The sequence below is a fragment of the Niabella terrae genome (assembly GCF_054783135.1).
In genome coordinates, this window is sequence record NZ_BAAGRD010000001.1 from 1 (window position 1) to 57,671 (window position 57,671).

The window sequence follows — 57,671 nt, forward strand, 5'->3', positions numbered from 1 at the left end:
CCGCTTTTGCGGCAGGCGTCAATATGCGCACCCATAGCCGCTGCTTTGAGGTTGTTTTTACTTTTCATCGGGCAAAAGTCAAACCCTGTATCCTAAATTCCTATATGCCCTTGGCCAACTGGATACGCTTTGAGTATAGGTGTCTTTTCCTTTCTGTTTGTTGAACTGTTACAGTTTGTCAAAAGTAATGCAGCAAAAATTGTAAATTAAATTTTGAAAGTACTTTGAAAAATGTTCGTTGCTTATTCGGTCGGTTGTCGTGGCAGATAAATGTGAGGTAATGAAAAACCTGTCAAAATCCAACCTGAAATAGCAAATATTGAGTTTGGAATTTGTTTTGATGTCGGCCGTCCGTCAAGGTCGTAAGTTACAGTTTCACTAAATGTTGGAAGAAAAGACAAGAAAAGAAAAATTAATCCAAAAACTGTTCCAATGATTGCAATGTAAAAGTTAGTTATCCACCAATGATTTGCTTTGTTGTTCAGTCGAATTGGAAGTCCTACGTTTAAGCAATCAAAAATTGTCAATCCCGAGAGTATAATTGCAATTATTGGTTGAACAGTTACAAATCCGAAAAGTCCGTCAAAACCAAAGTCACTGTCAAGAAGTGCAAAAACCATATAAATGCAGAAAGGCCCAATGAATGTCAAAGCCATTTGAAGTCCTAAAGTCAATATGGCAATTGTCTTGTTCACGATATCATCTTAAAGTGGCATAACGCCCGCGCATTGCTGATGTGACGGCATTCCGTGATTCGGCAAGCTGGAATGTCAGCCGAAAAGTAGCACAAAAGTTGATAATTTAAAAATAAGCAAAAATATGCTAGGATTTATTCTATCGCCCGAAGCGCAGTTAAGCTGTGTTAATGTCGACCAAGATGCGATGTTGGCTGCAGTCCGTTAACCAGCGATCATTTTACATTTTGCGATTGAAAAACCGTTCTGCATTTTGATAATACAACTTCTTTCTTTGTTCTATTGACAAAAAATCAACAGCTTCAACAGTCATAACAACTTTTTCAATATTTCCATTGTCCGTTCCAAACATCAGACGATCTTCAAGCCCTGCATCTATAAATGCTTTCATAATCATGGAAAACTTACTCGGATGAACAATGTCGGGATTGGAGATAACTGATATATCCGCGTATACCAGTTTATTTTCTTGCATGATCTCAATTGTCTCCTTATAATACTGATCACCGCAGTGCATGATCCATACTTTTAGATTTGGGAATTGGGATAGCATTGTTTTCAATAACAAAGGGCTGCCCATCTCCATTTTGAAGTTTGGGCAGCCGTGGTTTGGGCCGGCTCCTCCCGTATGAACACCTACTGGTAAATTATATTTTTGAGCTAAACCATAATAATGAAACAACAGAGAATCAGAAGGCGAAATGCCATAATACTGGTTCAAAATCTCACCTAGATAGTCAATCTTACCTTCTTTAATTTGTTGTTCCACCCAATTTATAGATGGCCAGTCTTCACCCATGCTGTAGCAGGGCTGGAAACTATATGGAACTTTGCCATTTGGGCAGGGAAACATCAGGCCATATAAGCAATCGACGTATGGAATTTTTCTATAGCTATTTTGTAAGTCCCATGAAGTGTTTATTGCAGCTTTGTAAACACCAGCCTTTTGAAGTGTGAGCATTTGTGACGGGGGGTCTTTACTTCCATGTAAGTGGACGTCAAATATCTTTTGTGGTGTCTCTTGTCGATTTAGACAAGTCAGTCCGAAAAAGGAAGTTAAAATGATTAATAGTGTCTTCATTCGTATATTTTAAGAAACTACCATTATAAACGACTCATAGGATTGCAGCCAACAACCCGGATGTTTGCGAAGTGGTTTGTAAATGTAGCGAAGCGGAATTTGATAAGCCACGGGAGCAACACCTGTATTCGCCATTTGACAAACACCAAGTTGTACGAAGTTTGCCACAAGATAGTGAAATATACTATTAAAGTAAGCATTCGGCCAACCGCAATATAGGCCAATTCGATTTTTCGGAGTTTATGTTGTAGCTGGTTGACACTTGTCGGGGAGCAATGTTCTTAGTTGGCTGTTTTTTATCGTAGGCATTCTCTCGATAATGTCCCTTAAATATTTCCAGGGATTTAACACTAAAAGGCAGGTGGAGCAGGTCTGAAAAAGTGCTGGTATGTACCGGACAACACTCATTTCCGGACACTATTTGGGATGAAAATCCCACCAGTTGGTAAAGGGTATTGTCCAAATTGTCTCCTGTGAACGCACGGGAGTTGCAACGAATGAAAGAGGTGTTACAGATGAAAGCCTATAGCCCGAATACCATCAAAACCTATATAGTCGAATTCGCACAGCTACTGTATGATTTGAAAGATGTGCACGTTGATTCGTTGGGCTATGACCGTCTTCTTGCTTACCTCCTTTACTGCTTCAATACATTGAAGATTTCGGAGAACCAGCTGCACAGCAGGCTAAATGTCATCAAATTCTATTTTGAACAGGTACTCCATAAACCGGATTTCTTTGCCGAAATCCAACGGCCGAAGAAGCCGTCCACTTTACCAAAGGTGTTGAGCCAAAAAGAAATAAAACGGATATTCGACACGGTACGAAACCAGAAGCATTTACTGATGTTGCAACTGTGCTACCGTATGGGTCTGCGAGTAAGTGAGGTTGTCAATCTGAAAGTGAGTCACATCGACAGTGAACGGATACTGGTACTCATCGAAGCAGGCATGGAAAAGAAAGGCCGGTATATACCGCTACCATCCACGGCGTTGGGTGTGCTGCAAGCGTACTATAAATCTTATCGTTCTATAGTTTACATTTTTGAAGGTAAGTACGGAGGACAATATTCCGTACGCAGTGTTCAAACTGTGCTCAAGAATGCGATGAAGGCCGCTAAGGTAAACAAGCCGATAGGAATACATGGCTTGCGGCATAGTTACGCCACGCATTTTTTGGAATGCGGCACGGATATGTCATTCATACAGCACCTACTTGGTCACAATGACATCAAGACTACGATGCTTTTTGCAAAAGTCAACAACGCGCTACTGAATGCAATCAAAAGTCCATTGGACAGGATTATGTGACTACAGATTTGAGGATTATCACAATGGGACTAAATGACTTCAAAAGCAGAAACCACTTCGATTTCTTCCCGCATCCATTCCAGCCCATCCCCTGACACGGACGCCCAACCTTATTTTAGAGACTGTAAAATATTCTATTCCCCTGGAGGATATGACAGCAGACCGGCACCAACAACAGATAAGGATTCTTCAGGGCGCGCCGGAAGGCAGCAGATTCAGTGCCTGGAGTATGACTGGTTTTTCGCTTGTAAATTCTGCTAACGCGGAATCAGACTCCCGGGCAGAATAAATGAAAGAAACCAATTGCGATCGGTCTGCGGGTGTTCACCGGCAAGCCGCCAGCCGCCCCTGACACCAAAACTGACAGGGTGTTGGTTCCACCATTGGGTATCAAAATACAGTTCTGCACCGGCAGATTGCAGCCGGGCCTGTCGCATCGGAAGCTGGTTGTCCAGCCTGGTAAAATCATAAAACAGATTACCGCGAAGTCGCTTCAGATAGAAAATATCACCGAATCCCCAGTCAGGATACCATATGGGAAAATGATAATTTGCCGATAAAGTCCAGGCGCGGCCGGCATTGAAACCTTCAAATCCTCTTGCTGTGGGCAGCCGGTTGCTGAAAATACTCGCTGAACTACCTGAAAACTGTCCCGAAGCATCCAGGACCAGCACCTGGGCTGGTACGAACCCCGGCAGGTAGGTTCGGACTTTTGCCAGCAGCTGGTAACTATCGTACCGGTTTACGGCGTCCAGGTACTGCAGGTCGAGACTATAGCCCAGACGGGGATAAATATCCTGGAGCGCCTGCTGAATATGTTGTCCCCATTTCATCTGGTATTGCATATACCCGAAACCGGGCCGGATGGCAGAAGCCGGGCCATCGGTCGTATTGTAATCGCGGCGATAATGCGCGGCGGTAAACAAGCTTAAGGATTTATAACTGCGACCGCTGACCCAGTTCAGTGGCAGGGTCAGTCCCAGGTAATTGTCCCACTGGTTCCAGGTCTGGCGTTGATTCTGGATCCAGGCATTCCGGTCCAGTGTATATTCGGAACCTACAGAAATATAGGGAAACAGCCCCCCATAGATCAGGCTCCCGCCCCAGCTACTGGAACGCTCATTCTGATTATAGGTATAGTACAGTTCGGTATTGACCGTATTGAGTACATTATTTCCATAGACCGAGAAACTGAACTCCGGTTGGTTGTAATTGGGACGCCAGCTGTGGAAATTAAAGGGATGGGTGAGCGCCGGATAGTTTTCGACATCAAATTGGCGCGGGGCCGGAACCGGCAGTTGCTGCTCCCGGGCCGCCGCAGTGATAATGCCTGCTGTGGCATGCAGAAAATCCTGATCGGACAGTTCCTCCCAGCGGGCTATGCCCGCATCCATTTGCCGCAGCCGGTAGCCGCCGGCGGTAAATTCGCTCCAGTTGAGTTTTCCAAATCCCTGGTTCACCTGATACTGTAACCGGTCATCCGTCCGCAGTACCGAAAGGCGACCAGTGGCAAAATGATAGCGAACTATCCGGTCCCTGCGTCCCAGAGAAGCAGTAAAAAGAATCGCATCGCCCAGCACATCAATCTGGCCAATATTGGTAAACGCAGGCGGGGTCAGTCGGTGCAGCTTACGGGTGTTCAGGTCAATCCTGGCCAGACAATTACGGCCATCCATAAAGCGTAAAACGGTAATAACGGTCTGATTATCCGTTATTTTGGGATTAACAAAATAACTGACACTATCCGTTTTAATTTCCTGCTGCAGCCGGCCCGCTGCATCCAGCACGACCAGTGATGCCTGCCCGTTTACCGCATATTTCGATGCAACGATTTTTGTCCCGTCCGGTGAAATATCCGGACTAAAATACCGGGTCTTCCGGGTGAGCCGGCGCTGTCTGCCGCTACGGGTGTCCAGTATTTTCAAGACACTATAACCCTGCCAGCGCCAACGCGGATGGGTTTCAAAAGCCGCATATACGATCCTGCCATTGCGGTAACTGTATTGCTCATTAATACTGATATCGCGGACCCGGAGCAATTGCTCCCGGCTCCCCTTTAGCAGATAAAATCCAGGGCGACTCCCATAGGAGGATTTTAGATACAGCCGGTCTACGGGACTTACCTGAAAGGGATACTGATAATCCGTAACCAGGCTGCGATCCCTTTCCCGGGGATCAACACTGCCCATAGCAGTCGTCGTCGGTTGAAATTTATCGCGATAAAAATCAAAGGCCTCTGTCACAAAGTCCCGGTACCGCCGGCCACTGTATTTTTTAACCGCCTTTTGAAAAGGATACCAGAATCCTTTGTAGGCGCTGGCATCAGCAGTTACACGGCGCCAGAAATCCATGCCGTATTTTTCATTACCATAATTGACCAGCAAATAGCCCAGCTCATAGTGTCCGGGAATATAATCCCGGTAAGAACCATTGCGGAGTTTCGCCCAGGAATAATTTCTTCCAGCCCGCCAAAGCGTTGGAAAGGCGTTGAAAAAAAGCGGGTTATGGCCCCGTCCCTGCCCGGATAGCATCGTCTCCTGAAAAACGGCATCGCCTTCGAAAAACCAATTGGGAATAGCAGCGTTGGCAGCCAGGGAATAGCCGTCTTGCCCGAACAGGTAACCTGCCGCCCTGCTCAGGCCCCGGTTGAAATTATTGAACTGCTGTGCATGGCGGTACTCGTGTAGGGCCAGCTGCCGCGGCCAGGGCAGGGTGCCCAGGGAAAAATTGTCCGCCGGGGGGGTCAGGTAAAATTCACTGCGATAGGGCCCCAATCCCACATAACCATTTGATACCACGGGACGTCCATGTAATACAATATTTATTTTTTGGAGTGCATCGCCCAGTGGTTGCTGATTGCTGTCGGCCATTCCATGCAGTTCGGTGGCGACCGACTGTGCCAGACTGTCCAGCCCTTCAGGAAAAATTATACGTGCCGTATCTGTATCTATCTGCTGCCAGCGGGTACCGGGCGGAGATCCGCCAAAGCGCTGTGCAGCAGCCTGGAAGGTCAAGCATAATAAGCATATACCCGTAAGCAAGTTTTTCATAAAAAAGGATCGACTGCAATATCTTTCACTATCAACATTGTCAGGATTCACTGCAAATTCTCAATAAAAATATTAAAATTGATCAGAATGATGCTGCAAATTTGCCCGGGGCTCACTAATAAAGTACTTTTACAAATAACTTAACCCGGGATCTTACCTGAAGAAATTCAAAAAAATATTACTCATATCCCTGGCATCTTTGCTGGGATTACTGGTAGTAGTTTGGTTATTAATACAAACGCCGCCGGTACAGAACTGGCTGGTATCAAAAGTTACTGCAAAGCTTTCCCGGGAACTGAAAACAAAAATTAATATCGGCCATGTGGAGTTTTCCCTTTTCAATAAGATGCACCTGCAGGATGTACTGCTGGAAGATCAGAAAAAGGACACCATCCTGAGTGCCGGAGCCGTTACGGTTAATATTACTGACTGGTTTTTTATAAAGGACAATATCGTACTGAAATACCTTGGTTTAAGAGATACCTATATCCACCTGAAAAGAACCGATTCGGTCTGGAATCACCAGTTCCTGCTGGATTATTTCCGTACCCCGGCCAGCACATCCCCCAAGAAGCAAAAATCGATCAGCCTGGCGGTCCGTGAAATCGATCTTAAGAATATCCTTTTCAAAAAAGAAGATCAATGGCTGGGTCAGGACATGACAGCCTCTCTGGCTTCCCTGAGCACGGATCCCAAAAATGTCGATTTCCCCAAAAAAATAATAGAAATCAATGCTTTACAGGTTAATAAGCCCTATCTGGCCATCCGGAACTATGCCGGCAGACGACCGCCCCGCATAAAAGCACCCGAACCGGAACCAGTGCAACCCGCAACAGACAGCCTGGAACCCCAGTGGAATCCGGGCAACTGGAATATCCGGATCGCCAGCATTCGCATCCGCGATGGTTTGTTTAAATCCGATAATGAGCAGCGAACGCCCTCTGATCCAGGTGTCTTTGATGGTGCGCATATGCAATGGAGTAAAGTAAATGGCGACCTCTCGGACCTGAGCTGGCAGGTAGATACCATCCGGGCCAAACTGGTGCTCGAAACGGTGGAGAAAAGCGGCTTTGAAGTCAAAAAACTGGCGGCGCAGGCTAAAGTCACCCCTTACGAGATGACCTTCAATCAATTGGATATCCGCACCAATGACAGCCATCTGAAGAATCATTTCAGCATGAAATTTTCCGATTTTTCAGACATGAATGATTTTGAGGAAAAAGTGGTCATGGAAGGGCATTTTCAGGAGTCTGAAATCAACAGCGATGACATCGCATTTTTTGCCCCTGCCCTGAAAAGCTGGAAAAAAAGGATCCTACTGACCGGCCGGATCACCGGGCCTGTGGCAGCACTGGAGGGGCAGCAACTGGAAATCAAAGCAGGGAGCAATACCTATTTCAAAGGCAATGCGTCACTGACGGGGCTCCCGAAAATCAATTCTACCTTTATTTATATAAAAGCCAACGCGTTCAGAACCATTTATACGGATGCGGTAGCTTTTGTGCCGGCCATAAAAAACATCCGGAACCCGGACCTGAGTCGACTGCAATTCCTGGAATTCGAAGGGAATTATACCGGATTCATTCGGGATTTTGTCACTTTTGGCACCCTGCGAACCAATCTGGGTACGGTAAAAGCCGATGTGAACATGAAATTACACGACAGTCGCAACCCGGTTTATTCCGGTAATATCTCTTCTGAAAATTTCAACCTGGGACCGTTTATCAGAGATACCAATATTGGATTTGTAAGCTTTCGAGCCAACCTCAAAGGCGCCGGCTTCGATCCGCAGGGTGGAAATGTTGCCCTGGACGCGCGTATCAACTACCTCGACTTTAAAAATTACCGCTACCGGCAGATTGTCGCGGACGGCGAACTCAATAAAAGCATATTCGACGGCACTATCATCGTCAATGACCCCAATGCCCGGTTCAACCTGAACGGACTGGTGAACTTCAGTGGCAGTGTGCCTGAGTTTAATTTTCTGGCGAATATCGACACCCTGAACCTGAAAACCCTGCACCTGCTGAAAGATGATATTTCCCTGAAAGGAAAAATAAATGCCCAGTTCACCGGTAACAGCATCGATGATTTTCTGGGTACCGCCCAGGTCTCGGATGCCGCAATGACCAGAGGTGGCTTCCCGCTTTCATTTTCCCATCTGGAACTTTCTTCCGCCATCGTTGACGGCCAGAAACACCTGCGGCTTAGTTCCAATGAATTCAACGCCAGCCTCACCGGTACTTTTAATATACGGGACCTACCCAATTCTGTAACCGGCTTCCTGAGCCGCTACTACCCTTCCTATATCAGCCGGCCGGATACAGTTGCTTCCAATCAGGTATTTTCCTTTAATATCAAAACCAACAATTTCGATGATCTCGCTTCTGTGATTGACAGCAGTCTTTACGGATTCAGCAATAGTACGATCGAAGGGCGGATCAATACTACGACCAACAGCCTGATATTGGATGTGGACGTTCCTTACTTCAGGTACCGAAACCTTTCCTTTTCCAATGTTGCGCTGGATGCTACCGGTGGCTACGACAGTCTGACCCTGTATGGCAGCACTTCCAATATCGGTATTGGCGACAGCCTGCAGGTGCAACTCGCAACCTTTAATATTACCGCGCATAATGACCTTTCTACCGTCAATATTTATACCGGTGGCAATAAAACGGTGGATCAGGCAAGGATCAATGCCATGGTACGGACCTACCGGGATGGCGTGGGCATCGAATTCGGGCCGTCGAATTTTGTCTTGAACGGCAAATCATGGACGGTACAGGAAAAAGGCCAGCTCGAATTCCGCAAAAGTTCTCCTGCACATGGTCAACTATTGCTGCGGGAAAACCAACAGGAAATCCGGATTGAGACCCTGCCTTCGGATATCGGCAGCTGGAACGACCTGGGCATCACCCTGCACCATATTAACCTGGCGGATTTTGCGCCTTATTTTCTGCCCCAAAACCGGTTGGAAGGTCTGATCGATGCAGATGTACTGATCGAAAATCCGGGGCCGGAGATGAAAATCAATTCGCGGAATTTCACCGGCCATGCCATTCGTTTTGACAATGATTCCCTCGGTGATATCAGTGCCGAAATAGTATTCGATATGCCCACCCGTGAGCTATTGGTGAATGGCAGAACCCTGGGCACTGCTGACAAAAGTCTGGCCTACGATATCCATCTCTACCTGAAAGATGCCGAAAGCCAGGAGCAGAACATTATTTCGCTGACGCCTACCAATTTTGACCTCAAATATGTCAATCGTTTTCTGGAATTTCTGTTTTCGGATATGACGGGCGAAGTCACCGGTCAATTTGACATCAAGGGACCCCTGAATGCCGTCCGTGTAGTAGGCCGGGGCCGGCTGCACAATGCCGGGCTCCGGGTCAATTTTACCCAGTGCTATTACCGGATCCTGGACCGGGAAATCAGCCTCGACGAAAACCAGATCAACCTGAACGGCATTGTGCTGGAAGACACGGTTACCGGCAACCCGATCTACCTGAACGGTAATATTTCGCACAGCAGTTTTCAGAATATGTTCTTTGATGTGGTCGTTTCCACCCGGAAGCCCGGAACCCGCGACCGGAATAACAACCGGCCGGTGCAGGTACTCAAAACCAGTTACGCCAATAATAAGACTTTTTACGGTGATGTAAAAGCCACCGGTTCTTTTGTATTGATTGGTCCTCAGGACAATACCTATATGAAAATTGATGCCATTGCCTCTGACGAGGAAGAAAGCGAATTTACCATTGCTTCTTCTGAAAGCCGGGCCGGAAAAATGCCTGACTGGCTCGTCGAACGTACCTATGGTGAAGAGATGCAGGACAGCAGTTACCGCCCTGCCGCCAGCTCGAATCTTACTTATGAACTGGATATAACCGCCAATCCCAAAGTATTGATGCGCTTTGTGATGGATGACCTGACGGGCGATCAGATCGTAGGGCGGGGTTCAGGCTCCCTGAATATCAAGTCCGGAACCAGTGAACCCCTGGCCATCCGGGGCCGGCTGGATATCGATGAAGGGACCTATAATTTCACTTTCCAGTCCTTCTTTAAAAAGCCTTTTGAAATCATCCGGGGTACCGAAAACTATATTTCCTGGACCGGTGATCCTTTAAATGCCCATATCAATATACAGGCACAGTACAAGGCCGAAAGGGTAAGTTTTGCACCCTTATCGGGCCTGAGTATTGACCCTGGCTATGCCAATATCAGAGAAAATGTATTTGTCTATGCGACGCTAACCGGACAATTGTTCAAACCGGATTTCAAGTTTGAGCTGCAGCTGGATCCCACCAGCCGTTTCAACAATGATTTCAATGTGACCAATCAGTTACAGCAGATAGAAAGAAGCCAGTCTGAGATCACCCGTCAGGTGACCTATCTGATTGTATTCAACAGTTTTGCGCCGCCCCAGACCGGGGTCTCCAATATCGGTATCGGCGCTGCCGTTAATGAGCTGACTTATAATACCATCTCCAGTCTTTCCGGCCTGTTCTTTAATGAGATCAACAAAAAACTGAATAATGCCCTGAACAGTCTGCTGGGCACCGAAGTCAGTGTGGTCTTTAGTGGTTCGGTTTACAACCGGAGTGTACTGGGAACCCAGAGCAGTAATTTTAATATCAACCAGGCCAATGTCAGTGGCGCAGTCCTGGTCCCCCTATTTGATGAACGGTTCGTTATTTCTCTGGGAAGTTCCCTGGAAGTACCGATACAGTCCAGTTTTCAGCGAACGGTACAATTCCTGCCCGATGTGACCGCAGAATGGTTGCTGAACCCCGCAGGCACCATCCGGCTGAACCTGTTTTACCGTGAAAACCTGGATTTTCTTACCACCGCCAGTTCAGGTGCGGCCAAGCTCAAAAGAACCGGTGCGGGGATTTCTTTCCGTCGGGAATTTAATACCTTAAGAGAACTTTTTGTCAATCCCCGGAAAAGGCTGGAACGCCGCCTCCAGACCGATAGTCTGCAGGTTCCGGTTCCGGATTCTATCCGACTCCAGATGCCGGATTCCAGCCGAAGGGTGGAACCGGTGACCACAGAGAAAAGCAAGGACTCAATGAAACCAACCCTTTCCCCCGATATCGAGTAAACCACTACCCGTTACCGAACTTATCAGCCAGGCATTGGTGCCACAACCAACTTACTGGAGCGCGAGGCTGGCGACGACGGGAAAATGATCAGATGGGGCTTTTCCGTAATAGGTATCGGTCAGAATACCCCATTTAAGGGCCTTAAATCCTTTATTTACAAAGATATGATCAATAACATGACTGCTGACCCGATTGAGTCGGAATCCACTAAAGGAACCATTCAGTTCATAAGGTGTTTTGACATCCAGATAGCTGTCCCGTAGCAGCTCACTTTCATTCAACTGGCGATACCATTGGGATTGACGGTCACCGTTAAAATCGCCAGTCAGCACCACCGGCATTTTTTTGGCAATCGTCCGGATCTTTTGCAGCATCAGTTTCGCACTCTCGATACGGGCTATTTTCCCCTGGTGATCAAAATGCACATTGAAAAAATAAAACTGCTTTTTGGAAGCCTTATCCTCCAGGCGGACCCAGGAACAGATCCGGTTACAGCAGGTCGCATCCCAGCCCAAACCAGGTTTATCAGGCGTCTCGGAAAGCCAGAAATCGCCGGCTTCTACCAGCCTGAATTTATCTTTTTTATAGAATATTGCGGAATGTTCACCCTTGTCACTGCCATCATCACGACCTTTCCCATAGCGACTGTATTGGGGCAGGGCAGTAATCAGGTCATCCAGTTGCTCCGGCAGGCCTTCCTGGGTTCCAAAAGCATCAAAATCATGGAAGTCGATCAGACTGGCGACAGCAGCACGGCGGTCCTGCCAGAGATTGCCTGAATCCGAGGGACTGGCAAAGCGGAGGTTATAACTGGCAATTTGGTAGCGCTGGGCATTTAATAGGCAGCTAGCCGCGAAAAAAATCAGGAAAAATAATTGTAATCTTTTAAATATCAAGGGGCAAGACATGGCTAAGAATTTTGAGCAACAAAATACTGTTTTTGTGCCAAATCCCCAAGCACCCCATCTTAGGTCAAAAATAAAAAACCCCTCCCAAATGGGAGAGGTTTGTATTTGTTATAGCAAAAAGTTGATTAGTTTTTGCGAAGTTGCGGATGAGGAGGTGCAATGGTGTTCGGACCATCTTCACCAGGAGCAGCTGCACGAATGTCAACTGTATCGCAATCTCCACCTTCCTGACCAGAGCTGAAGATAAATCTGTCGCTGCTAACACCTTCGTTTTCAACTAAGTGAGTGATCACTTTGTTCACGTGATCCCAGCTTAACTGCTGTTGGCGTTTGGTAGCTGCACAATAACCTACTACAACTACTTTACAGTTTGGATTTGCTTTCAGTTTAGCAGCTACAGTAGCCAGGGCACCTGCTGCATCATCAGAAAGATTGTTGGAATTAGAAGCAAAGTGTACGCTAGGTAAAGCACCTAACAGTGTAGCACATTCGCTGGCTGCAGGAGCGCAACCTTCCGGACAAGGACATTTACCTACACCATCAGCATCAACCGGCTGGCAATAAGTAGGAGTAACCAGTTCTTTATCTTTACAATCAGGTACACCGTCACCATCAGTATCGCGGCTAACACCATGAGTATCAACAGGACAACCGGCAGGAGTTTGTTCCTGATCGAATTGATCAGTTACACCGTCACCATCAGCATCCGGAAGAACGATTTCAGGTACTCTGCGCAGTTCGCCGTAAGCATAGTTCAGTGGATTCAGCCAGTACAGGGGTTCCACTCTTTTTGCTTTGCTTCCCAGGTTGAAGTTCAGACCCAGTGTAGCGTAGTTGTACCAGTCTTTACTTTCGTTGGCATGGTAAGGAGGAATAATAGCATCAACATTATCAGTACCTACCCAGATAGCGCGATCTTCCAGTGCCAGGTTCACCCTGTCACTCAGTCTGAAAGCGATACCTACACCTGCAGTGAAAGAAGGTTTGATATATCCGTCAAATAATTTAGTATATTTTTCGGAAGTGGTGTTGTATTCCCAGGGATAATCGTTATCAATTTGATCACGAACATCTTTTAAGATGTCTTTTTTGTTATCGATATTACCAGGATTACCGGGAGCGCTGATCGAAGGATTAGCGAAAGTTCTCCAGGTATTCAGACCAGCACCGGCCAGTGCATAGATGGTCGCACCAGTTTGTGCTTTATAGAAACGGATGTTTCCGATATTAGCCAGTAACTGTAAAGACAGGTCCTGTGATTTTGTCTTATGGTTGTAATAGATCTCCTGACCAGGATTGCCATAGATGGCTCCGTCAGCAGACTGCCATTGTTCACCTTTGGCAACACCATATAAATATTCTAATCTCAGAGACAATACATGACCTAAAGACTTGCGCAGGTGAGCACCAAAGCCAAAGGAACCCAGGAAGTTAGGGGTCATATCACCGATAACGCTGAAAGAACCACCTTTGATACCCAGTTCCCACATATCTCTGGGTTTTCCGGGATAGTCATAGTTTCCTACCAGAAACTCATTGTTCTGAGCGGCTTGCTTGCTGTTGTAGTAGTTATTGTCTGTAACGGAATAAGTGCCATATATCGGGTGTGGAGCCGTATATGGGTGCTCCGAACTCACCTGGGCGAATCCGGTAGACGCAACCAGGCAACTAATGCCTGCAAGTAATGTGTACTTTTTGCTTGTCATAACTAAGGATTAAGATTTAAACGATTTTTACTTTAAGTTTAGCAAAAATAGAGCCATTTGCCAAATAAACAAATTTTTAACCAAAAAAATAATTAAGATTTCTGGCGGGCTTACCCGGATAATTCGTGCGGTTTTCGGGTAGATTCACGCCATAATTCCTTATTTTGCCCTTATTTTAAGGATGCGTCTACCTAATTCCCTGATAAAAACGGAACTGGACAATTTTGAAAGCCATTTTAAAGAGGCCGTCAAAAGCCAAACACCCCTGCTGAACAGTATTCTGCGCTATATTGTTAAAAGAAAGGGTAAACAATTACGGCCGATGTTTGTATTTCTGGCGGCCCGGCTGTTTGGCGAAGTCACTGAAGTGACCTACCGGGCGGCTTCTCTGGTAGAAATCCTGCATACGGCTACCCTGGTACACGACGATGTGGTGGATGATTCCCTGGAACGGCGCGGCTTTTTTTCGGTCTATGCCCTCTGGAAAAACAAAGCCTCGGTACTGGTAGGCGACTACCTGCTGGCCAAAGGCCTGATCCTTTCCCTGGAGCATAATGATTACCGGGTCCTGCATATTCTGACCGATGCCGTAAGGAAAATGAGTGAGGGGGAGCTCCTGCAAATGGAAAAAGCCCGCAGCCTGAACCTGGAAGAATCCGTCTATTATGAAATAATCCGTAGCAAAACGGCCTCCCTGCTGGCTTCCGCCTGCAGCGCGGGTGCCTGGTCGGCCAGTGGCCGCGAGGAAGATGCAGAAAAAATGCGGCTTTTCGGTGAAAAGACCGGCATCGCCTTTCAAATCAAAGACGATTTGTTTGATTATGCCAGTGAGGATGTCGGTAAACCTACGGGCAATGATATCAAAGAGAAAAAAATGACCCTGCCCCTGATCTATACCCTCAATCACACGGATAAAACCACCCGCCGGCGTATTATTAATATTGTAAAGAATAATAATAATGACCGCCAGAAGGTCAACTGGGTACTGCAGGTGGTCAAAGACAGCGGCGGCATTGCCTATGCCACCCGGAAAATGTACGATTACAAGAAGGAGGCATTGGATATACTGATGCAATGCCCTGATAATGAATACCGTAAAGGAATGCTCGACCTGGTGGATTACGTAACAGAGAGAAAATATTAACCCGCGCTTCTTTAAACACCCTACTATTGACGAAGAACTGGAAAGAGATCAGCCCCCCGCAGGAATGGGTAACGGATTTGCAGGAAAGCCTGAAAATCAACCGTCAGCTTTGCCAGGTCCTGGTCAATCGCGGGATTCGCAACTATGCGCAGGCTAGGGATTATTTCCGGCCCCGGCTGCAGGAATTGCATGATCCCTGGCTGATGAAGGATATGGAAAAGGCAGTGGGACGCATACAGGAGGCATTAAGAAGCGGTGAAAAAATACTGATTTACGGAGATTATGATGTGGACGGCACCACCGCTGTGGCCTGTATGTATCAGTTTATCCGGAGCCTGCATCCGGATACTGGTTTCTATATCCCCCACCGCTACAGGGAGGGCTATGGCATCAGTAAGGCGGGTATCGACTATGCCGCTGAAAATGGATACCAGTTAATCATTGCACTGGATTGCGGCATCAAGGCCTTGGAACTGATTGCCTACAGCAATCGGCTGGGCATTGATGTGATCGTTTGCGACCACCACCTCCCGGAGGCGACCCTGCCGCCGGCTATTGCCATTCTCAACCCCAAACAGACCGACTGCCCCTACCCTTATAAGGAATTATGTGGCTGCGGGGTGGGTTTTAAACTGATTTCCGCCCTCTGCGAGCGCATGGGCCTGGCCGCAGATACCGCCTACCAGTTTTTGGACCTGGTTGCAACAGCCATTGCAGCCGATATCGTCCCGATGACCGGTGAGAACCGGATCCTGGCCTATTATGGGCTGGAGCGGGCCAATACCGCACCCAATCCGGGCATCAGTGCGCTAATGACCCTGAGTGAGGCACCCCGTCCGATGCGGATCAGTAACCTGTTGTTCCTGATCGCTCCCCGGGTGAATGCCGCCGGCCGGATGGATGAAGCGGGCAAAGCAGTACAATTATTTATAGCCAAAGATTATGAAGCGGCCCTGCCCTTTGCCCGGCAGCTGCACAGCGATAATAGTGACCGTAAACAGGCGGACAGTGGTATCACTGCCGAGGCACTGGAACTGATTGCCGCCCAACCGGACTGGCAGGAATATAAATCTACCGTAGTCTACCAGCCTCATTGGCATAAGGGCGTAGTGGGTATCGTAGCTTCCCGCTTAATTGAAAAATATTACCGGCCCACTGTTGTGCTGACCCGCAGCGGTGAAGTCGTCACCGGCAGCGCCCGAAGTGTACCCGGCTTTAATTTATACGAAGCCATACATGAATGCCGGGACCTGTTGCTGGGATACGGTGGTCATTTTGCTGCGGCCGGACTGTCGATGGAAGCCGATCAGGTAGCCGCATTCCGTTCAAAATTTGAAAGCGTGGTTGCCGCCCGCATTCAACCAGAGCAACTCATCCCCGAAATCAGTATCGATACCGAAATCACCCTTGCGGAAATCAGCCCTGCTTTCTATAATATTATCCGGCAGATGGAACCCTTTGGACCTGAAAATGACGCACCTGTATTTATCGCAAGAGGACTTACCGATACGGGTTTCAGCAAAATGCTCAGGGAGGTCCATCTGCGGCTGGTGCTCGCCCAGGGCGCAACCACGATGACCGCCATCGGTTTCAATATGGCCGATAAATGGGAACTGGTCAAAGACCGGAAACCCTTTGATATGGTATTCTGTATTGATGAAAGCAGATGGAACGGTCAGGTGTCCCTGCAGTTGAGGATCATAGATATCCGGGTAGCCGCGGAACATCAGTAAAAGCTCCAGTCACCTGCTTCAGCTACTCGATCCGGGTCAGCTTGATTTTAGTAACCGGCGCTACGATCAGGGGAAATTTTTCCACGGCTACATTGGCCGCATCCAGACCGAAATTACGTTCTTCGGAAAGACTCAGGTGCTTGATAATAAAATGCAGTTTTAAAATCAGTTTTTCCATAAAAGGCAGCTCGTTGTCAGCGCTCAGGTATTTTTCCATCACCATGAACTGAAAATCCCCCACCGTATTGCTGCTGGCCAGACTCTCGTAGCGGCTCATGATATTGACCTCCTTATTGGCAACCAGCTCCTCTACCACTTTCTTGAACAACAGATTGATCCGGGGCTGAATCCGGAAGCCCAGCTTAAAATCAATCCGGATGATATCATTGGGTATAATATGCTCCACTTTATATTCCGAAGTATAGGGATTATCCATGGTATCCACATGGACAAACCAATAGATATCTGCCCGTTTGGGTTTACGGTTCAGGATCGAATACAGGATCTTATGTTCGATTTCCTTGGGGTTATCGGCGCTGGTCAGATAAATCAGGTGCGTGGCGTACTTGGCGACCGATTTATCATTACTCAGGTCCTGGATCTTGGGGACATAATTCTCCATACGCACGAATTCCACATACCTGTTTTTGATCTTTCGGGCCCGAAACCATACATACATGATCAGAAACATCATACCGCCGATCAGCATGGTAATATAACCACCGTGCGGAAATTTATCCAGCAGGGCGATAAAGTAGCCGGCTTCCACGACACCGTAAAACAACAGAAAGGTATAAATCCAGAAAGGTTTGACCCTTTTAAGCACCATATAGTTGGCGAAAAGTATCGTGGTCATCAGCATGGTCACAATAATGGCAAGGCCATAGGCGGCTTCCATACGGTTGGACCGCTGAAAATAAAGTACCACGAATACACAACCCGAAAACATAATCATATTGACGGCCGGTATAAACAGCTGTCCTTTGGCTTCCGATGGATAACGGATCCGCAGCCGGGGCCAGAGATTCAGGCGCATGGCTTCACCGATCAGGGTATAGGCGCCGGAGACCATGGCCTGGCTGGCAATAATAGCCGCCATGGTAGCAATGATAACGCCGGGAACGATAAACCATTCCGGCATCAGGTTGAAAAAGGCATTGATGCCGATAGAACTTTTTATATCTTCAGTAATGGTGAGCTTATAGTAATGGGACAGCAGGAAAGCGCCCTGTCCAAAATAGTTTAACAACAGACAGATCTTTACATAGATCCAGGATATCCGGATATTGCTCAGACCGCAGTGCCCCAGATCACTGTAGAGCGCCTCTGCTCCTGTCGTACAAAGAAAGACGGCACCCAGCAGCCAGAAGCCCTGAGGATATTCAATTAAAAAACGGATGGCATAATGCGGGCTCAGGGCGCGGAAAATAGAAACATCATCGCCAATATGCAGGGCACCAAATACTGCCAGCATGGTAAACCATAAAAACATCACGGGTCCGAATATCTTACCGATTGAAGCGGTTCCGAACTGCTGCAGGAAAAAGAATAGCGCCAGGATACTCAATACGATCCAGACGATGGTTGAAGTGGGAATATGTTTGAGTGCGGGTAGAATCTGCAGACCTTCTACTGCAGAGGTAATCGTCATAGGAGGGGTAATAATGCCGTCCGCGATCAGGGCGGCACCGCCAATCATGGCGGGAATGACCAGCCACCTTCGCCGTCGCCGGACCAGTGCATATAATGAAAACGTGCCTCCCTCACCCTTATTATCCGCCCTTAAAATCAGGATCACATATTTCAATGTCGTTTGCAGGGTAAGGGTCCATATGATACAGGACAAAGTACCTATGATCAGCGATTCGGTAATCTGCCTGTCACCAATGATTGCATTGAATACATATAATGGAGAAGTACCGATATCTCCATAAATAATACCCAGGGCTATGAGCAAACCTGCGGCAGTAGCCTTGTTACTGTGAAGTTTCACCGATGAGGTTACAATTTAAGACCACAAAGTTTAGGTAAAAGCGCTAAAAGAAAAAAACTTTTATCCCCGATTACTATCCTGTTCAGCGCCGCAGGCCCTCCGCAGCACCGCCGCTTGCAACTGGCAACCTTTCGTTAATTTTTTTCGTCTTGATGGTTGATCTTCAAGGTATTTGTAAATTTACAGACCAATAGGCCAAATGAAAGTGTCTGGTTCCGGTTTATGGCATGTTCAGCAGGGCAATTACCTTTTAAGAGAAAAGTTGCCACAAAAACTACGGTTTCCTATCCGGAAGTTATCGCGCCGAAGCTGCACCCGCCTTTCGGCTAACGTCTATTATAATATAATCGGAAATCATGAAAAAGAAATTATGCTTCCTGCCACTGCTCGTTCTGATCGTTCTTTCGGGAATTCAGGCGCAGCAAATCACTTATGCACCGGTCCAAAAAAGTGATCCGGAACGAATGAATTTTGAAATTATTGGCCGGCAGGCAAATAATTATCTGATTTATAAGGAAGTAAAAGGGCGTCACCGGATCACGGTCTATGATGAAAATATGAATCAGCTGGATGAAGTACCTATTTCGATCCTCCCGGACCGCGAAAGAATCCTTGACCTGTCCTTTTTCACCGCACCCCACGACACTTATTTACTCTATCAGTACCAGCAGGGCGATATCGTCTATCTGAAAGCAGCTAAGGTTGAAGCGAATGGCAACATTCTGGAAGAACCCCAATTGCTGGACACTACGATGATCGCGTATAAATCGGAAGGCAAAATTTACAACCTGATTAATTCCGCCGACAACGAACAGCTGATGATTTACAAGGTGAACCGAAAGGACCGTCAGCTATACCGAATTACGACCAAATTATTCAACGCCCAGTTAGCGGAGCAGGCGGAAAGCCGGTTCAGCGTTCCGATGGAAAATAAAGGGGACTATCTGACGGGCTATACCCTGACCAATGACGGCAGGATGGCTTTTGTCAAATACAATCGGCAATCCAATGGTAATATTGGTCAGGCCAGGCTGATCACCAAGGCGGCGGATGCGGAAAGTTATGGGGAGCAGTCCCTGAACCTGGCCGATCTGTACCTGGATGACATCAAGGTGATGAGTGATGAGAAAAACCAGCGACTGCTGCTGGTCTCATTGTTCAGCAATACCAAAAGAGGCGCTATCTCCGGTCTCTACGTTTATGGCTTTGACCGCAACGGCGGCACTATGGCTTTTGAAAAAACCACATTGTTTAGTGATGAGTTGAAAAAACGTGCCCGCGAGCGGGGCAGCATCAAAAATGCATTTGATGATTTCTTCATCAATAATATCATTGTCAATACCGACGGCAGCTTTACGGTAGCAGCAGAAGCCCTGTTTAACTCGGGTGGTTGGGACCGCTGGGGCTATTGGGGTTCCGGTTTCGGTCTCGGATGGGGTTATTGGGGTGGTTTCGGCCCCGGATGGGGCTGGGGTTGGGGCCGGTACGGCGGCGGATGGCCCTATTCTTATTACTCCCCCTTCTTTTACCGCAGTTACTGGTGGGGTGGCTGGGGTCCCGGTGGATGGGGCGGCAATTACCGGCAATTCAATGCCGGCAATATCGCCCTGATCAGTTTTGATAACAAAGGCGAAAAAACCTGGGACAAGATAATTCAGAAATCCCAGGAACAAAGCAATACAGACGGCCGCCTTTCCTATCAGCTCATGTTCACCGGAGACCAGCTGCAACTGCTGATGAATAATGCCGGTAAAATCGCAGATCTGGAAAGGATATTGGTAGATGAAAATGGCAATGTCGATAAAGCGGCGCCCATTCAGGCCAGGGAAAAAAGATTGAATTTTATGCCCCGCTATGGTCGCCAGGTAGGTGAAAACGTGATGCTGCTTCCTTATACCTATAAAAATTATATTTCTTTCGCGAAGCTCACTTTATAATCGGGTCGCTGTTTGGGAGCAAGCAACAATGCGAACCCATCGGCAGTAATATATCCTAAAGCTACTGCCCACCGGTCCAGTCGTCGCTGCCAGCGGCATGCATGTTGGGTACCGTTTCATTTTTCAACCAGCAGCCTGTCACAAACCTGGGCACTTAACTGGGTGGCCGGATGCTGGGTATAGCTGACCACCATGGACCCGTCGAATGCTTCGATAGATTTAATTTTCAACCGTTCTCCGAGTTGAAGTTCATGTTGATTCAGATAGATCAGAAAATCCTGGGAGGTATGAACAACAGCAGCCAGCCGGACCCGGTCACCGGGTTTACAGTCACTCAGACGGAGATAGGACTTTCGGAGGATTCTTCCTTTTTTATCCGGAATGGGTGATCCATGAGGATCGATACCAGGATGGCCCAGCAAGGCGTCCATTCTTTCAAAAAAAGCTGGCGACTGGATATGTTCTATCTGTTCTGCAATTTCATGAACCTGTTCCCAGCCAAATCCCATTTTTTCCACCAGAAACATTTCTGTGAGCCGGTGCTTGCGGATAATCAATGCAGCCTGGCGTTTACCTTCAACCGTCAGCCGGACCGGCTTATAAGATTCATACATCACCAATCCCTGAGCCGCCAGTTTCTTCATCATACTGGTAACGGTCGGCATTTTAATGGCCAGCCTTTTCGATAATTCATTTACGGTAACACGGCCATTTTCCTCAACCAGCGCGTAAAGTGCTTTCAAATAATTTTCTTCTGTATAGGATGCCATAACTACAAATGTAACAAGAATCCCAGCCAGACAAAGAAAATTGTTCGACAAGTTTTTTTATATTATTAGATATGTCTAACTTTATTATTTTATTAATAAAATATCATGTTGTTCAAGCCCTGCCTACTACGCCTGTTCCTGACCCTGATCTTCTTCTGGCAAATGCCGGTAAGTCATGCCCAGCCGGCTACCATTTATGGAACCGTCCGGGATGAAACCGGTCGTCCGTTAGCAGGTGTCAGCCTCCAACTGGAGCGGCAGGGTCCGGCTACCACCTCAGACAGCCTGGGTGTTTACCATATAGTGGTTGCCGGTCTGGGGGCACAACTGCTGCAAGTCACTGCATTGGGTCGTGAAAGTCTTTACAAGCCCCTTCACCTGCATGCGGGAGACAGTCTTCAGTTGGACCTGGTCCTACGGCCTTTCGAACAGCAACTGGAAACCGTAGTGGTCTCCGGCACTTTAAAAGAAGTTTCCCGGCGTTCCAGCCCGGTTCCGGTGGAAGTGTATACAGCCGCCTACTTTAAAGCCAACCCGGCAGCAACGGTGTTTGAAGCACTCCAACAGGTCAATGGCATCAGGCCGCAACTCAACTGCAATATTTGCAATGCCGGTGATATACATATCAACGGTATGGAGGGGGCTTATACGATGGTGTTGATTGACGGGATGCCGCTGGTTAGCGGATTGTCGACGGTATATGGTCTGAGCGGCATACCGCAATCGCTGATCGAGCGTATCGAAATTATTAAGGGGCCGGCATCCACCCTCTACGGCACGGAAGCGGTTGGCGGACTGATTAATATCATCACCAAAAAACCGGAGCCGGGTCAGACCATTTCCGGTGAAGGCTTTATCACCGGAACCGGTGCATTCAATCAGGATCTTGCGATTGGCGTCCGGGCCGGCAAAAAGGCGGACGGTCTACTGGGCGTCAATTATTTCAATTATCAGCAACCCATTGACAGGAACGGCGACCATTTTACAGACATAACACTGCAACACCGGATTTCAGTTTTTAATAAATGGCGGTTCCTTCGTAAGGACAATCGCCGCTTTGGTATGGCCGCTAGGTATGTATATGAAGACCGATGGGGCGGCGAAATGAACTGGAAAAAGACCAACCGGGCCGGAAGGGATATCTACGGGGAAAGTATTTATACCAACCGGCTAGAGTTATTTGGGAACTATACCCTTCCCTTTAAGGAACCCGTTCAGTTGCAGTTCAGTGGCGCTGACCATCGGCAGAATGCTGCTTACGGTGATCAATTATTTCTGGCGCGGCAAAGCGTCATCTTCGGCCAGCTCCATTGGTCGCGCAGCCTGCAACGCCACGAACTCCTTACCGGAATCAGCTACCGCTATACTTATTATGATGACAATACACCTGCTACCCGAGACGCCTTAGACAGCAGCCGGAACCTTCCGGATCGAACGGGGCTGCCCGGCATTTTTTTACAGGATGAATTTTCGTGGAATGAGAATAACACCCTTTTAATGGGAATACGGCTGGATTACCAACGCCGGCACGGCAGCATCCTTTCGCCCAGGCTCAATTACCGATGGAAGCACCCCGGTCGTCCCCTTACCCTTCGTTTCAGCCTGGGTAATGGCTACCGGGTCGCCCAGGTATTCACAGAAGATCATGCCGCACTGACCGGTGCGCGCACCCTGGTGTTTAAATCGGCACTGCAACCGGAAACCTCCTGGAACGCCAGTATAAATATCAATAACCGCCTGCAAACCGGCCGCCATCAGTTGGAGCTGGATTTCTCTGCATTTTACACTTACTTTACCAATAAGATCATTGCAGATTACGACAGTCACCCCGACCAGATCATTTATGACAACCTCAGGGGTTATGCCATTTCCCGTGGCATGTCGCTGAATGCCGAATGGCAGTTACCGCCCCGGTTCACACTGAGGGCGGGTGTCACCGCCATGGACCTGTACCGGATGGAAAACGGGCAAAAAATCCGGCAGCTTTTCTCTGAAAACTTTTCCGCAGTCTGGAATATGAGCTATCGTTTTCCGGCCTCCGGCTTTCAATTGGATTATACCGGCAACCTCTACAGTCCGATGCGGCTGCCGCTATTAAGTGAACGGGACCCGAGAAAACCCCGCTCCCCCTGGTGGGCACTACAAAATATCCAGTGCAGCTGGCGGCTGAACCGGCAATGGGAACTCTTTGGCGGCATCAAAAACCTCAGCAACTGGACACCGGCCAGAAAACAGCCTTTTCTGATTGCCAGGGCAGAAGATCCATTCGATAAAAACCTAGCGCTGGATGCGCAGGGGTATCCCCTGGTAACACCGCTCAACCCTTACGGCCTGAGTTTTGACCCTTCTTATGTATATGCACCGATGGAAGGCCGGCGCGCCTACCTGGGTTTCCGTTTTCAGATGCGCCGCCATTAAGGCGGCTACAGCGATGGGAAATTTGCTATCTTGGGGCTGAAGTCTATTTTTGTAGCAAATAACTGCTGATGACAGGCATCTTCGGAAAAAAAACGCCGGGCAATATCGTTATGTTGCTTATACTGGGATTTCTGGTGAAATTACCGGTGTTTTTTCATGCCCACCCTCCTGTTGCAACTGCCAAGGACGCAGTGCTGTATTCAGGTTTGCTGGATTGGCTTTCGGCAAAGGGCAGGTCGCAGCCTGTGATTTATGCACTGGTCGCCTTTTTGCTGCATATACTGATTGCTTTTCTGCTCAGTAATTTTATCAATAACGGCCGGCTGATGTCAAAGGCCAACTACTTCAGCGGTATGGCTTATCTGCTGATCAGTTCCCTCTTGCCCGGGTTCAACCTGCTGAGTTCTACACTGCTGGCTTCGGTATTTCTGCTGGCCAGCTGTATCCTGCTCTTTAACGCCCATGGCGGTAAAGCAGCCAGGGCAGTCATTTTTAATGCAGGGCTGATGGTCGGTATCGCGTCACTGTTTCATTTACCCGCCTTGTTTTTCCTGCTCTGGTCCCTGCTGGCCCTGGCTTTACTCCGGCCGTTTCAGCTCTCAGAATGGATTTTGCTGCTGCTGGCGGCCTTTATGCCTTATTATTTTTACGGTGCCGCACTGATGCTGCAGGATGGGCTGCATATTCCTGAATACATGCAGCATTCCCCGATGGTTTTTCATAAAATCAAATACAGTTTCTGGCAGGGCATTGCCATCTGCCTGCTGGTGCTGCCCCTGCTGGCTGGCATTTACTTTGTCCATGCCCAGACCGGAAAAATGCTGGTACATATTCGTAAAATGTGGTACCTGATGCTCTGGTATCTGGCCATCTGTTTCGCGATATCTTTTTTCCGCATTCTGCCCAGTTTTGAAAACTGGGTGCTGATGCTGGTACCGATCGCAGCATTTCAGGGTTATGGCTATCTGAATATCGGCCGCAAAAAAATCTATGCCCGGATTTTATTCTGGATCACCGTCATTTTCATCATTGTTTTCCAATATGAGGGCCCCGGATGGTGACCCTGGGAATATTCCGGTTCATCCCAATAGATTCTCTGTAAAAAAACTACCTTTGCGGTCCGGAACAATGGTGAAAAGACCGGGAAACAGGCTTTCGTAGTCGGAAAAGACGTCGAAAGACGGCCGACTTTGCAAAACATTATAATATTTACAGTGATTACGCCACAGGGTGCAGGTTGATAAGCCCGGATTTGGGATCGCTCCTCTGGCAACTTATAAATTTTAAAAAAAGGACAAATGAAATTTGGTATCGTGGTTTTTCCGGGTTCGAATTGCGACAGAGACATGCAGGATGCGCTGACCCATGATCTGGGTCAGGAAGTAGAAATGCTCTGGCACAAAAATGAAAAACTGGACCATTTTACTACCGAGGACTGTATTGTACTGCCTGGCGGCTTTTCTTATGGTGATTACCTGCGTTGCGGGGCAATTGCCCGATTCAGCCCCATAATGGGACAGGTCATCGAATTTGCCCGCAAAGGGGGTAAAGTCCTGGGCGTATGCAACGGGTTTCAGATTCTATGTGAATCCGGCCTGTTACCAGGCGCCCTGCTGAGAAATAACAAGCAAAAATTTATTTGCGAGAATATCTACCTCCGGCCGGAAGGCTACCTGAAAGCCGATGCCGATCAGCCCACCGTCTACAAAATTCCCATTGCCCATGGCGAAGGCCGGTTCCATGCCGATGAAGCCGTGCTGGACGAGCTGGAAGCCAATGGTCAGGTGATTTACCGTTATTGTCAGGCCGATGGTCAGGTAACACCCCAGGCGAACCCCAATGGCGCTGCCAGAAATATCGCCGGAATCTGTAACGCCGACCGAAATGTATTCGGAATGATGCCCCATCCGGAAAGAGCCTGTTCTTCCATTTTAGGTAATACCGATGGCAAACATATTATTCAGGCGCTTTTGATGCCTGAGATACAACCTATCAGCTAGGTAAACCGTCCTGTAGGGGCAATTGATCTTTAATTATAAAAAGTAACTATGAGACGATTGATCGTAACACTAAGTCTTTTACTGGCTGTTGGCAGTCTGCTGGCGCAGGAAAATCCGGTAAACTGGTCTTTTTCCGCTAAAAAAGTAGCCGCCAATACTTTCGACATTTACATGACGGCGCAACTGGACAAAGGCTGGCATATCTATTCCCAGTCCCAGCCCGAAGATGCCATTGCCATTCCCACTAAATTCTCTTATACCCGTAATCCCCTGGTTACCGTAACCGGCAAGACCAAGGAACTCGGAAAAATGGAAAAGTTCAGGGATGCCACCTTGGGTATCAGCGCCCACCAATATGGCAATAAAGTGAGTTTTGTACAACGGGTAACGGTAAAAAGCCCCGCAAAGACCAACCTGTCCGGTAAAGTGCAGTATCAGGTCTGTGATGATAAAAAATGTCTGCCGCCCAAGACCGTTCCCTTTAAGGTTGATTTGAGCTGATCAGTCCGAGGGGCTGCCCCAGCGGAAACTGGATATCCTGAACCCTGCCAGGTCCAATACCCGGTCTACGACCGTATCGGCCAATTCTTCCAGGCTTCGGGCTCCGCTGTAGAAGGAGGGCGTAGCCGGACAGATGATGCCGCCAGCCAGGGTGACCTGTTCCATATTTCTGATATGCATCAGGTTGTAAGGTGTTTCCCGGACGACGCAGATCAGCCGCCGCCTTTCCTTTAAAACCACATCTGCCGCCCGGGTGATCAGGTCATTGGAAATCCCTCCTGCGATCCGCGCCAATGTCCCCATCGAACAGGGCGCTACGATCATGGTATCATATTGGCCGCTCCCGGAAGCAAAGGGTGCGGTAAAATCATTTTTATCGAAGCAGCGCACCGGCGCATCGGCAGCAAAAGGGCGGCCCATTTCCATTTCCCAGACCTGACGGGCATTATCGGTGATCACCACCGCCAACTGCTCCCATTGACCGGGCATCTGCTGCAGTTTCTGAAGGATCCTGGCAGGGTAAACGGCTCCGCTGGCCCCCGTAATCGCTACCAATACGCGTCTATCCATATCCGTAATTTACATTTTATCGTTTAAAACCTCTGCGATCCGCTCTTTTTCCTGATTTTCAGGCCGGACCGCTGCCATTCCCCCGTCTAATTATAAAAGAATTTTATAAAGAAATGTGAAATTTTAATTTTTTTATGAACAACTGTTTGCGGAACGCATTTATTCTTCTTAATTTCGGAGTGAATTTTCATAGGATAAGGTTTAATGGTTAATGGTTTTTGATGAAGTCCCCAACATTTTCAATGTTGGGGATTTTTTTATCCCCACGGGTACTTGTTTAAAACCCCTGTCCAGGTACCGGCCGCACCGACCCTGCCATTTACTCCTCCAGGGTAACTTTTTTTCCGCCAACCTTCAGTTTATAACCCGCGCCGATCTTAAGTGCATAATTTTCCTTATCATGGCTCACCGGAAAATCAAAGCATACCGGATACTTAAAATCGCGTACCTGGTCAAAAATGATCTGCTCCAGTTCGGCCCCGAAGCTTCGGTCCGTATCCTTTATATCCGAAAATTTTCCAATGATAAATCCCGCCAGTTTATCGAGCTTACCCGCCCTCCGAAGCTGATACATCATGCGGTCAATGGCATATTTCTGTTCCCCGATGTCTTCAATAAAAAGTATTCGGCCCTTGGTCTTTACTTCAGACTTCGTACCAATGGTGTTGACCAGCAGGGCCAGGTTCCCACCAACCAGTTCCCCAACAGCTTCCCCATGCCGGTTCATCGGATGCGGTGCAGTACTGTAACGCGCCCAACGTCCTTCCAGGGCGTCCCGCAGGGATTGAACAAAAGGATTACAGGCTTCTCCATCGTTAAAAGCAGCTGCCATCGGTGCATGCAGTGACGAAATATAATAGTTCGCATACAGATGACAGTGAAAGATGGTAATATCACTGAACCCAATGACCCATTTCGGTTTTTTCCGGAACTTTTTGAAATTGATCCGGTCAATAATCCGGCCGGTGCCATACCCTCCCCGGGCACACAGTACAGCCTGCACTTCAGGATCGTCCAGCATTTGCTGAAAATCCCGGAGTCTTTCTTCATCGGTGCCGGAAAAATAAGTATCCGAACGGCTGCCCACGGTGCTGCCGACTTTTACCTTATATCCCCATTCTTCCTGTAAGACCCGGACGCATTCGGCCGCTTTTTCGAAAGCCATATAACCTGCGGGGCATACCAGTCCAATGGTATCTCCAGGTTTCAAATAAGGCGGTGTCTTAATAATCATAATTCAAAATTCTGATCCAGTGACCTGCGAAGATAATATAGATCGCATACCGGGCCCGCATATTTCAGGAATAATTGGAGACCTTCCTTACAAATTCAAACGACAGAACTTTTGTAAAGATCCTGTAATCTGCGACATTTGTGCCATGACTCCAGGAATCCGTTTAGCATCCGTAAAACATCCTTTTTTTATTGGTATTGCCGGCGTCGGCATGAGTGCGATCGCCCAGTACCTCCAGGGCAGCGGTATGCAGGTCTCGGGAAGCGATCGGTTCTTCAATGAGAACAAGGCTTTGGACATAAAGGCGAAGCTGGAAGCCGAAGGCATCCAATGTTTCAAACAGGACGGTCAGGGTATCACGGAACAAACGGATCTGGTCGTAGCTTCTACCGCCATTGAAGACAGTGTTATTGAGATTCGTCAGGCGCGTGCGGCCGGCATTCCTGTGATCCGTCGCTCTGAATTGCTCGCACTGATAGCTGCCGAAAAGAAAACCATCGCCATCGGTGGCACCAGTGGAAAAAGTACCACTGCAGGCATGCTTTATCATATATTACAGGAATGTGGTTATAGTCCTTCCGTCATTACAGGTGCGGGACTGACGTCAATCATAGAAGCCGGAAAAATCGGGAATGCAGCGGTGGGTCAGAGCAGCTGGCTGATTATCGAAGCAGATGAAAGTGACGGTTCTATTGTACAATATCATCCCTGGCTGGGCCTGCTGCTGAATATTGAAAAAGACCATAAAGAAATCGGTGAACTCCGGCAGCTTTTCGAACAGTTTCGGGACAATAGCCAGCAATTCAGCGTCAATCGCTCCAACGAATATGCCGCTGAACTTTCTGTGAATGCCGACAATGATTTTGGTTATACCGACAGTGCCGGACAGCCGGCCTATCTGGCTGATCATTTTGAACAATCGGGTTTTACCATACAGTTCCGCATCAATCAGGTACCCTTTTCACTGGCATTGGCCGGACAGCATAATATGGAAAATGCACTGGCAGCCACGGCCGCAGCTGGTTGCTGTGGTATCAAAGTGCATGAAGCCGCAGCGGCTTTAAGCACTTATAAGGGCATCTATCGGCGCAATCAGGTACTGGGGCAGAAAAACGGGGTCTGGTTCATCGATGATTTTGCCCATAATCCGGCCAAATGTGCCGCCGCCATCCGCTCCTGCCAGCCGGTGAGCCACAAAGTGATTGCCTGGTTTCAACCGCATGGTTATACACCGACCAAATTCCTTCGGACCGAATTCGTCCGCCAGATCAGTGAGGCCTTAAGAGATCATGACGAAATCTGGATGAGCGAAATCTTTTATGCCGGCGGTACAACAACCAAGGATATTTCTGCAGCAGATCTGATCGAAGACATAAGGGCTACAGGTAAAAAGGCTTTTTTTGTAGCTGACCGCAATGCATTGCTGGAGCATTTACGACCGCATCTGGATTCGGATTCCGTATTGCTGTTGATGGGCGCCCGCGATCCTTCGCTGGAAGGTTTTGCCAAAGATATTTACGAAAGTTTCTAAACCAGGGAAGCCTGTTGGTAAGTTTGATTATGGCCGGCAAGGTAGAGGCAGCAAACCATTAATAGTCCTTTGCGGGTCTGCTCTGTGGGATTATCCATTTCCAGGCTGCAAACGGCGACCGGCTGATCTGTGGCTTCATTGATGATTTCGACTACCTGATTATTTTTGAAACTGAAATAGTAGCGTGTATCGTCCATCTCAATAAACTCCCGTCCCGCTTCTTTTTTGATGCGCCCCAGTCCTACACCGTATTCATTTTCTAACACCGTCCGGTTTTTAAAAAGGCCCTGTTTCTTGTAATGGAAAAGTCTTTTCTCTCCCGTTTCCGATTCCAGATAAACAGCATCGGACTGATTCCCATAGGCCAGGGTCAATAACTTGTGACCATTACTCCAAAGACTGTAAGCGGAGTTCCCGAGACTCGTAGTAATTTTCTTCCATTGCATGTGCAAATAGATTTGTTACTGCAAATTTCCGCAGTAAAACCCGAGAATAGTGCAGTTAACATTAAATTAATATGGGCGGGAAGCTTTTTGGGTGGGAAACAGGGGATTTATGCACAAAACCTGCATTTAGGAGGCATCAGTCCAGATTTTCCGGATTTTTCCCTTAATCAGGGTATCATTCCCTGATGAACTGCCAAATAAACCAGCAGGATCAGGATCAAAAAAATTAAAATAGAAAAATAAAGGACCCATTGCGGTTTCAGCATACGGGCCGCCCGTTTTTTCTTATTGGCTGCAGTGCGCTTCCTGAGATCCCGGTTCAGGCCATCCACAATCATAGAAATCTGCCGGGGATCCCGGATCTGCTGCAGGCCTTCCAGAGCTTCGGCAGAAAAAGGATCTTCCTGCAGGCTTTTCTCCAGCTCGTGGTTCTGGGCATCATCCAGCTCCTGCTTTAAGTATTTTAAAACATCTTCAGGCCTCGGTGGCTGGTCTGACTGGGATAATATGTCTTTTAATTCATCCGACATGGCCGGGTTCCTGATCTTTTAATTTTTTCTCCAGGTACAGCTTCATATTTCTTTTACCATTCTGAATATAACTTTTAACCTGTAAAAGGCTGTAGCCGGTGCTTTGACTGACCTGTTGATAGGACATCTTCTTCAGATAAAACAAAGTTACACATTCATGTTGCTCCGGATTCAGGTTTTTTAATGCCGCCTCCAGCAATCCATTCTCCAGCAGATCAACCCTGGAATCAGACCCTGCGGGTTCCGGAACAGGCGATTGTACGGACTCCTCTGCAAACGGGACGGGTATTTTCCCCTTGCGATCGCGCAAAAGGGTCAGGCAATAATTGCGGCCTACCATATAAAGCCAGGATTTGAAATAATCGACCCGGTATTTGGGCAGCTCCTGAATAACTTTTAAAAATATCTGCTGGACCGCATCCCGGGCCTCTGTTTCGTTTTTCAGATATTTCATACAAAGACCCAGTAATAACAGGGTGTACCGCTCGAGCAGCACGCCCAGCCACTGATTGTCGCGGCCTTTCAAATAGCGCTGGAGCAATTCACTATCGGTTATATCTTGGTAACGGACCTTCGGCACCCTGTGAATTTATTAAAATTTATGCTAAGATGCATCCTAAGGATAATTCCACAAATTATTCAATATACCGGAGTATATTTACAGTTCCGACAGTTGAGACCAACTGAACAGTCTGGCCCTTCAAAATCACGAAAGATGGACTATGCAATCGTTACGGTGCCCGCAGCACCCATGCGCAAAAAACCCAATCACCGCCAAGAGATGAGTAATCAGTTGCTCTTCGGTGAAAAGCTAAGGGTTCTCAGGGAAAAAAAAGACAACTGGGTAAAAGTTGAAAGCCTGTACGATGCTTACCAGGGCTGGGTGACCCGTCACCTGATTACAGCAGTTGACGAAGACATGGCCCTGCGCGAAGATCAGCACCTGGCACCCGAATTTTTAAATATGATTGAATTCCTGGGGTTGCCCATGCATATCCCCAAGGGTTCCACACTTTATTATTACGACCACCAGGCACCTGCTTCCCGCGCCTACAGTTATCATTATACCGGCCCGGGACTCCATCCCCAGACCATTGTCGATAAAAGACTGTCCCTGATCCGGGAAGCCCACCTATGGCTGAATGCCCCCTATCAGTGGGGCGGTAAAACCATACTCGGTGTGGATTGCAGCGGATTCAGTCAGACGATTTACAAATTATCCGGCATTCCGATAGCCAGGGATGCGCGCCTGCAGGCAGCACAGGGTAGTGAAGTCCCGGACCTGGGAGCTGCCCTACCCGGTGATCTTGCTTTCTTTGATGATAAGGATGAAATTGTACATGTAGGGATCCTGCTCTCGCCGGCCCAGATTATCCATGCAGCGGGAAAAGTAAGAATCGATCCGATTGATGCTACGGGTATTATTCATGCAGAGTCCGGTCAGCGCACCCACCGGCTTAAACTGATCCGCAGATTTCTGCCCTGATCAGGCGCGGGAATTATTACCAGGCGCCATGTCCGGCCGGATAGGCGCGATTCTGAACCTGTGCAAGATATGCGACAATACTCAACGCCAGCCGGGGCTGGCTACTGCCTTTCATCGTTTGCCAGCTGATGACAACGGAGGGCTGGATATAATTCGTAAAATGGAAATTATTCAGTGCGCCGTCTTCAAGGCCCTGATACCCTTTCAGACTCTGGGGATTGGAATTCATATTCCGGTCAAAAACCCGCTGCATTTTGGCATAGTCCTTTTTCACTTTCTTACGGTTGTAGGGGTTGTCTTCAAAAAAAGCGGTCAGCTGGTATGCAAAAATTCGTTCCTTGATTCCCTTACCTGTGTCCCGTTCTCTTTCATAAAAAACCATGTCCACCTGAACCGCATTTATGCTGAATGGATTGAACAGATCGTAATGGCCTTTTAAAAGGTAACCGGTGGTGTCCGTTTGTTTGAGTTCCTGCTTGAAATGCAGTGCCGTATCAGAAGAGAGCGCCTCCACAAACCCGGAGAAGCTGCCTTCATAGGGGTCCACCCGAAAATAGGAATTGATGGCCCTGTAATATTCCGTTTGCCCGAAAACCAGGGTCGTAGGTAGTAATAGCAATATAATAAGATAGCACAGGCGTTTCGTTCGGGTCTTCATCTGTGTTGTTTCTGTATTTAATATCTTGTCGGGTAACCTTTTTCATACGGCACCGGGTCGGTCGCCCGTCCGGGATCTTCAGGGGAATAAACCGGGATCGCTCAGGGCGCAGCGCTAGCTGCTCCCTGCAGATCTGACGCAATTGGCCTCAGAAAGGTTGCAGGGTGAAAAAGGGGCGTCCCCCGCTTAACCCTGTTTTTTAAAAGTTTCCCGGTAAAAATCGATGGCTTCAGTTACAATTGACAGGGCAGTTTCTTTGTCCTGAAAGGCATCAATTTCGACTTTCTTATCTTCCAGCACTTTGTATTGTTCGAAAAAATTGCGCATCTCGAGTAAAAAATGCTGGGGCAGCTGATCTACATTGTCATAATGGTTCACCGAAGGATCATCCTGTGCCACTGCAATAATTTTATCATCCCGCTCGCCGCTGTCGATCATCTGCATATTACCGATGACTTTGGCCCGGACCAGACAGAAGGACCGGATGGTCTGGGAACAGAGTACCAGAATATCCAGCGGATCCTGATCCTGACCCAGGCTTTGTGGAATAAAGCCATAATTTACCGGATAATGAAATGAGGAATAGATGACGCGATCCAGTTTCAGCAGACCTGTCTGCTTGTCGATCTCATATTTAGCCCTTGAGCCTTCCGGAATTTCAATAATGGTATTGACGATTTCGGGGGCATTCGGGCCGTATCCTACGCCATGCCAGGGGTGATTCACTGTTGCCATGCTTAAGTTTAATGTTTTTGTAGCTGTCGCAGCGGTTTTTACCAAAAGTCCAAAATTAGTTGTTTTTCACTGTCCTGCGGTGTCCCGATTTCCCGGCATCTAAAACCCCTCTTATTGCGGGTCAAACAGATATTTAAAATCAACCAGCCACAGACCCTCGTTTTTTACCAGTTTCAGGGTATCACGATTCTCTTTATGATAGGAGTTCGAAAAAATAATAATACTGGCTGTATCTCCCAGCAAATGACGGCTGTGGATGGTAATGCTGGCCTCCCAGAGGCCCTGCTTTTCCTCCGGCGACAACTGCACCCGGGATACCGCATCCAAACGCTCTTCGTTGACCGGGTCCTGCAGCATGTACTGCCGGGCCATATCGTATTTACCCTTCAGCGCCGCCTGTATAAAATTGCGGGCCGCATCAATATCACTGTCTGATTCCCTTTTCTTTTCCGACTGGCAGGCAGTCAGTGCCAGTATCAGGATTGTAAAAAAATATACCCGCTTCATTACTGTTATTTTAAAATTCATAAAAACCAGATACCGGTATGAAAGACCCGGATGGCTTCTATTTTAGTTTATCGAGTTGCTTCTTCAGGGCATCGAGGGTTTCCGGATCGATATTACGGACGACACTGTCATAGAGCTGCTGCGTCTTCTCAACTGCAGCGGGGTCCATTAGTTCGCGGGTCTCTTCTCCGGCCTGCAGGCCCATTTTCATCAGGGTAGACATGGTAAAGTCCACTTTCCAACCGCTGGATTCCCTAATCAATATGAATTCAGTTGCGGGCTGTTTGCCCTTTTTTGCGGTGACCCTGATCCTGGCCGTATCTTCCGAAATAACTGCAGGCGCCAGTGAAAGACTTTCAAAATCCTTGAGCAGGTCACGCTGCGGCATCGCTTCAGACTGCTGTTCCGCCATTTCAATTCCTTTTCGAATCATTTTCATCGTAGCCTTACTGTCACTGGTCACATAGCGTTCGGCCCCCTCCAGGTCCTTTTTGGCCAGCAATACGAAAAATTCATTCAATACCTTATTGGGATCGTTGCCGGTGGATTGGCTATTGCAAGCCGCCAATACAGCGACAACACAGAGGCAGGCCGCCAGCATTTTTATAAATTGTTGCATACAGGGAAACATTTGTATCAACAAAAGTAAGCATGCGACCCTATACCCCCAAGCCCGGCAGGCCGTCTGGCTGTTAATATTTTAATTCGATCAGTTGGATCATACCCGGTAGCAGGTATAAATCATCTATGCTGATATACACCGGCGGCACCTGCCGGTCTACGACCTGCTGCAGTTGCCCGGCCAAAGCCCGATTCAGACATTTGAATACAAATTCGCTGCAATACATCTCCGCATCGGTTTCGAAATTAAAATGCCAGTCAAATAACAGTCGCTGCCGGTAGCTTTCCTGAACCAGTCCGGAGAGCCGCAGGGATTGACGCGGCGTAAGGGGATAACGATAAATGGCAAAACCACGCCCCTGCTCCGGGCTGCAAAATGTCTGGAGGTCCTGACGCATAAGTGCCCGGGAGGGGTTTTCCCTCCCCCCCATGGCATGATAGACAAAAACTGAATCCTGCTCCACCTGCACCACACCGCAATGGGAATAGATTTTTTCTACCCGGTTAAAATCCCGGGCCGTTTGGCTGACCTCATCCCTGCCACTACGAACAATAAGATCTCCCGATCGAACGATTGTTCTGGCCCTGCTGATGGTTTCCTGCACCAAATGCTGCTGCCGGGTGCCGCAGGCCAACAGGCATAAAAGAAAAAGGCATCCGCCTAAACGAACGCCCTTCAAGGTAAAATGGATTTTACCTTTAGTTCTTTGTTGACCGATCATCGGAATGCCTTTCGTGCTCCTCATTGTATGCCTTGATGATTGCTTTCACCAACCTGTGCCTTACGACGTCTTCTTCGTCCAATTCAATATAGCCGATGCCCGAAATATTCTTCAGAATCCGGGTGGCCGTCTGCAGCCCACTCCGCTGGTGTTTGGGCAAATCCACCTGAGTCATATCCCCGGTAATGATCGCTTTGGCATTGGCGCCAATCCGGGTCAGAAACATTTTAAGTTGCAGGTCCGTGGCATTCTGTGCTTCATCCAATATGATAAAGGCATTGTCCAGAGTGCGACCCCGCATATAGGCCAACGGCGCGATTTCGATGGTCCTGGTAGTCATATAATATCCCAGCTTGTCCGCCGGTATCATATCATCCAGTGCATCATACAGGGGGCGCAGATACGGATCAATTTTTTCTTTCAGATCCCCCGGCAGAAATCCCAGGCTTTCTCCTGCTTCCACCGCCGGACGGGTGAGAATAATTTTCTTTACCTGTTTATTTTTAAGCGCCCTGACGGCCAGCGCTACCGCGGTATAAGTTTTACCGGTACCGGCCGGTCCGATCGCGAAAACAATATCGTTCTTTTCTGCTTCCTGCACCAGCCGCTTCTGATTGGCCGTACGCGCCCGCACGCTTTTCCCATTGGGGCCAAAAACCAGGACTTCATTGGGATGACGTTCCATAAAATGATCAATCACTTCGGCGTCGTCGCCACCGAGGATCTGATCAAAATAATTATTACTCATGCTCCCGTTTCGTTCCAGATAGGAAATTACGAGGCCTATTTTATCCCGGGCTGCCTGAATCTGTTCGGGGGCTCCGCTCAGTTTAATTTGTGAGCCCCTGGAAAGAATTTTAAGCAGGGGAAATTTTTTTTTGAGGATATCGAACTTCGCATTGTTAACACCAAAAAAATCGATGGGGTTAACGGTTTCCAGGTTAATGATTGCTTCTGTCAATGCTGTTTTCAATTTAGCTTCTTAGCTTCCGGCAAAGGGCGACCGGCTTTCACTTGCGTCATCCTGTCCTTTATTGCAGAATGCCTGCCCTTCTTTTCCAAATATATCCTGTAAAATCTTATAAGAAAAAAATATTTTGTTAACAGGTGTTAATTACTTCATAGCCTCAGTGACCCATCATGCCGGGATCGGCCTGGAGCAGCCGGTTGATCAGCAGGACTTCAACTGATCTATTGCTGTAACGGGATCCGCTGCACCAAATACGGTACTGCCGGCAACCAGCACATCGGCACCGGCTTCTAATATTTCCGGAGCATTTTCCAGCGTGACACCACCATCGATTTCAATCAGGACTTCGGGCTTTCGCTCCTGAATCATCTTTTTTAACTGCCGGATCTTCTCCAGGGTGTACGGAATAAACTTCTGCCCCCCGAATCCGGGATTAACACTCATCAGGTTGACAAAATCAATTTCATGCAGGATATCGGAAAGCAGGGAGACCGGCGTATGCGGGTTAACCGCAACCCCGGCTTTCATTCCCAGGGATTTGATCTGACTGATATCCTGGTGCAGTCGCGGGCAGGCTTCTATATGCACCGACAGGCAATCGGCTCCGGCATTCCTGAACGTTTCTATATAACGGCCGGGCCCTTCGATCATCAGGTGTACATCACAGGTCTTTTTTACCACTTTGCGTACGAATTCAATGACCATGGGACCATAGCTGATATTGGGAACAAAATGTCCGTCCATTACATCCAGATGCAACCAGTCTGCACGACTGTTATTAATCAGATCACAGGCGCCCTGAAGGTTTAAAAAATCAGCCGCCAGTAAAGAAGGTGCAATCAGTGCCATACCATATCATTTAAACTGCCTGGTGAACTGCACAACAACTAAGTTTGTTGGGCTTCACAGGTTAAAGCCACTTGCTTACTGCTTCGAAGTTTTAGCAGTCCTGCAATGGCTCCATGCCTGTACCCGCAAGTCCCTTACGAGGTTTTTCAAGTCTCCTACTAATAAAACAAAGTTAACCGCTTTGGTAAATTATCCAAATACTTTGTACCCATCCTCCTAAGGGCTAAAGATTGCCGGCGATACGGCAGTTTTTATTAGTGGATTGCCCCGCTACGGTCTTCCATTCATCCCTCTCTTGCCGAAACCTGTCAAATCGGTTTAAATGCCTATTTTCGCAGGAACAAATCTCGATTACTATGCAAACAGGACTTCTCCATCTCCACAGCTTTTTACGCTGGGCCATTCTGTTATTTTTTCTAATCGCCATCTTCAGAAGCCTGGGTGCAGGTGATAAACCCTTTACCAAATCGCATAAGAGCGCTGGTTTACTCCTGATGATTTGTTTCGACCTCAATGTGCTGATCGGACTGGTGCAATGGCTTACCGGAACATTTGGATTAAAATTATTTCAGCAAATGCCCATGTCGGACCTGATGCAGGCGCCGGTCTACCGGTTTTTTGCCGTGGAACATATTGCCGGCATGCTGATCGCGCTGGTCCTGGTGCATATCGGACGTTCCTATGCCAAAAAACAGATCGCCGATCGCACCAAACACCGCAAAACGGTACTGTTCTATGTCCTGGCGCTGATCGTCACCCTCGCTACCATACCCTGGCCCTTTAGAGAGATCGGACAGGGCCGTGGCTGGTTTTGATTCGCTGCTGCAGCGGTCAGATTAACGGGGTCCCAATTCAATAACCTCACAATCCTTACATGCAGGACCGTCAATCGAAAATCGAATGAGGGTACGTTGCTGATGCCAGCCCTGTTTGCCTGCCGCTCCCGGATTCATGTGCAGACAACCCAAAGCTTCGTCGTACATGATTTTCAAAATATGGGAATGCCCACTGATAAACAAACCGGGTTTTTGCGCCAACAGCAGTTGGCGGCTTCTCGTATTGTATTTGGGCGGATAACCGCCGATATGTAGCATGAGTATTTTCAGGCCTTCGATTTGAAAAACAGCGGTCTCCTGATAATGCCCGCGAATGTCTGCACCATCTATATTCCCATATACACCGCGCAGGGGCCTGAAAGCCCGCAAGGCTGCTGCCACCTCCGCTGATCCAAAATCTCCTCCATGCCAGATCTCATCACAGGAAGCAAAATATTCAAAAACCAGCGGATCAAGATATCCGTGTGTGTCTGAAATCAGGCCAATACGGGTCATTAATAAATTTTAATAAGTCAGTAGATGATCACCCCGCCTGCTTCCCCAATCCACGCTGGCGAAAAAACTAATCTTTGGTGATCTTTAAAGTGGAAATCAGGAGCCGTTTCTCTACCAGTTCATTTTTCCGAAAAGCCTTTTGTTCATTCCGGAAGGCTTTCTTTTGATAGGGAACTTCCAGTAATTTATTCAGATCCGGCTTCCCTGCATTGACCCAGGCTGTATACCAGAAATCCGCAATGGCGCCAGAGGCGGCAATCAGCTGATCATTCACAGAACGGCCCAGTGCCCGGGAATACTGACGAGCGAATTCCGGCGTATAAAACCGCCGTTTTTTACCCCAGCGTACCTCCCACCGGTACTTGGTGGAATCATTGAAATTCCGGGCTACTTCCCGCTCCTTCTCAAAAACCTCCGGTACCAGTGAAAAAGTATGTTCCAGAATGCCCCATATCCGGGTTTCGGGTGATTTGAGATAACGGGCTTTATGCCGGCTGCTAAGCTGGTAATGCATCATTTCAACTTCCGGAACCGTGGTTTCCCATAAATCATGCAGTCCCTGCTGACCGGTAAGCTGCCCGTCATAATTCATGGAAGCATGCAAGGGCACATGGGCATCGCCGATATAGTGACTCAGATCAGCTGCATAAAAAACAATGCTGTCGGCATTGCCTGAACGGAAGGCATCCGTCAGTCTGCCCAGGTACTCGATGACCACAAAGGGCAATGTTCCGTATTTATGCAGGGAATCTGCCGTATATCGGGCAACGGCTGCATCCCAGTTACGGGGGATCACCCGAAACGCACTGTCCCCAAAATACTCCATGTCCATATAATGTTTGCTCCCTTCCTCAGGATGACCTGTCCTTCTGACATCCGGACGGGGTGCCCCATATACCAATGAATCCTTGTGGGTATAAAAGAAAGCCTGCATGGGTCCCGGCAGTTCATATATGGCCAGTTGGGCAATGGTACGGTGCACCAGAAATCCCCAGCCTGATACCAGGATCAGCACAGCCGGTAATGCAAAACTTAATAGGGAAAATCTCTTTTTCATGATAGACAGATATGAAATGCAAAAATGCGGGAAATAGCTGTGATTCCGGCATCCCTAAAATACAGGATTACACCCTTTTTGAATTCTTGATCGCGGACAAGGCCTCTCTTTAGTCTTTTGGGGAAAGACATGCTGTAAAACTCAATGCTATCCACACTAAGCGGTTATCTTTGCGACCAGTATCTGTTAAAAAACTCCGAATATGGCCATATTAGAGATTCGCAACCTGAAAAAGTATTTTTCCAACCAGAAAGCTGTTGACGATATCAGTCTTTCAATTGAAACCGGACAGATTTTCGGTTTACTGGGGCCCAACGGTGCCGGCAAAACCACATTGATACGAATGATTACCGGTATATTTTATCCGGACGAGGGACAGATTCTTTTTGACGGGAAGCCCTTTGATGCCCTTCATGACCATGCCAAAATCGGCTATATGCCAGAAGAAAGGGGTCTGTATAAGAAAATGAAGATTGGCGAACAGACCGTTTACCTGGCCCGGCTCAAAGGCCTGGAAAAAAAGCAGGCTACATTAAAAATCAAAGAATGGTTTGAGCGGTTCGGTATGGAGAACTGGTGGAATAAAAAAGTGGAGGACCTGTCCAAAGGGATGCAGCAAAAACTGCAATTTGTCACCACCGTCCTACACCACCCCAAGCTCATCATTCTGGATGAGCCCTTCAGTGGTCTGGATCCGGTGAACAGCAACCTGATCAAAGATGAAATCTTCAGGCTCTCCCGGGAAGGCGCCACGATCATCTTCAGCACCCATCGCATGGAACAGGTCGAAGAAATCTGTGACCATATCATTCTGGTTAATAAGGGAAAGAAAATTCTGGACGGCACCCTGGATCAACTGCAACAGGATTTTAAAGAAAATCTCTACCGGGTAACTTTAAATGATGCCGGACTTCGCATTGGTGAGAACGATTTTTTTGAGCTCATGAGCCATGAAGGCCGTGCAATGATTCTTCAGAAAAAAGAAGGTAGGAGCAATAATGAAGTGTTGAGATTCATGATGGAACAGGGGGCAGACATAGATTCCTTTAATGAGATCCTGCCCAGCCTCAACGATATATTTATCCGGCAGGTAGAAGGTACTCCGCTGGCCAGAGAATTTGAAAAGGTTGAATGAGTATAGCAACACCGTGGTTGTAATAATAGAATTGAATCCAAAGCTTATCCCGGCAGGTTCGCCGGAGAAAATAATTTTAAGTACTATGAATAAGATATTTCTGATCATCCAGCGTGAATTCAATACCAGGGTCCGAAAAAAGACTTTTATCATATCCACCCTGCTGTTTCCGCTGTTGTATATTGCCCTGATTTTCGGTACGACTTATCTTGGTGAGAAAACCAACACTCGATTGAAAATTGCATTGGTGGATTCTTCTGGTAAATTTACCCAGGCAAGGGTCGATGCGGCCAATGCCGCAGATCCATCCAGTTCTCTGGTGCTGGTGAAACAGGACCCGGAACATCTGGCAGAAAGTTTTGAAACGGACGGCTATGATGGTTATGTAGTCATACCTGCTTCCACCGTAATTACCCATGCACCGGATCAGATTACCATCAAATCTAACCGTACCCTGGGTACGGTCCCGGGTGTACAGTCCAAACTGAATACAATCTGGAACGAAATCAAATACGAGGAATTAGGTATTGACAGCATTAAGAAAGAGACCCTGAATGACAGCCGCCTGGCCGTTAAAGCTGAAAACCTCAAAGACAAAGGTGCTGACGGTACCAAAGCGATGATCATCGGCTATGTGGCAGGCTTTCTGATCTATTTTATTCTACTGATCTACGGTTCCCAGGTGATGATGGGCGTCATGGAAGAAAAGACCAACCGTATTGCTGAAGTTATGGTCTCCTCTGTGCGTCCTTTTCAGCTGATGCTGGGTAAAATCATCGGCATTGCACTGGTGGCGCTGACACAGTTTCTGTTGTGGATCGCTTTTGTGTTTATTGTCTATAATCTGACACGGACGGCGTCGGCCAACAGTGGAGCCATGCAGGGAGCCGTAGCCGCAGCACAGGAGGTTTTCAACAGTGTCAATTTGCCCCTGTTGCTTTTCCTTTTTGCCTTTTATTTCCTCGGCGGATTCTTTTTCTATTCTTCCCTGTACGCGGCCATCGGCAGTGCCGTAAACGAAGACATGCGGGAAGCGCAGTCCCTGAGTTTCCCGGTAACCATGATTATCATCTTTGCCATCTTTTTGCTGACGATTGCCATGCGGAACCCTACCAGTTCGGTCGCCGTATGGGCCAGCATCATTCCCTTTACCTCGCCCATCGTAATGATGGCCCGGGTCGCCTATGGCGTACCAGGCACCGTACCCTACTGGCAACTGGGTCTGAGTATGGCCCTGCTGATTGCCGGTTTTTTGCTGATGGTATGGCTGGCCGGAAAGATCTACCGCACCGGCATTCTGATGTATGGTAAGAAGCCCAGTTGGAAAGAAATGCTCAAATGGGCCCTCAAAAAATAGGCGCACCCTTTCGTCAACCAGAGGGCACCTAGCCTTACCAATAAAGGGGATATCGCAGACACTGACCGGCGCTGAGCAACCGCTCACCGATAGACCTTGCTGCAAGCTGTGCTTTACGCTTATTTTTACATTATTAACAGCAACACAGCTTGATACGCCTACTTAGAAAATATAGTGAAGTCATTATCTGGAACGGCGCCCTGATTGTTCTGGGTCTGATGCAGGTCAGCGACAACAGTACTTCGTTATGTCTGCTGCATCAACTGGGGATTAACTGGTGCCCTGGCTGCGGGCTGGGTCACGCCATCCATTATGCGCTTCATTTTGAATTCCGGCAATCGCTGGATGCGCATATCCTGGGGATTCCGGCCACCCTTATCATTTTTTATCAAAGCTGTAAATCATTCTATAAAATCAACAAAAACAAATACAACTATGGACCATCAACAACTACTTCGCATGTTTCCTGATATGGATTATGAGGAAATCGCAAGCATTATCAACCTGACTAAAGACATGAACGACCAGCAACGGGAAAATTTTCTGATGATATACAGGGGTAAAAGAAAAGACCAGCAAACCCTGCTGATTCTCTGTTTGTTGGGATTCGTAGGTGTGGCAGGGATCCATCGCCTGATTACCGGTGATATTGCCCTGGGTATCCTGTATTTCTTTACAGCGGGTCTTTGTTTCGTAGGTACCATTGTGGACCTGATCAATATCAAAAAACTGACCCTGAATCACAATCAGGCAATGGCCTATGAGTCGGCCAGACTTGCGACAACGGTATTTCGTTAATTCAGCCGGCACCTGGTAATTTACAGCACCAGGGAGCTACCGGTACCAGCTGATCGCCAGTCCTGCAAAATAATTGCGCAGCGGTGCCGCATTATAGTACCTGCCGGCAACTGCATTAATATCATTGCCCAGGCTATACGTTTCATTCAACAGGTTATCGGCACCCAGATTCAGATCCAGCTGACAGGGCCCCCAACGGGCTTTGTAACCCAGCTTCAAACCCAGCAGATGGTATGGCGCAGTCTCCGCTGTATTGGCTTCATTCAGCCATAGTTTCGAGGCCCCGTAATAATTCAGGTTGATATACCAGCCTGGATCTAACTGCAGGTCCAAAACAGCAGTAACGGCCCTGGCAGGCACCCCCGGCAGGGTATTACCGCTGAAGTCCCCGGAATCGTTTATATAGTCCTGGTAACGGAAATGGCTCCAGGTATAGCCCAGTCGCAGGTAGCCGGTCTGGAGCAGGGGCAACCATCCCGGATTAAAAAAATAACTGCTGCTGAATTCGGCCCCCGTCTGCCGGATTCGGCCGGCATTGGCAAAATAATCCGCACCGCTTTCGTCTCTTCGCTGTACCAACGCATGGCGTAGATTAAAATGATAAACCGTTCCTTCTAACTGCAGGTACTGCCAGAGTCTCCTATTTGCCGTCAGTTCATAATTCCAGCCTTTCTCCGCCCGGAGCGAGGTATTGATCCGGCCGGTAGACGGCAATAGTTCAGCAATCGCGGGCGGTGCATATCCCCGGGCAACAGTAGCCAGCAGGACCCAGTCCCGCTTCCATCGTCGGGATACCGAAAACCGGGGCGCCAGTTCATTGCCAAACACAAAAGGTTGGCGGCGTATCGGCAATTCACTGAGTCGGGTAAAACCAATCCGACTCCGGTTAAAACTCAAACCCGCCGCATAAGTCCAACCAGTTCCATCGACATAAACCGCCTGGGTAAACAGGCTGTACCCATTACTTTTCACCCGGTCATAGGTTTGCAGGGTATCCGGATGACCGGCTTTATTGCCCTGTACCCGAATCCGGTAATCACCCTGTTGCCACTCGCCACCCGCCGTCCAGACCAGTGAGTCTTCTGTGCCTGTTCTGTGTATATGGCGCAATAGGGTCCTGCCCCCATAATGCGGTTCATACCGGGTTTCATAATTGCGGATGGCTGGATTTAGCACCTGGTTATAAGCACCGTACAAAGTGGTCTGATTGGTCCAGCCTCGATGGAAATCCTGGCGATAGGTAATCCCGGCTGTAAAATTTCGTTGATCAATGGCTGCCCGGGCATCTGCCGCCGAAGGGAAACTGCCACTTGCCGGCCTGGCAGACCGGGGATCGGACTGGTACTGTTCTACATTCAGTGCACCTGGCGTCTGGTAATACATATCCGTATACAGCACCGAAGCTTCCAGCTCCTGCGTCGGACTCAACATCGCCCGGCCGGTCCAGGAAATATTGTCTTTATGTAAGGCCGAATGACGGCGATAGCCCGTCATCTTTTGCCGGGCATAACTGAGTTTTGAAGCCAGCTTTTTACCGCTGGATCCCGCTGTCAGCAACAACTGCTGCATACCGAAACTTCCACCGGTAAATTCCAATCGGGCGAAATCATTACCGGTGGGCTGATTGCGGATAAGTATTAGTCCTCCCGTTCCGGCACCATACATGCTGGAGGCGGGGCCTTTAAAAACCTGGATGCCGGTAAAATTATTATAGGCCAGTTGATTGAAATAACTACCGCCGCCTGGATCAGTGAGCGGGATATCATTCCAGTAAATCTTCACATTACGGACACCAAATGGCGATCTTAAGGAACTACCCCTGATATTGATCCGGTAACTGCCTGGGGAACGTTCCTCCATCCGTACCCCGGTAATCGCATTAAAATCAGCAACCAGCGATGTTCTAGGACCCGCCACCGGCACCAGCTCACTTAGTGCAGCAGTGCTGCGATTCTGTTCCTGGGCAAAAGCTTTCACGGTAACAGGCGCTAAAGCCTGGATGCTGTCATCCGGCATCTCCTGGGCCTGTATCCGGGTCGCCCCCCAGGCGCTTGCCAGCAACAGGCCCCAGTGAAGCAGATAGCCGCGACGTTGCCAAAGCCGCTGTCGGCGGCATCCCCCGGATCCTGTCTTAATAGGAAGTATATGCGGTCGATTCAACAAAATGTCGATTTAAATGCTTAAATTAAGGAAGGCAGTGTATTTTTGCTGCGTTATCCCAACTCCTGAAAATTATGTACAAACGCCTTACCTATTTTCTTCTGATTCTGTTTACCCTCGGATCCTGTAAAAATAAGGACAGCGCTTCTAAAACGGATGAATTGGATACCCGGTTTGAAATTGGCGCACCAGTTGATTTTACCGCACCGGTTTTTTACCAGACGCTTACCGGTATTATCGGAAAGGATTCCGTGGTGATGCATTTTTTCAGACAGGGAGATATGGTGAGCGCCAACTATTACCCATTACACAGCGGACCTACTGTTTTTCTGATCAAGGACTGGGGGGCAGAAAACGCGGACAGTATTTATCTGATGGAACAGCGTTCTGATGCGACAGGATTATCACCCCGACTGACCCTGCATATCAGCAAAGACACCATCTCGGGACAATGGATCAGTGCGGATGAACATATGGCGGTTCCGATCCGGCTGACTGCCAGCCAGGACTCCTTAACAATGCCTTTCGGCGGCTTTACTTATTTGGATTCAGCAAGATACCTGAAATTCAGGACCGATACACCGGTACTGAAAGCCCGGATTTCGCTGGTCCAGGCAGCGGGACCTTCAGAAGATGGCGAATGGCTGAACCAGGCCATGAAGCACCTGTTGCCCCTGCCGGCCCGGGAATCCGATCAGCAGGCAGGTCTTCAGGAAATCGCCAGACGGCTGGTGCAGCAAAAGATTGACGGCTACACTTCGGAAGTGGATAGTTCGCTGGTTGGTGTCAGCAATAAGCAGGAAGTACATTATTTTCTGAACCGGGAATACATCAACAGCAGCAACCTGCTTTTCAATAAAAACGGGTATGTTGTTGTCAGTTTTTTTAATTACGCCTATACCGGCGGCGCGCACGGTAACTATGGTACGACCATGCGTTGTTATGATGTCCGCACAAAAAAACAATTACAGATTTCCAATATCCTGAATCTGGATTCACTGCAGTTACAGGCATTGCTCGAGTCTCATTACCGTGCCCAGTATCATGTTCCGGCAGCCACGCCTCTCAGTGAAATCCTATTGGTCGAGCATATTGCACCCAATGACAATTTTTATTTTAGCGCTCATGGTTTGGGTTTTTCCTATGTTCCTTATGAACTGGGACCCTATGCTGCCGGCGAGATTCATATCTGGATTCCTTTTTCGGAACTAAAAGGCTATCTGAATCCTGAATTCGCCAAACGAATGGGCGTATAATTTTCTTTTTGCTTTAACAAATTCGCCGCCAGCGGGATGCGAATATCCATTAACTTAGTCCGCATGATCAGACTGCTTTCCGTTATGGGCCTCCTGCTGGTTTCCTGCTGCGCTCAGGCCCAGGTGCCCGATTTTATTGCAGTCAGAAAAAAAAACGGGATAACCGTTAAAAGCTATTATGCAGGTACCGATATTTCTTTTATTTCCAAAGAAGGACGCCGTTATGATGGAAGGGTCGATCGTGTAGCCAATGACAGTATATTCCTGAAATATTACCAAACCAATGCATATACCAATGTTTTTGGCACCCTGAGTTATGACACAGTCAATACTTATATTGTCCCGGTACATTACCAGGATATCAAGCAGGTCCTGATCCCCCGGGAAATGAAAAAAAGCCATTACCTGAATACGGTGGGTAAACTCGCATTCTATGGCGGTTATGGCTATACGCTGCTCAATATTGTCAATTCGGGCAATGGCTATAAACCCTTTGCCAGGGATAACTTGGCCAATACAGCGGTAGGGCTGGGTATCGGCACGCTTGGCTTGATTCTGAACCGACGGTATCGGAAAGGATACCAGCGATCCGGAAAGTACCGGATCGTATATATGGATCTGGATACACCGCCGGCAAACTGAACGACCGGTTTTCCAGAAAATTGCATAAAAAAAGACATTTAATAATACCTTCGTCTTAAGGTAACCATATTTGCGGTATCCGGACCATCTAACGCGTGGCCCCTTACCTCCATCAACCACCTGAGTAATGAGCAAACGTTGGCAAAAAATACTGATAATAGGAGCTGCTGTCCTGGCTGTTGTTTTTTTAGTCGCTGTAAAGCTGGGTTCCGGAAATAAGCAAACCCGGGTTACCGCTGAAAAGGCCTCGGTTCGTTCTATCACCCAAACGGTAACTGCCAGTGGGCAGGTCTATCCGGAATTTGAGGTGGCCATCAGTCCCGATATTAGTGGTGAGGTTACTGAACTCACCGTTCAGGAAGGGGACAGTGTTTCCAAGGGACAGGTTTTGGCCCGGGTATATGCCGATGTGTATGCCCTGCAAAGGGATGAGGCAGCTGCCCGTCTGAGTCAGTCGGAAGCTACGGTAGCCAACAGTCAGGCAGCCCTCGGCGCCCTCAAAGCTTCACTCGAGCAGGCCCGGGTGCAATATGAGCGAAATAAGCAACTTTTTCAGGATAAAGTCATTTCCAAGGCAGAGCTGGAGCAAATGGAAACCTCCCTGGCTTCAGCCCAGGCCAATTATGATGCAGCCCTGCAGAATATTCGCAGTCTGAAAGCGGGGGTCCGGTCCTCCCGTACCGGTCTTACTTCAGCAGATAAAACCCTGGGCAGGGCCACAATTGTTGCGCCAATGAGCGGCATAATTTCTTCACTGAAAATAGAAAAAGGCGAACGTGTTGTAGGTACCGCGCAAATGGCAGGTACAGAGATGATGACGATCGCCGATATGAATACCCTGGAAGTACGGGTGGATGTCGGAGAAAACGATATTGTCAAAGTAAGCATCGGCGATGTGGCTGAAATTCAGGTAGATGCTTATAATGATCGGAAATTCAGTGGTGTGGTCACCAAGATTGCCAGCAGTGTGAAATCTGGTCTCAGCGGTACCGCTGTTTCTTCCACCGATATTACCAACTATGAAGTCCGGATCCGTCTGGATAAATCTTCTTACGAAGATTTGCTGGAGCAATCAGGGGGAACCAGACTCCCTTTCCGGCCGGGCATGAATGCCAGGGCTGATATTAAAACCAAACGTAAGGACAAGGTGGTATCGGTACCCATTGCCGCCGTTAATGCCCGCATCAAGGGCAGTGACAAAAGTATGGCCGACGAGAAAAAAGAAGCAACCGCCAAACCGGCAGCCGATCCCCAGGCAACAGAGGAAGCAGACGATATGGAAGAGGTCGTATTTGTGATCGGACCTGAGGGGCAGGTCAAAAAAAAGGTCGTAAGTACCGGCATTCAGGATATCAATTATATTGAAGTTACCCGCGGGCTCAAAGCCGGCGATCAGGTAGTTACCGGGCCTTATGCCGTAGTCAGTCAAAGCCTGAAAGATGGTGACAAGGTAAAAATTGTTTCCAAAGAAGAACTTTTTAAAACGGAATAACCCGCAAACCCCTGTCGATTCATCGGACCGCTTTTCGGTCCTTTCTCTGAAACTGCGCCATACCAGAAATGGCGATCCTGCCGGCCATCCAATTACCCTGGCACAGGGTTTATAACCATGTTTTTTCAGGACCTGGCGGATACCGGCTATTGTGGATTTTTTACAAGAATCTGCGCTCAAAAGCCCTGTCAATTCCCTTACATTTGCAGCCCTTATAATTGAAATATGGACAGTAAATACTTACAGCAAATCGCGCAGGATCTTACCCTGCCGGCTAAACAAATAGGCAATGTCGCACAACTGCATACTGAAGGAGCTACCATCCCTTTTATCAGCCGGTATCGTAAGGAAGCTACCGGAAATATGGATGAAGTCCAGGTGGCCAATGTTATAGACAAGATTCAATATTATGAGGAACTGGAAAAACGTAAGGAAACCGTTCTGAAAACGATTGACGCCGCCGGCAAACTGAGCCCCGAACTCCGTCAGAAAATTGAACAATGCATCCAGTCCACAGAACTGGAAGACATTTATCTGCCCTATAAGCCGAAAAGGAAGACCCGGGCTACCACCGCCATTGAAAATGGCCTGGAACCACTGGCCACATTTTTGCTGGCCCAACAGTATGCAGATCCCGAAACGGAAGCGGCAAAATTTGTTAGCGAAAATGTTCCCGATAGCCAGACCGCCCTCCAGGGTGCCCGTGATATTATCGCAGAAAGAATTGCGGAAGACCAGCTGGCCCGGACATTGGTGCGGAACCTCTTCAGTGAGCAGGCCCGGCTATCCGCCCGGGTACTGACCACAAAAAAAGAAACCGAAGAAGCACAGAAATACCGCGACTATTTTGAGTATGGCGAAGCTTTATCCGCAGCGCCTTCCCATCGCCTGCTGGCCATCCGCCGGGGTGAAAAAGAAGGTTTTCTGATCATGGACATTGCAATCGATAAAGAACTTGCGATCGAAGGACTCAAAAAGATATTTATCATTAATTCGGGAGCTGCTGCCGATCAGGTTGCACTGGCTACTGAAGATGCTTATAACCGGCTCTTAAAGCCATCCATAGAAACCGAGTTCCGGATGAGCAGTAAGGCCGCTGCCGACGAGGAAGCGATACGGGTATTTGCCGAGAACCTGCGCCAGTTACTGCTGGCCTCTCCTTTGGGCCATAAAAAAATTCTGGCTATAGATCCTGGATTCCGAACAGGTTGCAAAGTGGTTTGCCTGGATGCCAGCGGCGCTTTTCTGAAATATGAAACGATATTCCCTCATCCTCCGCAGCAGGAAAAGGATCGCGCGGTTGCCACACTTAAAAACCTCGTGGCCCGGTATGATATTGAAGCCATTGGCTATGGCAATGGCACAGCAAGTAAGGAGACGGAAGCCCTGGTACGTGGCATCGATTTTGGAAAACCGGTATCCGTTTTTATGGTGAATGAAAGCGGGGCCTCCATTTATTCAGCCAGCGAGGTCGCCCGGGAAGAATTTCCAGACCAGGACCTGACGGTTAGAGGCGCGATCAGCATTGGCCGGCGGCTGCTGGATCCCCTGAGTGAGTTGGTAAAAATTGATGCTAAAAGCATCGGCGTGGGACAATATCAGCATGACGTGAACCAGCATCGTTTAAAGGAGAGTCTTGACAAAGTCGTGGAGAGCTGTGTAAACTTTGTCGGCGTGGATGTGAATACGGCCAGCAAGCACCTCCTGTCTTATGTATCGGGACTTACTGCGACTACGGCTAAAAATATCGTAGACCACCGCAACCTGCATGGACCATTCAGTTCCAGAAAGGAACTGTTGAAAGTGAGCATGCTGGGGCCAAAGGCTTTTGAGCAGGCGGCGGGTTTTCTGCGTATCCCCAACGCCGCAGATCCACTGGACAACTCTGGCGTGCATCCCGAGAGCTACTCAATCGTGGCACAGATGGCCGGAAAAATGAACTGCGCTGTAACCGATCTGATCCGGGATCCGGCACTTCGCAGACAAATCCGGGCCGGAGATTTTATTACCGAACAGGCGGGAACTTATACGATCGAAGATATCCTCAAAGAACTGGAGAAACCCGGCCGCGATCCGCGGCCGCCGATAGAGGTATTCCGGTTCGACGAAACCTTATCCACCATTGCCGACTTAAAGCCGGGCATGAAGGTACCGGGTATCGTAACCAATATTACCAATTTCGGCGCCTTTGTCGATGTCGGCGTCAAACAGGACGGACTGGTGCATGTCTCTCATCTGGCCAATAAATTTGTGTCCGATCCTGCAGAAGTTGTGAAACTCAACCAAAAAGTGATGGTCACGGTATTGGAAGTCGATACGACCCGTAAAAGGATTGCACTGAGCATGAAAGACGAAAATCAGCCAAGACAGGGTTCGGGTCGACCAGCCTCCAGGTCCCAACCTATTGAAAAGCCTTCTAAAAGCAATTTTCACAATAGTCTGGATGCACTACGAAAAAAATTTGCCGACTGACCCATAGGGTAAAGTTCAACCAAGCGTCCCCAGGGACGCTTTTTTAATTTAACGGAACTACCGATATTTGTTCAAACCCCCGCCATGTGTAAATTTATTTTATGTACCTTAAGTTTCCTGTTTTTTATGCAGTCAACCCATGCCCAGTCCGAAAAGAAACCACAGGCGTTACTCAATCATAATGCCCTGTATGTTACTGATTTGAAAAAAGCTGCGGATTTTTACAGACAAATTATTGGTCTCGAAGAAATACCGGAACCCTTTAAACTGGGCAAGCATGTCTGGTTAAGGACGGGACCTCATACGGCCCTGCACCTGATTTTGGGAGCACCCGCCAAAAAGGAATATTATAAAAACAATCATATCTGCTTCAGCGTGCCATCCCTGGAAGCATTTACCAAAAAGCTTCAGAAAGCCGGCATCAGCTGGCAGGACGTCAATGGCGAGAAAAATAAATTAACCACCCGACCGGATGGTGTCCGTCAATTATGGATACAGGATCCGGACCAGTATTGGCTGGAAATAAATAATGATCCCGAAGCCTTTGCCCATTAAAACAGTCAGAGTCCTTTCAGGACTTTTTTGATCAGGTCCTCCAGCGGCATTTCGGATGATTCTTTCAGATAGAGGGTTACGCGTTGCTCCGCTAATTGTCTGTTGATACCCAATGCCTGAAGGGCTTCCAGTGCGTCCTGGCGGGTTCTGTCAAAACCTGAGACCGGCAGCGGCAGGTGTTCGGATGAGGATTTGCTGATTTTATCTTTCAATTCCAAGACAGCGCGCTCCGCCGTTTTTTTACCGATACCTTTGATTCTTTCCAGCGCCTGGGCGTTTCCGCTCAGTATGGCAGCGGAAAGTTCGTCGGGTTTCATATAGGACAAAATCAGTCTTGCCGTATTAGCGCCGATGCCAGAGACCCCCAACAGCAGCAGGAACACGGATCTTTCCTTTTGATCCGCAAAACCATATAATAAATGCGCGTCTTCACGGATTAGCAGATGGGTGTACAGCAGGCCGCTTTCCCTGCCCTGTATCTGGGTATAGGTATTCAAACTGATGTGAAGTTCATAACCCACCCCCTGTACATCGACTACAACGGTCGATGCGGACATGGAGGCAAAACGGCCTTTGAGATATGCTATCATACCCGCAAATATCCATGAACAATTTTCAAATATCAAATTACAGATATTAAAATCTCACTACCTTTGGCCTCCCTTGTGGGGACCTCTTGATGATCATTTAAAATTAATTAATGGCGAATAAGATAATTGCGGCTATCACAGGCGTTAGCGGCTATGTACCTGAAGACAAACTCACGAATTTCGATCTAGAGAAAATGGTGGACACCAACGACGAATGGATCCGTACGCGAACCGGGATTGAAGAACGCCGTATCCTGAAAGGGGAAGGCAGGGGCGTCAGCGAAATGGTGATTCCGGCTGTAAAAAGTCTGTTGGATAAAAAGAAGATAGATCCTGCCAGTATTGACTGTATCATCGTTGCCACCGTCACACCTGATATGGTATTTCCGGCAACGGCCAATATTGTAGCTGATAAAACCGGCCTGGTCAATGCCTTTGGTTTTGATGTTTCTGCGGCTTGTTCTGGTTTTCTTTACGCATTGACGCAGGGGGCCGCATTTATCGAAAGTGGCAGGTACCAGAAAGTTATTGTCGTCGGTGCCGATAAAATGAGTGCCATTGTAGATTATACGGACCGGGCGACCTGCATCATTTTCGGCGATGGTGCGGGTGCGGTACTATTGGAACCATCCACCAATGGCCTGGGTATTAAGGACAGTATATTAAGAAGTGATGGCAGTGGCGGCCAGTACCTGAGAATGAAGGCGGGAGGCTCTGCTTACCCGTCCAGTGCTGAAACCGTCGCTAATAAAGAACATTATATTTATCAGGAAGGTCAGGCAGTATTTAAGTTTGCTGTCAAAGGAATGGCAGATGTAAGTGCGGAATTGCTCGAAAGAAACCAGTTGACCGGTGATGATATTGCCTGGCTCGTCCCGCATCAGGCCAACCTGCGTATCATTGACGCCACGGCCAACCGGATCAACCTGCCCAAGGAAAAAGTCATGGTTAATATTCAACGCTACGGCAACACAACGGCCGCCACCATACCCTTATGTCTCTGGGAATGGGAAGAGCGTCTGAATCCCGGCGACCGACTGGTTCTGGCGGCCTTCGGTGGGGGTTTTACCTGGGGAGCAACCCTGGTGGAATGGGCCTATTAGCGGAGGAGCCTGCCAGTTGACCGGCTTTTATCATCGAAAGCCGTATGATCGCTATATCAATCCTGAAGGTCATGTCTACTGATTCTTCAATCTTCGTTATACAGGGGGATATCACCCGCTTAAAACTGGACGCGATCGTCAATGCGGCCAACAGTTCCCTGCTGGGAGGTGGCGGCGTGGATGGTGCGATACACCGGGCCGGTGGCCCGGAAATCCTGCAGGCCTGCCAGGACATCCGAGCCCGTCAGGGAGGCTGTCCTACCGGTGAGGCGGTTATTACCACCGGGGGTAAACTACCGGCCAGGTATGTAATTCATACGGTTGGACCCGTCTGGCGGGGTGGTCATCAGGACGAAGCCAGGCTACTAGCCGCCTGTTATCGAAACAGTCTGGCCCTGGCTGTAGGCTATGGAATCCGTAGCATTGCCTTTCCCAATATCAGTACCGGCATATACGGCTATCCAAAACTTCGCGCTGCTGAAGTAGCCCTGAAAGCGGTAAGGGATTTTTTAATAGCCGCACCGGATATTAGAGTCCAATTTGTCTGTTTTGATGCGGAAAATAAAATGATTTACGATAATCTAATGGCATGAATATAACGATCAGAAAAGCTGTCGCTGCCGATTGTCCGCGCATCATGGAACTGGTGCGGGAACTGGCAGCCTTTGAAAATGCACCGGATGAGGTGACCGTAGCACCGGAACATTTTGTTGAAAGTGGTTTTGGAACCAATCCTGTATGGTGGGGATTTGTAGCCTGTAATGCAGAGGGGATGATTTTGGGATTTGCCCTCTACTATATCCGCTATTCCACCTGGAAGGGGCAGGCCATGTACCTGGAAGACATCCTGGTCACCAGGGAGGCCCGGGGAAAACGTATTGGCAGCCTGCTTTTTGACCAGCTGATTACTGAAGCCCGGACCAGAGGGTTGGGACGGATTTGCTGGCAGGTATTGGACTGGAATAAGCCCGCCATTGAATTTTATAAAAAATATCAGGCTTCCTTTGACGGCGAATGGATCAATTGCGCGATTCCAGTCTGAGGTCCGATTGTTGAAAGTTCAGCTGGTAAAAGCAAACCCCCGACTTTCGACGGGGGCCGTTTTTTCTGATAAACCCGTATTCCTTAGAAAGAATAAACCGCTGCCAGCAGGAAAGTTCCTGTTGTGCGGGTCATATCTCCATCATTGTTTTTGTAAAAAATGGGGTCTTTGGCACTGTCAATCCGAAATTCCGGTATGAACGTCAAACCAGGCGCGGGTTTGATATTAAAGGATAAAGTGCTTTGAATGATCGATGTCTGGCCGAAGATAAATCCACGGTGCTGGTCATCAAAATACTCCCCCCGCAGCGTAATCCCCAGTTGCTCGGACGGATCATAATTAAAGTATAACGCTGATCCCCACCAATTTCCGGAACCACCCGCTTCCGGATCGATAAACTTAACGGTACCGTCATAACCCATGGAAAACTGGTCACTGAAACTACCTGTAGCGGTCAGACCCAACTGATTATTATTGTTATTGTCCAAATCCTTACCTCCCACATAATTGAGGTAGACATTAAAATTATCAGAAGTTTTGCTCAGCTGGCCGATTACATTTTTCCTGGCGAAGCTTGCTGACAGGTAATCTGTGGGATTGGTAACGCCCCCCATCAAGCCGAATCCATTGCCCAGACTCAGGTCTACTTTCAGACCGGTATGGGAAAAGGGTCCGTAGGAAAATATATACCCCATACTATAATTGCGGTTCAGTTGTGGGTCCAGGACTTCATAGCCCAGATGGGTACCCCATTTACCCGCTGAAATCCGGATATTATCAGTGGCATTATAAAACACATAGCCCTGTTTGATGGCCCGCAGGATCCCGTTTTCCTCGGCGTAAGAAAATTCGTTGGCGCGGGTGCCAAATCCCAGGTCCACCACGACCCCGGCCTTACCCTTGGTATAAGTGGCGCTTAGCGAAGCCATGCCCAGTTCCACCGAGTTCTGGGAATTAGTAAAGCTGGTATAATTGTTCAGTCCCAGGTATTGGCCATCCAGGTCCTTAAACTTAGAGTTGTTGGTATTGAATCGGTAATAAGCATCAACGGAGCCATGGATTTCGAGCTTCCCATCCTCCGAATCGATCGCTTCAGTTTGCGCCATAACCAGGGTAGATACCAGCAGCGCAGGCATTGCGAGAATAAATTTCAGGTTCATACGTAATTGGTTTAATTTTTTAATATTGGTTGAGATAGGCCTGAATTCTAACATATATTATTAATATATTATATTTTGTGATTTGAATTATCCTAGTCTTTACAGCTAGTTAAGTATTTAAGAAGCCACTAAAATAGTAATTAATATAATTTTAATATCAAACACCTCTCAATATTTTCATATATTTATTATTTTAATATATATTTCATTTATTGAATCACCTCTTTTTTCAACTTATAGAGGTAATTGGACCGATCGCGTTAAATATGCTATATATTTGCGCCCTAAAAATTTATCAATGGCAAATACAGCAGATATCAGTCGTGGCATGATCTTAAAACTGGACGGTAGCCTTTATTCCGTAGTGGAATTTGGTGAAAATAAGACCGCCCGGGCGGCAGCTAAAGTCTGGGCAAAGCTCAAAGGCGTGGATAATAACCGGACCATAGAAAAGACCTGGAACTCCGGCGACAGCATTCATCCAGTAAGGGTTGAAAAAAGAGCATTCCAGTTTTTGTACAAAGACGAGACCGGCTATAATTTCATGGACAACGAAAGCTTCGAACAGATCAGCATTTCCGAAAGCCTGATTGATGCACCCCAGTTCTTAAAAGAAGGACAGGAAGTTGCCATTGCCATCAATACCGAAACCGAGCAACCTGTTAGTGTGGAATTGCCGGATAAAATCGTCATGCAGGTGACCTACACAGAACCGGGATTAAAAGGAGATACTGCTACACGCACCCTGAAACCAGCCACTGTCGAGACCGGCGCCACCGTCAATGTACCGCTGTTTGTGAACGAAGGAGAACTGATCCGGGTGAATACCAAAACAGGGGAATACGTAGAACGTGTTAAAGAATAATTTACTTATCTTAGTTACTTATAAAACATTACCAGGTAAAGGCCAGTATCGCTTAAACCCAAAACCTGTCAAATTTGAAAACTATGGACTTCAGACAGATCCAGGAACTGATCAAAATGATCAATAAATCCAATATCGGAGAATTCAGTATTGAGCAGAAGGATTTTAAATTAACCATCAAACAAAAAGAAGAACAGGCGCCTCAGATTGTGTCTGCTCCTCCCTATCCGATTCATGCCCTGCCTTTACCGGCAAGTGCACCTGCTGCGGCTTCCACAGCCCCGGTGGCCAGCCCACAGGCAGTGGCCGATACGAAGCCCAAGGCTGCAGATGCAGGCGCCAACAAGAATACGATCGTTAAAAGCCCCATGATCGGAACCTTTTACCGCAGACCTTCTCCAGACAAACCCAATTTTGTGGAAGAAGGGGATATTATAACGCCAGGCAAAGTGGTCTGTGTCATTGAAGCCATGAAACTTTTTAATGAAATTGAAAGCGAGATCAGCGGTAAAGTCGTGAAAATTCTGGTAGACGACGCCTCTCCTGTGGAATTTGATCAGCCCTTGTTCGAGGTGGAGACCGCTTAAACGACAAATAGAAATACAGGCCCCGAGAAATCCCGGGGCTTGTGTAGCTTAAAGATCTATTAAATTATTAATATGATGAGAAGGCAAAGACTTGAAATTAGCGGGATGCTGCAATTGTCTTCTATTTCATTACGAACTGGCCTGTCTGCCGGCTATTCGGGCAGCGCCGCCACCAGCAGCATCCATTCATAAAGCATTTAAGATAATTTTCAGGTACCTGCCGGTCATTGTATCAGCATTAATACCCCACTACAACCCCATGTTCAAGAAAATATTAATTGCCAACAGAGGAGAAATCGCCCTTCGGGTTATAAGAACCTGCCGAGAAATGGGTATTAAAACCGTCGCTGTGTATTCGACAGCTGATAGTGAGAGCCTCCACGTAAAGTTTGCAGATGAAGCTGTTTGTATCGGAAGGCCGGCCAGCGCGGATTCCTATCTGAATATACCCAATATTATGGCTGCCATCGAAATCACCAATGCGGATGCGGTGCATCCCGGTTACGGATTTCTGGCAGAAAACGCCAAGTTCGCTGAGATTTGCGACAATAGCAATATCAAATTTATCGGCCCCACCGCAGATATGATCAATAAGATGGGTGACAAAGTAACCGCCAAAGAAACCATGATCAAAGCTGGGGTGCCGGTCGTTCCGGGCGGAGAAGGCTTGCTGGCTTCTGTGGACCAGGCCAAAGGGCTCGCCAAAGAAATTGGCTACCCGGTAATCCTGAAAGCTACTGCCGGCGGTGGAGGTAAGGGAATGCGAATCGTCTGGCAGGAAGCGGAACTGGAGAAAGCCTACGACACCGCCAAAATGGAAGCAGCTGCGTCATTTAAGAACGACGGCATTTAT

General features: G+C 48.1%; 51 protein-coding genes (1 of these 51 running past the window's edge). 27 read left to right on the top strand and 24 right to left on the bottom strand.

Going from position 1 to position 57,671, the window contains the following annotated elements; translation table 11 throughout:
• Positions 1 to 242: 242 nt before the first annotated feature.
• Together ACYVI9_RS00005 and ACYVI9_RS00010 are read right to left on the bottom strand one after the other, a co-directional pair.
• Positions 243 to 695 (bottom strand): hypothetical protein, encoded by a 453-nt coding sequence (locus tag ACYVI9_RS00005; RefSeq protein ID WP_460758920.1) that lies wholly within the window; start codon positions 693 to 695, stop codon positions 243 to 245.
• Positions 696 to 915: 220 nt separating this feature from the next.
• Positions 916 to 1,776, bottom strand: coding sequence for an amidohydrolase family protein (locus ACYVI9_RS00010; protein WP_460758923.1), 861 nt, complete (start codon positions 1,774 to 1,776; stop codon positions 916 to 918).
• A 473-nt stretch (positions 1,777 to 2,249) separates the two neighbouring features.
• Here ACYVI9_RS00010 and ACYVI9_RS00015 point away from each other — a divergent pair, with 473 nt between their 5' ends.
• A complete protein-coding gene (locus ACYVI9_RS00015; protein WP_460758925.1) occupies positions 2,250 to 3,086 on the top strand; it encodes a tyrosine-type recombinase/integrase in 837 nt (278 codons plus the stop codon).
• Positions 3,087 to 3,343: 257 nt separating this feature from the next.
• Here the strand turns inward: ACYVI9_RS00015 and ACYVI9_RS00020 are convergent, their stop codons facing one another.
• The gene (locus tag ACYVI9_RS00020) at positions 3,344 to 6,100 is read right to left on the bottom strand and encodes a TolB family protein (protein ID WP_460758928.1); all 2,757 of its coding nucleotides are present in this window, start codon (positions 6,098 to 6,100) and stop codon (positions 3,344 to 3,346) included.
• 358 nt (positions 6,101 to 6,458) lie between these two features.
• On the opposite strand from ACYVI9_RS00020, the gene ACYVI9_RS00025 reads away from it, so the two are divergent.
• Entirely contained in the window at positions 6,459 to 11,246 is a 4,788-nt protein-coding gene (locus ACYVI9_RS00025) for a translocation/assembly module TamB domain-containing protein (RefSeq protein WP_460758930.1), read from the top strand.
• A 51-nt stretch (positions 11,247 to 11,297) separates the two neighbouring features.
• On the opposite strand, the gene ACYVI9_RS00030 is transcribed toward ACYVI9_RS00025, so the two are convergent.
• Both ACYVI9_RS00030 and ACYVI9_RS00035 read right to left on the bottom strand, forming a co-directional pair.
• A complete protein-coding gene (locus tag ACYVI9_RS00030) occupies positions 11,298 to 12,155 on the bottom strand; it encodes an endonuclease/exonuclease/phosphatase family protein (protein ID WP_460758933.1) in 858 nt (285 codons plus the stop codon).
• 125 nt (positions 12,156 to 12,280) lie between these two features.
• Positions 12,281 to 13,861, bottom strand: a complete 1,581-nt coding sequence (locus ACYVI9_RS00035) for an OmpA family protein (protein ID WP_460758936.1) — start codon at positions 13,859 to 13,861, stop codon at positions 12,281 to 12,283.
• A 181-nt stretch (positions 13,862 to 14,042) separates the two neighbouring features.
• On the opposite strand from ACYVI9_RS00035, the gene ACYVI9_RS00040 reads away from it, so the two are divergent.
• The gene (locus ACYVI9_RS00040; RefSeq protein WP_460758939.1) at positions 14,043 to 15,005 is read left to right on the top strand and encodes a polyprenyl synthetase family protein; all 963 of its coding nucleotides are present in this window, start codon (positions 14,043 to 14,045) and stop codon (positions 15,003 to 15,005) included.
• A gap of 26 nt (positions 15,006 to 15,031) precedes the next feature.
• Positions 15,032 to 16,738: a single-stranded-DNA-specific exonuclease RecJ gene (recJ, locus tag ACYVI9_RS00045; RefSeq protein ID WP_460758941.1), complete on the top strand. Its 1,707-nt coding sequence runs from the start codon at positions 15,032 to 15,034 to the stop codon at positions 16,736 to 16,738.
• Positions 16,739 to 16,760: 22 nt separating this feature from the next.
• On the opposite strand, the gene ACYVI9_RS00050 is transcribed toward recJ, so the two are convergent.
• Positions 16,761 to 18,731 carry a KUP/HAK/KT family potassium transporter gene (locus ACYVI9_RS00050; RefSeq protein WP_460758944.1) on the bottom strand — a complete coding sequence of 657 codons (1,971 nt, stop codon included), beginning with the start codon at positions 18,729 to 18,731 and terminating at the stop codon, positions 16,761 to 16,763.
• Positions 18,732 to 19,087: 356 nt separating this feature from the next.
• Here ACYVI9_RS00050 and ACYVI9_RS00055 point away from each other — a divergent pair, with 356 nt between their 5' ends.
• A complete protein-coding gene (locus tag ACYVI9_RS00055; protein ID WP_460758947.1) occupies positions 19,088 to 20,668 on the top strand; it encodes a hypothetical protein in 1,581 nt (526 codons plus the stop codon).
• 116 nt (positions 20,669 to 20,784) lie between these two features.
• Here ACYVI9_RS00055 and ACYVI9_RS00060 read toward each other — a convergent pair whose 3' ends face one another.
• On the bottom strand, positions 20,785 to 21,438 hold the full coding sequence (locus tag ACYVI9_RS00060) for a metal-dependent transcriptional regulator (RefSeq protein WP_460758949.1): 654 nt from the start codon (positions 21,436 to 21,438) through the stop codon (positions 20,785 to 20,787).
• A gap of 105 nt (positions 21,439 to 21,543) precedes the next feature.
• Between ACYVI9_RS00060 and ACYVI9_RS00065 the strand changes: the two genes are divergently transcribed.
• The 4 genes from ACYVI9_RS00065 (at position 21,544) to ACYVI9_RS00080 (ending at position 26,357) form a co-directional block, all read left to right on the top strand.
• On the top strand, positions 21,544 to 23,856 hold the full coding sequence (locus ACYVI9_RS00065) for a TonB-dependent receptor (protein ID WP_460758951.1): 2,313 nt from the start codon (positions 21,544 to 21,546) through the stop codon (positions 23,854 to 23,856).
• 68 nt (positions 23,857 to 23,924) lie between these two features.
• Complete coding sequence (locus ACYVI9_RS00070) at positions 23,925 to 24,917, top strand: hypothetical protein (RefSeq protein WP_460758954.1); 993 nt, start codon at positions 23,925 to 23,927, stop codon at positions 24,915 to 24,917.
• A 237-nt stretch (positions 24,918 to 25,154) separates the two neighbouring features.
• The gene (gene purQ / locus ACYVI9_RS00075) at positions 25,155 to 25,856 is read left to right on the top strand and encodes a phosphoribosylformylglycinamidine synthase subunit PurQ (RefSeq protein ID WP_460758956.1); all 702 of its coding nucleotides are present in this window, start codon (positions 25,155 to 25,157) and stop codon (positions 25,854 to 25,856) included.
• Positions 25,857 to 25,904: 48 nt separating this feature from the next.
• Entirely contained in the window at positions 25,905 to 26,357 is a 453-nt protein-coding gene (locus ACYVI9_RS00080; protein WP_460758959.1) for a protein-disulfide reductase DsbD domain-containing protein, read from the top strand.
• On the opposite strand, the gene ACYVI9_RS00085 is transcribed toward ACYVI9_RS00080, so the two are convergent.
• On the bottom strand, positions 26,358 to 26,927 hold the full coding sequence (locus ACYVI9_RS00085; protein WP_460758963.1) for a UbiX family flavin prenyltransferase: 570 nt from the start codon (positions 26,925 to 26,927) through the stop codon (positions 26,358 to 26,360).
• Positions 26,928 to 27,246: 319 nt separating this feature from the next.
• Positions 27,247 to 28,161, bottom strand: coding sequence for a S66 peptidase family protein (locus tag ACYVI9_RS00090; protein ID WP_460758966.1), 915 nt, complete (start codon positions 28,159 to 28,161; stop codon positions 27,247 to 27,249).
• 145 nt (positions 28,162 to 28,306) lie between these two features.
• Between ACYVI9_RS00090 and ACYVI9_RS00095 the strand changes: the two genes are divergently transcribed.
• Positions 28,307 to 29,692 (top strand): UDP-N-acetylmuramate--L-alanine ligase, encoded by a 1,386-nt coding sequence (locus tag ACYVI9_RS00095; protein ID WP_460758968.1) that lies wholly within the window; start codon positions 28,307 to 28,309, stop codon positions 29,690 to 29,692.
• On the opposite strand, the gene ACYVI9_RS00100 is transcribed toward ACYVI9_RS00095, so the two are convergent.
• The 3 genes from ACYVI9_RS00100 to ACYVI9_RS00110 all read right to left on the bottom strand — a co-directional run bounded on the left by ACYVI9_RS00100 (position 29,689) and on the right by ACYVI9_RS00110 (position 31,248).
• Positions 29,689 to 30,138, bottom strand: coding sequence for a hypothetical protein (locus ACYVI9_RS00100; RefSeq protein WP_460758971.1), 450 nt, complete (start codon positions 30,136 to 30,138; stop codon positions 29,689 to 29,691). The genes ACYVI9_RS00095 and ACYVI9_RS00100 overlap by 4 nt on opposite strands.
• A gap of 167 nt (positions 30,139 to 30,305) precedes the next feature.
• A complete protein-coding gene (locus ACYVI9_RS00105; RefSeq protein ID WP_460758974.1) occupies positions 30,306 to 30,668 on the bottom strand; it encodes a hypothetical protein in 363 nt (120 codons plus the stop codon).
• The gene (locus ACYVI9_RS00110; protein ID WP_460758976.1) at positions 30,658 to 31,248 is read right to left on the bottom strand and encodes an RNA polymerase sigma factor; all 591 of its coding nucleotides are present in this window, start codon (positions 31,246 to 31,248) and stop codon (positions 30,658 to 30,660) included. Before ACYVI9_RS00110 ends, ACYVI9_RS00105 begins: the two co-directional genes overlap by 11 nt.
• Before the next feature lie 135 nt (positions 31,249 to 31,383).
• Here ACYVI9_RS00110 and ACYVI9_RS00115 point away from each other — a divergent pair, with 135 nt between their 5' ends.
• Positions 31,384 to 32,154 carry a C40 family peptidase gene (locus ACYVI9_RS00115; protein ID WP_460758979.1) on the top strand — a complete coding sequence of 257 codons (771 nt, stop codon included), beginning with the start codon at positions 31,384 to 31,386 and terminating at the stop codon, positions 32,152 to 32,154.
• Positions 32,155 to 32,170: 16 nt separating this feature from the next.
• Here the strand turns inward: ACYVI9_RS00115 and ACYVI9_RS00120 are convergent, their stop codons facing one another.
• The 7 genes from ACYVI9_RS00120 to rpe form a co-directional block, all read right to left on the bottom strand.
• A complete protein-coding gene (locus tag ACYVI9_RS00120; RefSeq protein ID WP_460758981.1) occupies positions 32,171 to 32,812 on the bottom strand; it encodes a hypothetical protein in 642 nt (213 codons plus the stop codon).
• Between the two features lie 186 nt (positions 32,813 to 32,998).
• Positions 32,999 to 33,547, bottom strand: a complete 549-nt coding sequence (locus ACYVI9_RS00125; RefSeq protein ID WP_460758984.1) for an inorganic diphosphatase — start codon at positions 33,545 to 33,547, stop codon at positions 32,999 to 33,001.
• Between the two features lie 111 nt (positions 33,548 to 33,658).
• Positions 33,659 to 34,054, bottom strand: a complete 396-nt coding sequence (locus ACYVI9_RS00130) for a nuclear transport factor 2 family protein (protein WP_460758987.1) — start codon at positions 34,052 to 34,054, stop codon at positions 33,659 to 33,661.
• 58 nt (positions 34,055 to 34,112) lie between these two features.
• Positions 34,113 to 34,673 carry a nuclear transport factor 2 family protein gene (locus ACYVI9_RS00135; RefSeq protein WP_460758989.1) on the bottom strand — a complete coding sequence of 187 codons (561 nt, stop codon included), beginning with the start codon at positions 34,671 to 34,673 and terminating at the stop codon, positions 34,113 to 34,115.
• Between the two features lie 73 nt (positions 34,674 to 34,746).
• A complete protein-coding gene (locus ACYVI9_RS00140) occupies positions 34,747 to 35,355 on the bottom strand; it encodes a C40 family peptidase (protein WP_460758992.1) in 609 nt (202 codons plus the stop codon).
• Between the two features lie 19 nt (positions 35,356 to 35,374).
• Positions 35,375 to 36,358, bottom strand: coding sequence for a PhoH family protein (locus tag ACYVI9_RS00145; protein WP_460758994.1), 984 nt, complete (start codon positions 36,356 to 36,358; stop codon positions 35,375 to 35,377).
• A gap of 210 nt (positions 36,359 to 36,568) precedes the next feature.
• Complete coding sequence (gene rpe / locus ACYVI9_RS00150) at positions 36,569 to 37,216, bottom strand: ribulose-phosphate 3-epimerase (RefSeq protein WP_460758997.1); 648 nt, start codon at positions 37,214 to 37,216, stop codon at positions 36,569 to 36,571.
• Positions 37,217 to 37,572: 356 nt separating this feature from the next.
• Between rpe and ACYVI9_RS00155 the strand changes: the two genes are divergently transcribed.
• The gene (locus ACYVI9_RS00155) at positions 37,573 to 38,031 is read left to right on the top strand and encodes a hypothetical protein (protein WP_460759000.1); all 459 of its coding nucleotides are present in this window, start codon (positions 37,573 to 37,575) and stop codon (positions 38,029 to 38,031) included.
• Positions 38,032 to 38,052: 21 nt separating this feature from the next.
• Here the strand turns inward: ACYVI9_RS00155 and ACYVI9_RS00160 are convergent, their stop codons facing one another.
• Together ACYVI9_RS00160 and ACYVI9_RS00165 are read right to left on the bottom strand one after the other, a co-directional pair.
• Positions 38,053 to 38,547, bottom strand: a complete 495-nt coding sequence (locus ACYVI9_RS00160; protein WP_460759002.1) for a metallophosphoesterase family protein — start codon at positions 38,545 to 38,547, stop codon at positions 38,053 to 38,055.
• A 67-nt stretch (positions 38,548 to 38,614) separates the two neighbouring features.
• Positions 38,615 to 39,604 carry a zinc dependent phospholipase C family protein gene (locus ACYVI9_RS00165; RefSeq protein ID WP_460759005.1) on the bottom strand — a complete coding sequence of 330 codons (990 nt, stop codon included), beginning with the start codon at positions 39,602 to 39,604 and terminating at the stop codon, positions 38,615 to 38,617.
• A gap of 202 nt (positions 39,605 to 39,806) precedes the next feature.
• Here ACYVI9_RS00165 and ACYVI9_RS00170 point away from each other — a divergent pair, with 202 nt between their 5' ends.
• From ACYVI9_RS00170 to ACYVI9_RS00185, 4 genes are all read left to right on the top strand, one after another.
• The gene (locus ACYVI9_RS00170) at positions 39,807 to 40,739 is read left to right on the top strand and encodes an ABC transporter ATP-binding protein (protein WP_460759008.1); all 933 of its coding nucleotides are present in this window, start codon (positions 39,807 to 39,809) and stop codon (positions 40,737 to 40,739) included.
• An 85-nt stretch (positions 40,740 to 40,824) separates the two neighbouring features.
• The gene (locus ACYVI9_RS00175; protein ID WP_460759010.1) at positions 40,825 to 42,096 is read left to right on the top strand and encodes an ABC transporter permease; all 1,272 of its coding nucleotides are present in this window, start codon (positions 40,825 to 40,827) and stop codon (positions 42,094 to 42,096) included.
• Positions 42,097 to 42,245: 149 nt separating this feature from the next.
• Entirely contained in the window at positions 42,246 to 42,566 is a 321-nt protein-coding gene (locus tag ACYVI9_RS00180; protein WP_460759013.1) for a DUF2752 domain-containing protein, read from the top strand.
• On the top strand, positions 42,532 to 42,894 hold the full coding sequence (locus ACYVI9_RS00185) for a TM2 domain-containing protein (protein ID WP_460759016.1): 363 nt from the start codon (positions 42,532 to 42,534) through the stop codon (positions 42,892 to 42,894). The genes ACYVI9_RS00180 and ACYVI9_RS00185 overlap by 35 nt, the downstream gene beginning before the upstream one ends.
• A gap of 36 nt (positions 42,895 to 42,930) precedes the next feature.
• Here the strand turns inward: ACYVI9_RS00185 and ACYVI9_RS00190 are convergent, their stop codons facing one another.
• On the bottom strand, positions 42,931 to 45,057 hold the full coding sequence (locus ACYVI9_RS00190) for a TonB-dependent receptor (protein WP_460759018.1): 2,127 nt from the start codon (positions 45,055 to 45,057) through the stop codon (positions 42,931 to 42,933).
• Positions 45,058 to 45,128: 71 nt separating this feature from the next.
• Between ACYVI9_RS00190 and ACYVI9_RS00195 the strand changes: the two genes are divergently transcribed.
• From ACYVI9_RS00195 to ACYVI9_RS00215, 5 genes are all read left to right on the top strand, one after another.
• A complete protein-coding gene (locus tag ACYVI9_RS00195) occupies positions 45,129 to 46,310 on the top strand; it encodes a DUF3298 and DUF4163 domain-containing protein (protein ID WP_460759021.1) in 1,182 nt (393 codons plus the stop codon).
• A gap of 63 nt (positions 46,311 to 46,373) precedes the next feature.
• Entirely contained in the window at positions 46,374 to 46,952 is a 579-nt protein-coding gene (locus tag ACYVI9_RS00200; protein WP_460759024.1) for a hypothetical protein, read from the top strand.
• A gap of 127 nt (positions 46,953 to 47,079) precedes the next feature.
• On the top strand, positions 47,080 to 48,444 hold the full coding sequence (locus ACYVI9_RS00205) for an efflux RND transporter periplasmic adaptor subunit (protein WP_460759027.1): 1,365 nt from the start codon (positions 47,080 to 47,082) through the stop codon (positions 48,442 to 48,444).
• Between the two features lie 225 nt (positions 48,445 to 48,669).
• Positions 48,670 to 50,916 (top strand): Tex family protein, encoded by a 2,247-nt coding sequence (locus tag ACYVI9_RS00210; RefSeq protein WP_460759030.1) that lies wholly within the window; start codon positions 48,670 to 48,672, stop codon positions 50,914 to 50,916.
• Positions 50,917 to 51,000: 84 nt separating this feature from the next.
• Complete coding sequence (locus ACYVI9_RS00215; RefSeq protein ID WP_460759032.1) at positions 51,001 to 51,471, top strand: VOC family protein; 471 nt, start codon at positions 51,001 to 51,003, stop codon at positions 51,469 to 51,471.
• Positions 51,472 to 51,476: 5 nt separating this feature from the next.
• On the opposite strand, the gene ruvA is transcribed toward ACYVI9_RS00215, so the two are convergent.
• Positions 51,477 to 52,061 carry a Holliday junction branch migration protein RuvA gene (gene ruvA, locus ACYVI9_RS00220; protein ID WP_460759035.1) on the bottom strand — a complete coding sequence of 195 codons (585 nt, stop codon included), beginning with the start codon at positions 52,059 to 52,061 and terminating at the stop codon, positions 51,477 to 51,479.
• Positions 52,062 to 52,171: 110 nt separating this feature from the next.
• On the opposite strand from ruvA, the gene ACYVI9_RS00225 reads away from it, so the two are divergent.
• The 3 genes from ACYVI9_RS00225 to ACYVI9_RS00235 all read left to right on the top strand — a co-directional run bounded on the left by ACYVI9_RS00225 (position 52,172) and on the right by ACYVI9_RS00235 (position 54,206).
• On the top strand, positions 52,172 to 53,164 hold the full coding sequence (locus ACYVI9_RS00225; protein ID WP_460759038.1) for a beta-ketoacyl-ACP synthase III: 993 nt from the start codon (positions 52,172 to 52,174) through the stop codon (positions 53,162 to 53,164).
• A 71-nt stretch (positions 53,165 to 53,235) separates the two neighbouring features.
• Complete coding sequence (locus ACYVI9_RS00230; RefSeq protein ID WP_460759040.1) at positions 53,236 to 53,757, top strand: O-acetyl-ADP-ribose deacetylase; 522 nt, start codon at positions 53,236 to 53,238, stop codon at positions 53,755 to 53,757.
• On the top strand, positions 53,754 to 54,206 hold the full coding sequence (locus ACYVI9_RS00235; RefSeq protein ID WP_460759043.1) for a GNAT family N-acetyltransferase: 453 nt from the start codon (positions 53,754 to 53,756) through the stop codon (positions 54,204 to 54,206). Before ACYVI9_RS00230 ends, ACYVI9_RS00235 begins: the two co-directional genes overlap by 4 nt.
• Positions 54,207 to 54,289: 83 nt before the next feature.
• On the opposite strand, the gene ACYVI9_RS00240 is transcribed toward ACYVI9_RS00235, so the two are convergent.
• Complete coding sequence (locus ACYVI9_RS00240; RefSeq protein WP_460759046.1) at positions 54,290 to 55,366, bottom strand: outer membrane beta-barrel protein; 1,077 nt, start codon at positions 55,364 to 55,366, stop codon at positions 54,290 to 54,292.
• A 298-nt stretch (positions 55,367 to 55,664) separates the two neighbouring features.
• Here ACYVI9_RS00240 and efp point away from each other — a divergent pair, with 298 nt between their 5' ends.
• The 3 genes from efp to accC form a co-directional block, all read left to right on the top strand.
• Positions 55,665 to 56,231 (top strand): elongation factor P, encoded by a 567-nt coding sequence (gene efp, locus ACYVI9_RS00245; protein ID WP_460759048.1) that lies wholly within the window; start codon positions 55,665 to 55,667, stop codon positions 56,229 to 56,231.
• 83 nt (positions 56,232 to 56,314) lie between these two features.
• A complete protein-coding gene (gene accB, locus ACYVI9_RS00250) occupies positions 56,315 to 56,818 on the top strand; it encodes an acetyl-CoA carboxylase biotin carboxyl carrier protein (RefSeq protein WP_460759052.1) in 504 nt (167 codons plus the stop codon).
• Positions 56,819 to 57,077: 259 nt separating this feature from the next.
• On the top strand, positions 57,078 to 57,671 hold the beginning of the coding sequence (gene accC / locus ACYVI9_RS00255) for an acetyl-CoA carboxylase biotin carboxylase subunit (protein ID WP_460759055.1). It continues 747 nt past the right edge of the window; only the first 594 of its 1,341 coding nucleotides appear in the window; its start codon is at positions 57,078 to 57,080; the stop codon falls past the right edge of the window.

What these genes read in the sequence shown, in the direction of transcription:
- ACYVI9_RS00010 (WP_460758923.1), bottom strand. Translation starts at nt 1,776, where the DNA reads ATGAAGACACTATTAATCATTTTAACTTCCTTTTTCGGACTGACTTGT.
- ACYVI9_RS00030 (WP_460758933.1), bottom strand. Translation starts at nt 12,155, where the DNA reads ATGTCTTGCCCCTTGATATTTAAAAGATTACAATTATTTTTCCTGATT.
- ACYVI9_RS00035 (WP_460758936.1), bottom strand. Translation starts at nt 13,861, where the DNA reads ATGACAAGCAAAAAGTACACATTACTTGCAGGCATTAGTTGCCTGGTT.
- ACYVI9_RS00040 (WP_460758939.1), top strand. Translation starts at nt 14,043, where the DNA reads ATGCGTCTACCTAATTCCCTGATAAAAACGGAACTGGACAATTTTGAA.
- ACYVI9_RS00055 (WP_460758947.1), top strand. Translation starts at nt 19,088, where the DNA reads ATGAAAAAGAAATTATGCTTCCTGCCACTGCTCGTTCTGATCGTTCTT.
- ACYVI9_RS00060 (WP_460758949.1), bottom strand. Translation starts at nt 21,438, where the DNA reads ATGGCATCCTATACAGAAGAAAATTATTTGAAAGCACTTTACGCGCTG.
- ACYVI9_RS00065 (WP_460758951.1), top strand. Translation starts at nt 21,544, where the DNA reads ATGTTGTTCAAGCCCTGCCTACTACGCCTGTTCCTGACCCTGATCTTC.
- ACYVI9_RS00070 (WP_460758954.1), top strand. Translation starts at nt 23,925, where the DNA reads ATGACAGGCATCTTCGGAAAAAAAACGCCGGGCAATATCGTTATGTTG.
- purQ (WP_460758956.1), top strand. Translation starts at nt 25,155, where the DNA reads ATGAAATTTGGTATCGTGGTTTTTCCGGGTTCGAATTGCGACAGAGAC.
- ACYVI9_RS00080 (WP_460758959.1), top strand. Translation starts at nt 25,905, where the DNA reads ATGAGACGATTGATCGTAACACTAAGTCTTTTACTGGCTGTTGGCAGT.
- ACYVI9_RS00085 (WP_460758963.1), bottom strand. Translation starts at nt 26,927, where the DNA reads ATGGATAGACGCGTATTGGTAGCGATTACGGGGGCCAGCGGAGCCGTT.
- ACYVI9_RS00090 (WP_460758966.1), bottom strand. Translation starts at nt 28,161, where the DNA reads ATGATTATTAAGACACCGCCTTATTTGAAACCTGGAGATACCATTGGA.
- ACYVI9_RS00095 (WP_460758968.1), top strand. Translation starts at nt 28,307, where the DNA reads ATGACTCCAGGAATCCGTTTAGCATCCGTAAAACATCCTTTTTTTATT.
- ACYVI9_RS00100 (WP_460758971.1), bottom strand. Translation starts at nt 30,138, where the DNA reads ATGCAATGGAAGAAAATTACTACGAGTCTCGGGAACTCCGCTTACAGT.
- ACYVI9_RS00105 (WP_460758974.1), bottom strand. Translation starts at nt 30,668, where the DNA reads ATGTCGGATGAATTAAAAGACATATTATCCCAGTCAGACCAGCCACCG.
- ACYVI9_RS00115 (WP_460758979.1), top strand. Translation starts at nt 31,384, where the DNA reads ATGGACTATGCAATCGTTACGGTGCCCGCAGCACCCATGCGCAAAAAA.
- ACYVI9_RS00120 (WP_460758981.1), bottom strand. Translation starts at nt 32,812, where the DNA reads ATGAAGACCCGAACGAAACGCCTGTGCTATCTTATTATATTGCTATTA.
- ACYVI9_RS00125 (WP_460758984.1), bottom strand. Translation starts at nt 33,547, where the DNA reads ATGGCAACAGTGAATCACCCCTGGCATGGCGTAGGATACGGCCCGAAT.
- ACYVI9_RS00130 (WP_460758987.1), bottom strand. Translation starts at nt 34,054, where the DNA reads ATGAAGCGGGTATATTTTTTTACAATCCTGATACTGGCACTGACTGCC.
- ACYVI9_RS00135 (WP_460758989.1), bottom strand. Translation starts at nt 34,673, where the DNA reads ATGCAACAATTTATAAAAATGCTGGCGGCCTGCCTCTGTGTTGTCGCT.
- rpe (WP_460758997.1), bottom strand. Translation starts at nt 37,216, where the DNA reads ATGGCACTGATTGCACCTTCTTTACTGGCGGCTGATTTTTTAAACCTT.
- ACYVI9_RS00155 (WP_460759000.1), top strand. Translation starts at nt 37,573, where the DNA reads ATGCAAACAGGACTTCTCCATCTCCACAGCTTTTTACGCTGGGCCATT.
- ACYVI9_RS00160 (WP_460759002.1), bottom strand. Translation starts at nt 38,547, where the DNA reads ATGACCCGTATTGGCCTGATTTCAGACACACACGGATATCTTGATCCG.
- ACYVI9_RS00165 (WP_460759005.1), bottom strand. Translation starts at nt 39,604, where the DNA reads ATGAAAAAGAGATTTTCCCTATTAAGTTTTGCATTACCGGCTGTGCTG.
- ACYVI9_RS00170 (WP_460759008.1), top strand. Translation starts at nt 39,807, where the DNA reads ATGGCCATATTAGAGATTCGCAACCTGAAAAAGTATTTTTCCAACCAG.
- ACYVI9_RS00175 (WP_460759010.1), top strand. Translation starts at nt 40,825, where the DNA reads ATGAATAAGATATTTCTGATCATCCAGCGTGAATTCAATACCAGGGTC.
- ACYVI9_RS00185 (WP_460759016.1), top strand. Translation starts at nt 42,532, where the DNA reads ATGGACCATCAACAACTACTTCGCATGTTTCCTGATATGGATTATGAG.
- ACYVI9_RS00195 (WP_460759021.1), top strand. Translation starts at nt 45,129, where the DNA reads ATGTACAAACGCCTTACCTATTTTCTTCTGATTCTGTTTACCCTCGGA.
- ACYVI9_RS00200 (WP_460759024.1), top strand. Translation starts at nt 46,374, where the DNA reads ATGATCAGACTGCTTTCCGTTATGGGCCTCCTGCTGGTTTCCTGCTGC.
- ACYVI9_RS00205 (WP_460759027.1), top strand. Translation starts at nt 47,080, where the DNA reads ATGAGCAAACGTTGGCAAAAAATACTGATAATAGGAGCTGCTGTCCTG.
- ACYVI9_RS00210 (WP_460759030.1), top strand. Translation starts at nt 48,670, where the DNA reads ATGGACAGTAAATACTTACAGCAAATCGCGCAGGATCTTACCCTGCCG.
- ACYVI9_RS00215 (WP_460759032.1), top strand. Translation starts at nt 51,001, where the DNA reads ATGTGTAAATTTATTTTATGTACCTTAAGTTTCCTGTTTTTTATGCAG.
- ruvA (WP_460759035.1), bottom strand. Translation starts at nt 52,061, where the DNA reads ATGATAGCATATCTCAAAGGCCGTTTTGCCTCCATGTCCGCATCGACC.
- ACYVI9_RS00225 (WP_460759038.1), top strand. Translation starts at nt 52,172, where the DNA reads ATGGCGAATAAGATAATTGCGGCTATCACAGGCGTTAGCGGCTATGTA.
- ACYVI9_RS00230 (WP_460759040.1), top strand. Translation starts at nt 53,236, where the DNA reads ATGTCTACTGATTCTTCAATCTTCGTTATACAGGGGGATATCACCCGC.
- ACYVI9_RS00235 (WP_460759043.1), top strand. Translation starts at nt 53,754, where the DNA reads ATGAATATAACGATCAGAAAAGCTGTCGCTGCCGATTGTCCGCGCATC.
- ACYVI9_RS00240 (WP_460759046.1), bottom strand. Translation starts at nt 55,366, where the DNA reads ATGAACCTGAAATTTATTCTCGCAATGCCTGCGCTGCTGGTATCTACC.
- efp (WP_460759048.1), top strand. Translation starts at nt 55,665, where the DNA reads ATGGCAAATACAGCAGATATCAGTCGTGGCATGATCTTAAAACTGGAC.
- accB (WP_460759052.1), top strand. Translation starts at nt 56,315, where the DNA reads ATGGACTTCAGACAGATCCAGGAACTGATCAAAATGATCAATAAATCC.